Raw genomic sequence first — 53,619 nt, forward strand, 5'->3', positions numbered from 1 at the left:
TGGTGATTGAGGTTTGGGGGCGATATGGGGGCACCTTCACGATTCTGGATCCCGAATCGTCGGACCGCCGCGTTCGCGAGGATGACGGTGGAGATTAAATGGGCCTCCGTCATTCCCTGCTTCCATCACCCACAAAAAAGCCCCGCAAAAGGCGGGGCTTTTTTGCAGTCGGTCAGGCGTTAGCTGCCCTTAACTGCCTTGCCATCGACGCTGCCGTCTTTGAGCATGATTTGGTATTCCTTGCCGTCTTTCTCGACCTGATACAGGCGAACCAACAAATAATTCCAGTCTTTGGCAAACCACAGCACGGTTTTGCGGCTGCTTTGGGTCGGGTCGCGCACGCGCTCGACTTTGATGGCGTCGACGCTGCCGGCCATGGTCTCGACTTTCTCTTCGCCCAAAACGCGGAAGTCGTAGGTTTCGATTTCGCCGCCATCAACCACTTGGTAGCTCATGGTTTTTTTGCCGGCCGCGACGTCGGCTTGCAGCACCACTTGATAGGTGGATTTGTCTTGCACGCCACGGTTGAGTGGCAAGGACACCTGGTCGCCACGGTCGCTGCCGATGACTTTCTTGGCTTCCCAGTCGAAATCCAACTCAACCGATTTGCCCTTGCCCAGGCCGCTGCGTTCGTAGCGGTAGGTTTGTGGCAGGAAGGCGTTGTTGTCGATGCGGAAGGCGCTTTCTTCGGTGAGGCTGGCCACCAACATGGAGGCTTTGAAATTCAGCAACCAGCGGCCGTCTGCTTGTTTTTGCAGACTGCGCTCGGCAGTGCCGCTAACGGGAAGCTGTTTCCAGTCGGCGGTGTAGCTGGCCGAAAAGGGTTTCAGCTCCAGGGCCTGCGCCGGCAGGGTGAGCACGGCGAGGACGAACAGCAAGGCGCGACGCATAAAGTCTCCTAGGTTCGAATCAAATGGCCAGTGGCCGGTAACAACTGCTGGTGGAGCATTGCCCCCTCGCGGGTCAGTTGCAAGTCGCCGGTGGCGAACCAGCGAACCGCGAGCGGGTAAATCTGGTGTTCCTGGGCGTGCACGCGGTTGGCCAGGGTTTGCGCCGTGTCATCCGAGCGCACCGGCACAACTGCTTGTACGACCAGAGGCCCTCCGTCGAGTTCCTCCGTTACAAAGTGCACGGTGCAGCCGTGCTCGAGGTCGCCAGCATCCAGCGCACGCTGGTGGGTGTGCAGACCTTTGTAGTTGGGGAGCAGGGAAGGGTGAATGTTCAGCAAGCGCCCTTCGTAGTGCCGCACAAAGGCGCCGCTGAGGATGCGCATGAAGCCGGCCAGCAGCACGAGCTGCGGTTGGCAGCTGTCGATCAGCGCCATCAGCGCGGTGTCGAACTGTTCGCGGTCGGTAAAACTGGTGTGGTCGAGCACATGGGTGGCGATGCCGGCCGCCTTGGCCCGTTCCAGGCCATAGGCGTCGCTGCGGTTGGAGATGACGGCGCAAATCCTCGCCGGGCTGCGCGCTTGCGCGTCAGCACCGCCGTGGAGATCGTCGATCAATGCCTGCAGATTGCTGCCCGAACCGGACAGCAGAACCACCACGTTGCAGGGCGAGGCGTCTGGCATTAGTGGGCTTTCAGGTTGTTCAGCACAACGCGCTCGGCATCCGCTGCGCCGGCATTGATCTGGCCGATCACCCAAGGCTGCTCGCCGCTGGCACGCAGGTTGGTCAGAGCCGCTTCCACGTGTTCCTGAGCCACGCAGATGACCATGCCCACGCCGCAGTTCAGCACGCGGTGCATTTCGGTTTCGTTGACGTTGCCTTGCTGCTGCAGCCAGTCGAACACGGCCGGGCGTTTCCAGCTGGCCACATCGACCACGGCTTGAGCGCCGTCTGGCAGTACGCGCGGAATGTTGTCCAGCAGGCCGCCACCGGTGATGTGCGCCATGGCTTTTACCGCACCGGTGTCTTTGATCAGCTTGAGCAGCGGTTTGACGTAGATGCGCGTCGGTGCCATCAGCAGTTCAGTCAGGGCTTTGCCTTCGAGCTGAATGGTTTCGATGTCGGCACCCGACACTTCGATGATCTTGCGAATCAGCGAGTAGCCGTTGGAATGCGGGCCGGACGAGGGCAGGGCGATCAGGGCGTCGCCGGTTTGCACCTTGGAGCCGTCGATGATTTCAGACTTTTCCACCACGCCAACGCAGAAACCGGCCAGGTCGTAATCTTCACCTTCGTACATGCCAGGCATTTCGGCAGTTTCGCCGCCGACCAGCGAGCAACCGGCCAGTTCGCAACCGGCGCCAATGCCGGTGACAACAGTGGCCGCTACGTCGACGTTGAGCTTGCCGGTGGCGTAGTAATCGAGGAAGAACAGCGGCTCGGCGCCGCACACCACCAGATCGTTGACGCACATGGCGACCAGGTCCTGGCCGATGCTGTCGTGTTTGTTCAGGTTCAACGCCAGGCGCAGCTTGGTGCCCACGCCGTCGGTGCCGCTAACCAGTACAGGCTGTTTGTAGCCAGCCGGGATCTCGCAGAGGGCGCCGAAGCCACCCAGGCCGCCCATCACTTCCGGACGCGCCGTGCGCTTGGCCACGCTTTTGATGCGCTCGACCAGGGCTTCACCTGCATCGATATCGACGCCGGCGTCCTTGTAGCTAATGGAGGGTTGCTTGCTCATAGATCCAGGCCTTTAGAAAGGGATGTTCGGGGAGCGACCGAGACAGGCGTAGGCACTAGGCCAGCGCGCAGAAGAGGCACGGTCTGCGAAGGCGCGCGATTTTATCAGGCTTGCCCGTAGGCGGCCATCCGCGCAGCCGGATGGCCGGAAAATTAATAAAGTTGCCCCGGCCTGCCCTATAAACGAAAGCGGTCGACCGACAGCGACAACTGGCCGGCCAAGCCCGAGAGCTCGTCCGTGGTGTCAGCGGTTTTGCCAATCACCGTGCTGTTGCTGACCGACATGCTGGCGATGGTTTCCACCTGATGGGCAATTTCGTTGCTGGCCAGGCTTTGTTCGCTGATGGTGCGGCTGATGTCGTTGACCAGTTGCGTGGTGCTCAACGTGGCGGCCAGGATTTCGCGAATCGCCCGTTCCACGTCGGCGGTCACGGCCATGCCTTTATCCACCTGGGCAACGCCGGCTTCCATGCTGTTGGCGGCCTCGCGGGTGCTGGTTTGAATGCGCTGCACCATGGCGGCGATTTCCTGCGTCGAGGCGCTGGTGCGGCCCGCCAGGCTGCGCACTTCGTCGGCCACCACGGCGAAACCACGGCCCTGTTCGCCGGCCCGCGCCGCTTCAATGGCGGCGTTAAGGGCGAGCAGGTTGGTTTGGTCGGCGATGCCCTTGATCACCTGGATGATGCTGAAAATCTGCTCGGACTCTTGGTCCAGCGTGCGAATAACCTGGGCCGATTGCTGCACCGAGCGGGCAATGCCGTCCATGTCTTGCACCACTTGATGAATCACTTTGCCGCCGTCGTTCGCCAGGCGCTCGGCCTGGTTGGCCATGTCCAGCGCCTGACCGGCATGGCGGGTAATTTCCTCGATGCTGGCGGTCATTTCGCTGGCAGCGGCGGCCATAGTGTTGGACGCCTCGCTTTGTTGCGTGCTGCTGTTGGCGACTTGGTGGCAGCCGGCGCTGAGTTGCTGGGTGAGGCTGTTGACGTTGTTGGCATTGCTGCGCACCACGCCGATCATGTCGCGCAGGTCGCGTTGCATGGTGGCCAGGCTGCGGATTAGCGCGCTGGCTTCGTCCTGGGTAGCCGGCTCTTCGATGCGCCGGCTGAGGTCGCCCTGGGCGATGCTGGTGGCAATTTCACTGGCAGCGAGCAGCGGTCGCATAATGCCGCGAATGATCCATGCGCCTTGCAATACCAACAGCACCAAGCTCGCTATCAACACGATGGTCAGCGTGAGGTTGGCAGTGCTGATGGCGCTTTCGGTGTCTTTTGCGGTTTGCTCGGTGTTGCTTTCGATCAGCTCGCTGAGGGCGGCCATTTCGCCTTCCAACTTGCTGAACGCCGCGTTGAACGTGGGCAACTGCCCTTGTGCCGCGTCGGGGTTGGTGAGCGCCTGGGCGACGATGGCTTCGGCGGCAGCGATGTAGGAATCAAGGCTGGGTTTGACCGTGTTCAGTCCAGCCTTGATTGCCTCGTTCACCGGCAATTTCAGGTTGTCGGCCAGCACCTCGCGAAAATGCCCGGCGTGTTCTTCCAGGCTGCTGCGCGCTTCGGCAGCGGTGGTGGGGCTTTTGCCCAGCCCCACCAACATGGCTGCCAACACATCGGCGCGCAGGGCGTCGTGCATCATGTCCGCTTCCATATGGTTGCGCAGGGCATTGAGGCTGATCTGATTGGCTCGTACGGCATCGGCCACGTGGTAGTTACCCACGAAGCCAACCAGGCTGAGAATCAGCGCAGCCAGCAGGCCGGTACCCGTTAATAGCAGCAAACGCAATTTTATCGACACCGCAAGTACCCCTTCCTTTGTTGGCCAAACGGCGCCCGAGCTGCTCGCCTAGTGTGCTTATGTGCTGCGTATCGGCCGGCCGCTGCGCTTGTTGAGCGGGGCGTTTGATTAGCTAGTTAAGCCGCAAATGTCAGGGCGTGCCGGTTGTGCGGGTTATATGCGCTCGACAGCCCCCAAGTCGCCTGTTTAAGGTAGGGCTCTTTGCATTAAGGTAAGGCGCGTTTTCGCAGCGCCGCACCGCCGTCATGCGACTGGCCACTAGCGCTGGCGCCCCTTTCCGAGCCGAGAGCCCATCATGCGTTTGTCCGCCTCACTGTTCAGCCCGTTACTCGCCCTGAGCTTGTCGTTGTGCAGCCTCGCGTCCCACGCAGCGAGCGTTGAAGACCTCTATCAAGTGCGCCAACCGGTGACCAGCCAGCAACCGCAAGAACGCGCCGCCGCCCTCAGCAGTGCCCTCGATACGCTGGTGCTGCGCCTGACCGGCGACAACAAAGCCCTAACCAATCCGGCCATTGCCGAACTGCGCAAAGACCCGCAGCAACTGGTGAGCCAATACGCTTACGAGAACGGTCCGCCTGAAGTGCTGGTGGTCGACTTCGACGCCATCAGCACCGACCGCAGCCTGCGTCAGGCCGGTATTCCACTGTGGAGCGCGAACCGCCCTGCGGTGTTGGCCTGGTGGCTGAACACCACGGCCGAAGGCGCCAGCCTGGTTGGCGACAGTCAACCGGCAGCCGCTGCGCTGCAACGCGCTGCGCAAAACCGAGGCTTGCCGCTGCGTTTGCCGATTGCCGACCTCAACGAGCAACTGGCCGGCACCGCTGAAAACCTGGCGGCGACCAATGCCGATGCGCTGAAAGAACCGTCTGCCCGGTATGGCGCCGACGCCTTGTTAGCCGTCACCGCTCAGGAAGATGCTGGCAAATGGCAGGCGCAATGGCGGTTGTGGTTGGGCGAGAGCCGCGAGCAGGGCAAAGCCGAAGGTGCCGACGCCGATGCGCTGGCCGACGCGGTAATGCTCGCCGTTAGCCAACGGCTGGCCACCCATTTCGTGGCGGCGCAAGGCGCTGCGCAAGCGTTGACTCTGGATATCCAGGGCGCCGACCTGAACCGCTACGCCGAACTGCAACGCCTGCTGGAACCGTTCGATGCCCGCCTGCAAAGCGCCGTGGGTGATCGCCTGACCTATCAAGTAAAAGCCAGCCCCGAACAACTGCGTGCGCAGCTGGCCTTGGCTCGCCTGCGCGAGCTGCCGCCAGAACCGGTTGCCGCTGCGCCGGTAGACGCCAGCACCGCGCCAGCTGGCCAAGCACCGGTTCCAGCGCCAGTGGCGCCTGCACCGGCAACCAACGTGCTGCATTACGGCTGGTGAATTCTTCTCCCCTGAGGTTGTTGAGCATGACTGACTCACGTCATTGGCTATGGATTGCCGCGCTGCTTGTGCTCGGTGTTTTGCTGTATGCCATCCACCCGATTCTCTCGCCGTTTCTGATCGGCATTTTGCTGGCGTACATGGGCGACCCGCTGGCCGACCGGCTGGAACGCTGGAAACTGTCGCGCACCTGGGCGGTGATCGTGGTGTTCAGCGTGTTTACCCTGATTCTGGTGATCGCCCTGCTGGTGCTGGTGCCCATGCTCGGCAGGCAATTGGTTCGCTTGTACGAGCTGGCGCCACAGATGATCGACTGGGCCCAGCACAGCGCCTTGCCGTGGGTGCAAGCAAAGCTGGGGCTGGCCGATGGCTTCTGGAAGTTCGATCAGGTTAAAACGGCCGTTACCGAGCACTTGGGCAAAACCACCGACATCGTTGGCGCCGTGCTGGCTTCGGCCACCGCCTCGAGCCTGGCCTTGCTCGGCTGGCTGGGCAACGTGGTGCTGATTCCGGTGGTGAGTTTTTATCTGCTGCGCGACTGGGACGTGATGGTCGCCAAACTGCGCGGCCTGCTCCCTCGCAGCCGCGAAGGCTTCATCGTGCAATTGATGGGCGAATGCCACGAAGTGCTTGGCGCGTTTCTACGGGGGCAACTGCTGGTCATGCTCGGCCTCGGCGTGATTTACGCCAGTGGCCTGATGCTGGTCGGGCTGGAGCTGGGCTTGCTGATCGGCGTAATTGCCGGGCTCGCCAGCATCGTGCCGTATATGGGCTTCGTTATTGGTTTCGGTGCGGCCATTACGGCTGGCTTGTTCCAGTTTGGCCCGGAGTTCTACCCACTGCTCGGCATCGCCGCAGTCTTCACCGTGGGCCAACTGCTGGAAGGCATGCTGCTTACGCCGTTGCTGGTCGGCGACCGCATTGGCTTGCACCCGGTGGCGGTGATTTTCGCCATTCTCGCCGGTGGCCAGCTATTCGGCTTCACCGGCATTCTGCTGGCGCTGCCGGTGGCGGCGGTGATCATGGTGTTACTGCGCCATGTCCACGACTTCTATAAACAGTCGGATATGTATGACGACGGGCAGCCAGTGGAAGCGGTTGAAGTTGTCGAGGGAGTGCCCGCACAGCCCGATTAGCTGTTCTTCACTGTTCAGCTAAAAACACAGGTGGTTGGGTTCGCAAAGGACCCACCACCTGTTTGTGTTTCAGGGTTTAGTGTTTTGCGCTGCATGATGGTCGCGAACCGCGGCCCTACTGACCGCTCGGCCCACGCCTTGGGACAAGACATACCCGCCTATTCCACCCAGCAAGGTGCCTAAGGTGTTTTCGGTCAGCAGCTTCGACATGCCGAGCACGCAGATCACGATCAATATCACCATCACGGTGGCGAATTGAATGACCTGGCCCGAGGCAATCAGCTCCACTTGTATTTCTGACGGGAATATCCGCACCGCCAGAAACATCAAAATGCCAAAGGCGCAGAACACGCCGATGATAAAACCTAGCTGATCGGCAACTTTGGTTGCAGGTGCGCTTTGTTCTTCAATTGATTTGAGCAACTGATCTCGATATTTCCCCCAGACCTCGCTCAACGCTTTCGCCCTCGGGATGCGTTCATTGATTGCCGAAATTTCTTGCGCCAGCTTCCTGCTGGCAATGTCTATCGTCGACTTGAGCTGAGTGCTAATGCCGCGAAAGCTCTCCTCATCGCCATACATTTGGCAGATGACGTCTGGGCTCAAGCTCAGAAAATGCACGACGTCGTCTATGGTTGTGGCCTCGCTTTCGGTGAGCGACTGGTCTTCTTGCGGCGCCGAAAAAATGTCAAAGCTGATGGTGTTGTCGAACTGCAACAGTTGACGTCGGATGGTCAGAACGTTTTCGGCAATATCGGTGCGGCGACACTCTTTGATAAGAGGCGGAAGTTTATTCATTGAAGTCGTGGTTTTGTCTCTGATCATCTCGACCGAGATTTTCTGCAATGCGCTCAACTCGTTAGGAAGTTCTGAGTACCGCTCTGCTGTTTCCCGCGCTTCGGTGAGGGCCTCCTGATTCAGCACTGGGCTTCTGGACGGCGTCAGCTTTTGCACGCGATCAACTTCGTTTCTGGTGGATTGGTCAGATGCCAATATGTCTGAATCGATAATCCCGAAGGGGTATTTTGCCGATGCGGCGTTGGCCGTTGAGATGCCGAAAACAATAAGTGCTGACAGTAGCGGGAAGAGAATTTTGCTGGCGTTGTTGTTCAGGGTTTTCATGTGCTGAGTCTGATGTGTGAAGGGGGGTGGGGGAGGCGCGGCCAGTCCTGAACGCTGTTGGCCGACTGATGGCTCCATTGATGAGGTGTAACAGGCTGGCAATCGTAACCATGGCTCGGTCGGTACACGAGCCGGCGTGGATACAGTGCGGCTATGGGATGGGATTTATCGATAGGACAGCGTTGGCGACATACTTCGGCTGTTCTGGCGGCCGTCCTTCGGGTAGGCGGCGGTCATACCGTCCTGTTGGTCTAGCGCAAGCGAGACGCCGCGCGGCTTGCGCCCATAGCGCCAACGTGAACCGGCCCCGTGGGTTCTGTCTCCACCCCGTTGGTTGCTGATGCTCGGGCTCAAACGGTTCAGACGCATCTACCGCAGCCCGCGGAAGAATGCCTACGCAGGTTTGCACCGGTTCACGTGTGCCTGGCAGATTTGCATTGCAACAAGCCGTGCGCCGCTGATGTCGGTTTTCAAGGAATGGCGGCGATGCTCCCCGGTGCGTATTGCCGTGAGCCCCGTCTACGCGTTTGCCATCAATGACTTAGCGCCAAGAAGCCGATAAACTTCGCCTCCTTTGTCGCGCGCCTTCCTGGCGCCGCCCGGAACCGCCCGATCTCCGCATGAAACCGATACAGCTGCCCCTTGGCGTGCGCTTGCGCGACGACGCCACCTTCGCGAATTACTACCCCGGCGCCAATGCCGCAGCGCTTGGCTATGTGGAGCGTTTGTGCGAGGCCGACGCGGGCTGGACGGAAAGCCTGATGTACCTCTGGGGCAGCGATGGCGTGGGCCGAACTCACCTGTTGCAAGCGGCGTGTTTGCGTTTCGAGCAGCGCGGCGAGTCGGCGGTGTATTTACCGTTGGCGGACGTGGTGCAGCTGGGTCCGGAGCTGCTGGATAACCTGGAGCAGTGCGAGCTGGTTTGCCTGGACGATCTGGATGCCATCGCTGGCAATGCCGTATGGGAAGAGGCGCTGTTCCACCTGTTCAATCGGCTGCGTGACAGCGGTCGGCGGCTATTGCTTGCGGCGGGAGCGGCGCCTCGCGAGTTGCTGGTGCAGTTGCCGGACCTCAAGTCGCGTCTGACGCTGGCGCTGGTATTCCAACTGCAAACCCTGTCGGACGAAGACAAACTGCGCGCCCTGCAATTGCGCGCCTCGCGCCGAGGCTTGCACCTGACCGACGAAGTCGGGCGCTTTATCCTCACCCGCGGTACGCGCAGCATGAGCGCGCTGTTTGAGTTGCTGGAGCAACTGGACCAGGCCTCGTTGCAGGCGCAGCGCAAGCTGACGATTCCTTTTTTGAAAGAGACGTTGGGCTGGTAACAGCAAGGTCGGCTGGATTTTCCGTTGTCTTCGCGAAGGTGGCGTCCGGACTGTTTCGTTGGGCGCGAACTCGACGTTTCCAGGAATCGCGGCATTCCGATTAGCCGCGATGCTTTTAGATCACTCGCCCGCCAACTTCCGGTCATGCTGAAAACGCCAGCGCGTGTACAGCAACGCACTGGTAAACAGCGCCAGGCTCAACAGCGCTTCACTCCACCCCAACCAGCTGCGGTGCGGGTCGAACGCGGCGAGCACGCCTTTGATGAAGTACAGGTTAACAACAAAACAGGTCCAGGCATGGGCACGCGCGTTGCCCATCAGCAGGCCGGGGGCGAGCAGGGCCAGCGGGCCGAGCTCGATGCACAGAATCACCCAGGTGCGGGCGCCATGCAGGTCGGCATAAACCAGATTCCACGTCAGCAGCAGCGCCGCCAGGGCGAAGAAGCTGATGAGCGTGAGCACGCGGCTGACTTTCAAACGCGGCGCCAGCCAGGAGAGCTCAGGCAATGGCTTCGGGGTTTTAGCCACGGGTGTTCTCCAACGGCGCGCGCAGGCGCAGGGCGGTTTCGGCCAGGCGCTTGCCCAGGGCTCGGCACAAGCTGATTTCGTGTTCGTCGAGCGGGCGTTTGCCGTCTTGTCCTGCGTGATGGCTGGCGCCATACGGCGTGCCGCCGCCCCGGGTTTCTAACAACGCGCCTTCGCTGTAAGGCAGCCCGGCGACGAGCATGCCGTGGTGCAGCAGCGGCAACATCATCGACAGCAAGGTGCTTTCCTGGCCGCCATGCAGGCTGGCGGTGGAGGTAAATACGCCGGCGGGTTTGCCCACCAGTTCGCCGGTCAGCCACAGACTGCTGGTGCCATCCAGAAAGTATTTCAGCGGTGCGGCCATATTGCCGAAGCGGGTCGGGCTGCCAAGGATCAAACCGGCGCAGTTCTTCAAGTCATCCAGCGTGGCGTACAACGCGCCCTCGGCCGGAATGCTCGGCGCCACAGCTTCGCATTCGGTGGAGATGGCCGGCACGGTGCGCAGGCGGGCATCGATGCCGGCCAGTTCCACGCCACGGGCGATCTGCTTTGCCATTTCAAGGGTCGCGCCGTTACGGCTGTAATACAGAACCAGAATGTACGGTTGGCTCATGGCAGCAGCTCCAGAATGCGCTCGGGTGGACGGCCGATGACGGCCTTGTTGCCCGCGACGAGAATCGGTCGCTCGATCAGTTTCGGGTGCGCGGCCATGGCGGCGATAAGTTGCGCATCGCTCAGGCTGGCGTCGGCGAGATTGAGGGTTTTGAATTCGTCCTCACCGGTGCGCAGCAGCTCGCGGGCAGAGAGCTGCAATTTGCTCAACAGGGCGGTGAGATCGGCCTCGCTTGGCGGCGTTTCGAGGTAGCGCACCACGGTCGGTTGCAGGCCACGGCCTTCAAGAAGTTCCAGCGCGCCGCGAGATTTGCTGCAGCGCGGGTTGTGATAAAGCGTCAGGTCGGTCATGTGCGTATCGCATCTTGCCTAGGGTGGCGGCTATTCTACCCGCGTCGGCAGCCAGGCCTGAATACGGCGTTGCGCGCACGGGGCGATTTACTACTGAACAAGGGAAAGGGCATGCGCCAAGGTTTCGATGATTTTGTGGAATTCTGGCGATTTCTCCTGCATCGCTTTCTGGCCGATCACGGCCCCAACAGTGCGGCAGCTCTGACCTACACCACGCTGTTCGCCGTGGTGCCGATGATGACCGTGACCTTCGCCATGCTCTCGGCAGTGCCGGCCTTTTCCGGCGTCGGCGAGCAGATTCAGCATTTTATCTTCCATAATTTTCTGCCCGCCTCTGGCGAAATGGTGCAGGAGTACCTGAACAACTTCACCACCCAGGCGCGGCAGCTGACGTGGATCGGTGTGGTGTTTCTTGCGGTCACGGCGTTCGCGATGTTGGTCACGGTGGAAAAGGCGCTGAACAATATCTGGCGCGTGCGTCAGCCACGTCGGGGCATTTCCAGCTTTCTGCTGTATTGGGCGATTCTCAGCCTCGGCCCGCTGCTGCTCGGCGTGGGATTTGTGGTGAGCACCTACATCACCTCGCTGTCGCTGATTTCCGGGCCGGACGCGGTTATCGGTGCGCAGGCTTTGCTGCGTCTTACCCCGCTGATGTCGAGCATGGCGGCCTTCACGCTGATTTACGCCTCGGTTCCCAACACCCGTGTGCCGTTGAAAAACGCCTTGCTCGGTGGCGTGTTTGCGGCGGTGTTGTTTGAAGTGGCCAAGGCCCTGTTCGGGTTGTACGTGCGACTGTTCCCCGGTTTCCAACTGATTTATGGCGCCTTCGCCACGGTGCCGCTGTTTCTGCTGTGGCTGTACCTGTCGTGGTTGATCGTGCTGTTTGGTGCCGAGCTGGCGTGCAACCTCGGTTCGTCCCGGCACTGGCGCCGTCGCGCCTTGCCGCGCTTGTTGGTGACGCTGGGGCTGCTGCGCATGTTCCACGATGCCCAGGTGCGCGGCGAAGTGCTGCGCCTTAACGATGTTCACGGTCAGGGTTGGCGGCTGCCTGAGGATGAGTGGGACGAGATCGTCGAATTTCTTGAGGGTGAGTTGCTGATCTGTCGCGCCAGTGGTGGCGGCTGGGTGCTGTGCCGCGACCTCGGCCAGTACACGTTGCATCAGCTGTTGCTGCATTGCCCCTGGCCGCTGCCGCGCTTGGACCAACTGCCGGCGCAGATGGACGAAGCGTGGTATCCCGGCCTGCGCGCCGGATTGAAGGCGCTGCATGAAGAGCAGGCCGAATTGTTCGGCGCCAGCTTGCTGCAATGGCTGCAAGCAGCGGACGAGCAAGAGGGCGGGGCGGACTGACAAAAAATGTCAGTTTGCGCGTAGCCCCGCGCTGCGCGCTACGCTTCAGGCGGTTGGGACGCTGCGAAATGGTAGAGATTGCAGTTGGCACGCTTTTGGCTCTCTCACCTGCAGATAGCTATCAAACTGCCAGCCTGGCACGGACTAGCCAAGGAATCGGGTGCTATGAGTAAGCCCACCAGCCACACCGCTAAAAAGCACGGCACCGTGATTGCCCTGCACCACAGCCATCCCGAGCACGCGCTGGAAGGGCTTAATCGTATTACTGGCCTCAACTTCGCCCGCTGGCCCGAGTCGCTGGCAGTGCGCGCGCCGGTTGAGCAAGACGCTGACGTCGATTACTTGCCCGAGCGCGCGACTGGCAACTGTACGCCTCGTTAATCAGGTCATGTGCATCGCGGCTAAAGCCGCTCCTACAGAGGGTGGATGCTGTTGGAGCCAGTCGGGCCTGAAACGCTTCCCTCGCTCATATAAAAAAACCCGCAGCCACGGCGCGGGTTTTTTGTTTTCCGGGGAACGGTTCGCTCAGTTCAAGCCAGCGCTTGTTGGCTCTGGGCGACGGCGGCTTCCACGGCTTGAACGAACAATTCCTCGACCACCAGGCTGGTAGGCGCAATGGCCGAACGCAAGCACACCTGCATGTCTTCAATCTTCTGCTTCACCGGCACGCGGCCGATGCCGGACAGCAAAATTTTGCCCTGACCGTTCACCTTGCCGTGGTCCACCAGCACTTCGCGGCGGGCACCGGCGTCGCGGTAGCTGATGACCAGCGACACCGGCAAATTCGCCAGGCCGGGCAGTTGCAGCCAGGCGGCGACGTTGAAGTCAGCTACGCGACCGTCGTATTCGGTCACGAGCAGGCGGGCGGCGTCGGTGATGCGCGACGGCACGGGGCCGATCAGCTTGTCGTGGGCTTGAGACATGGAGGCTTCCGGGCTGATTTTAGAATGGGGTGTAAGGACAGACGGCCGAAATTATAGGCACGGCGGTACAAGCAAACTGTGCGCTTGGCCGCCGGTCGGCGTGATCGGTCTCGCAGTTTTGACTATTAGGCCAGCTTCAATGGGTGACGGCTGACCGAGGCGGTTTCCAGGTTGGCCGGCGGCAAGGGCAGGGCGGCCTGGTTGTGCACGCTGACCAATTGCAGCCAAAGGTTTTCGCCGGCGCTGAACTGCCCGTTCGGCAGCCACAGGCCATGGTTCCAGCCGCCACCCACTACCGGCGTGCTCTGCAATACGCCAGGGTGGGTCTGCGTGCTAGGGCTGCGCCGCAGCCATACCGGGCGCGGTAGGCCCTTCAGGTAACGCAGGCCCAAGTACAGGCCGTCGGCGTTCTGGTGTCGCCAGCGCAATAAGGCAAGGGTGGGCGTGCCGCTGTTGGTCAGCAGCAGGACCAACTGGCCGACGGGCAGCAAGCGGCCTTGGTCGGCGTGGCACAACAGGCGCGCGCCGCCGGAGCTGGTGTCGAGCATTTGCGCGGCGCAATGGCCCGGTCGGTGCTCAAGCAGTTGCGCATGAATGGCCGGCAAGCCGACTACCAAGCTGCAATCCCCGACTTGATCGGAGCGCTCATGGCGACGCGGTTGGCGACCCAGCCAGTGGTGTCGCACCCGCTGCAGCAGTTCGCCTTCCACCTTGGTTTGCAGCGGCGCCGGTTCGTGCAGCGCCACCAGCAAAGCGCCTAATTCGAAGCGGCGCAAATATGCCGGATCGCTGTCGGCGTGTTGCTCAAAGGGCAGGCTGGGTTGCGATTCGGTGAGGTCAACAATGGGCCCTTCGGTGTCGTCTTCGTCATCCCACGGCAACAGCCGCGCGAGACTCGCCAGGGGCGCCAGTGCGCTGAACAATTGCGGGCTTTCGCCTTCGGCCAAATGGAACGGGTTGCTCAAGGAAAGCAGCAGCATTTGCTGGTACAGGCCACGCAAGGTGTTGGCGGGCAATGGATGGAATGCCGCGGCGACCGGCTCGTCGAGGCACTCCTGGTGCTCGCCAATCCAATACAGCAAATGGCTGTCGCGCCACAGGCTGGCCGGTGGCTCTTGGTACAGCTGGTAATGGCGCAACAGGTTCTGCGCCAGGAAGTGCTGGGCCATATACAGGCACCAGGCCAAGTGCGGGCGCGAAGGTTGCCGGCCCTGCAGAATCTGCAGCAGCAGGCGCTTGAAGCCGATGGCCATTTCCCCACAGAAGCGCACAAACAACATCGGCGGCGTATTGCCCTGACGGTAATGCTCGGCGTAGTGGCGATACTCATCGCTCAGACTTTGCAGCGCGCGTTGCCTTTCGAGTAAGGTCATGGCGCTGCGATTGAGGCGAAACAGCAAACCCAGCACCAGGTGCAGCGCGCCTTCATGGGATTGCAGACGGGCTTCGGCCAAACGCTCATTGAGATCGGCCAGCGGCGCGGCCGTTTCGTCGAGGATGTCCGGCACCTCTAGGCGTAGGGCGTCCAGTGTCATACCACCCCTGCAGATACGAGGATCGAATGCATGGTTGCGCTTGCGCGTAGGGTCATTAAAAAAGTGCTCATGGGGCAGATTGCGTTAGGTCTCTGCGCGGGGCTGTTGCTGGCTGGCTGCGCTGATGACTATGGCGTCGATCAGCATGGACGAAAGGTAACGGCTGAGCAGTTGGATGGCCAGTGGTTAGTGATTAATTACTGGGCTGAGTGGTGCGGACCCTGCCGCACGGAGATTCCAGAGCTTAATAGCCTGTCCGAGCAACTCAAAGGTCAGCACGCACAAGTGGTCGGTGTGAACTTCGATGCCCTGCAAAGCGCGGCGCTGAGCAAGGCCACCGAAACCATGGGCATCCGTTTTACCGTACTGGCGAGCGATCCCGGCGAGCGCTTCAAACTGCCGCGCAGCGAGGCGTTGCCGGTCACGTATCTGGTCGACCCGAAGGGCCAGGTGCGCGAACGCCTGATGGGCGAACAAACCGCAGCGGGCCTGAGCAAGCGCCTCGCTGAACTGCAAGCGAAGGAGTAGCGCAATGGCTCGAATCTGTTTGCATGGCTATGTCAGTGGCAAGGTGCAGGGCGTTTTCTTTCGTCAAAGCACCGAGACTGAAGCCACTCGATTAGACCTTGATGGTTGGGTACGCAATTTGGCCGATGGCCGGGTTGAAGTATTGGTAGAAGGCGAGGAAGAGGCGGTGCGGGAATTGGCTACTTGGCTTGAAACCGGGCCGAAAAAGGCCAAGGTGACAGCGGTGGAGTTGCAGGAACATCCGCTGCAGGGGATTGCGGGGTTTGTGGTTCGTGGGTGAAATCGACGGGATCGAATCTGTGTAGGAGCCAGCTTGCTGGCGAACCCTGGAAACACCGGTCCCGACATTCATTTGCACGCTTCGCCAGCAAGCTGGCTCCTACAGTGAACGCATGACCTACGGTTTCACATACCAATAATCCTGCCAATAACCGACCACCTTTCCTGAATACGTGGTTTTGCCGAGGCTGCCGTTGTAGCGGGCGAGGGCGCGGTTCAGGTCGCCTTTTTCTTTCTTCAGGTAGTAGCTGAGGATGGTGCAGCCGTAGCGCAAGTTGGTGGCGTTGTCGGTGAGGTTGTCTTGCTCGCGGCCCAGTTCGGCCTTCCAGAAGGTCATCACCTGCATCATGCCCTGGGCGCCGACTGAAGAAATGGCGAAGCGATTGAAGCGGCTCTCGGCGTGAATCAGCGCCATGACCAACTCCGGTTTCAGCCCGGCTTTGCTGGCTTCGTGGTGCACCTGTTTGAGCAGCGTCAGGCGCTCTTCAGCGTCGGGCATGTAGCGGCTTAGCCGTGTAGACATGTCGAGCAGCCAGACTTCGGCGTCGTAGCGATCAACAAAGCTGTCCGCCTCGGACACCGTGCGTTGCAGCAAGTCGCGCAACTCCGGTTCCGGTGCCTGGCGCACATTTGCGCTCAGGGGCAGGGTGAGTAGTAACAGGCAGCACAGCGCCAGGCGCAAGCACGCGGTCATGCCAGGCTCAGTTGTTGGCGCCGGGATCGGCCACGAGGCGGCCGGCATCCTTGCGCAGCGAGGTGAGAAATTCCTGCTGCAACTCGGGGTCGTTGCGGGTCAGTTCAATCAGGCTTTGTTCCAACTCGTTGGCTTCTTCTTCCAAGCCCAGGTCAGACAGGCGCTTGACCCGGTGAACCCACTGCGCCACTTCGTCGTCTTCCAGATCGTCGTAAATCAGCGCGTGCGCTTCCAGCAACTTGCCGCGCAGTGTGCGGCTGACTTGCAGAGTGGCGTCGGCGCGGGTGTGGTCTTGATCGTCTTCCACGCTCAGCACGATTTTGCCGACGCGGCTGACATCCTGTTCGGCAAACGGCCCGTCGAGCAGGTTAAGGCGCAGCACGCCGTTGCGGTCGGTGCTCAATTCGTGGGTTTGCGGGCCTGCTTTGATCATCACCGGACGTTCAGCCCAGGGCAGGCTGGAATACTCGGTAAGTTTGTCTTTCTGCAGTTCGTTGATGCGCGCCAGGTTTTGCTCGGAGCGTCCGTTGGACTGCACGTTCATAAACGGATTGAGACCCGCAAAGCCGTAGTCGATCCAGCCTTTGGTCGCTGTTTCCGGGACGTTGCCGAGCAACACCACATTCACCACGTTGGCGCCCACGCCGGCCACCACCGCCACTACGCCCAGCGGCACTTCGTACAGCTCGCGCCATGCCTGGTAAGGGGTGTAGCGGTCGTAGATGCGGGTGACTTCGAATTTAGTGACCTCGAAGGTTTTCTGGTCCTGAATGCGCACGCGCCGTTGCGGCAGTTCGAGCACGTCAGGTTGCCCGACGTCGATCTGCAGGCTGTGGTTGAGCAATTTGCGCTCAGCGCGGTCCTCGCGCTCAGCCCGCTGCGACATGTGATTGGCGCAGCCGCTGAGCAGCAAGGCGCCGCACAACGCGGCGCCGATGAGGCTAATGGAACGTGGCTTGAACATGGGAGCTCTGGTTAACACTCAACGACCGGTACGGGCCTGGATAAAGGACAACACCTCAGCAACCGGAATGGCTTGCGCCTCGGTTTCCCGACGGTTTTTGTATTCCAGATTGCCTTCGGCCAGACCACGGTCGCTGACCACGATGCGGTGCGGGATGCCGATCAATTCCATGTCGGCAAACTTGATGCCGGGGCTGGTTTTCTTGTCACGGTCATCCAACAGCACTTCGAAGCCGGCAGCGGTGAGCTCGGCGTACAGCTTGTCGGTGGCGGCGCGCACGTCTTCGTTTTCGTAGCGCAGCGGTACCAGCGCGATCTGGAAGGGCGCCAGGGCGTCGCTCCACAGAATGCCGCGCTCGTCGTTGTTCTGCTCGATGGCAGCCGCCACCACGCGCGACACACCGATGCCGTAGCAACCCATGGTCAGAATGGCGGGTTTGCCGTTCTCACCCATCACGGTGCAGTTCATGGCTTCGCTGTATTTGCTGCCGAGCTGGAAGATGTGCCCGACTTCGATGCCGCGTTTGATTTCCAGCGTGCCTTGGCCGTCTGGGCTTGGGTCACCGGCAACGACGTTGCGCAGGTCAGCGATTTCCGGCAGCGGCAAGTCGCGCTCCCAGTTCACGCCGAAGTAGTGCTTGTCATCAATGTTGGCGCCGATGGCGAAGTCGCTCATCAGGGCAACCGAACGGTCGATCACGCAACGCAGCGGCAAGTTCAGCGGGCCGAGGGAACCGGCGCCAGCGCCGATGGCGTTGCGCAATTCTGCTTCGGTGGCGAATTCCAGCGGGCTGGCAACCTGCTCAAGATTGGCGGCCTTGATTTCGTTCAACTCGTGGTCGCCACGAACGATCAGCGCCACCAACTTGCCTTCTTCGGCACCATGCACGACCAAGGTCTTGATGGTTTTTTCGATGGGCAGGTTGAAGCCTTCTACCAGCTCGGCAATGGTCTTTGCGTTTGGCGTGTCGACCAGACGCATTTCCTCGGTCGCGGCGCCGCGAGAAGTTTCACGCGGGATGGCTTCGGCTTTCTCGATATTGGCGGCGTAGTCGGACACGTTGCTGAAGGCGATATCGTCTTCACCCGATTCAGCCAGCACATGGAATTCGTGCGAGCCGGTGCCGCCAATGGAGCCGGTGTCGGCTTGCACAGGGCGGAAGTTCAGGCCCAGGCGGCTGAACACATTGCAGTACGCCTGGTGCATGCGGTCGTAGGTTTGTTGCAGGGAGGCCTGGTCGATATGGAACGAGTAGGCGTCTTTCATGGTGAATTCGCGGCCGCGCATCAAACCGAAGCGTGGGCGGATTTCATCGCGGAATTTGGTTTGGATCTGGTACAGGTTGATAGGCAACTGTTTATAGCTGCTCAGCTCGTTGCGCATCAGATCGGTGATGACTTCTTCATGCGTCGGACCCACGCAGAAATCACGCGCGTGGCGGTCTTTCAAACGCAGCAGTTCAGGGCCGTATTGTTCCCAACGCCCGGATTCTTGCCACAACTCGGCAGGTTGAATGGCGGGCATCAACACTTCGAGCGCACCGGCCGCGTTCATTTCTTCACGAACGACAGTTTCAACTTTGCGCAAAACACGCAGGCCCATCGGCAGCCAGGTGTACAGGCCAGAGGCCAGTTTGCGGATCATGCCGGCACGCAGCATAAGCTGGTGGCTGACCACGACGGCGTCGGTTGGGTTTTCTTTGAGGGTCGAGAGCAAATACTGACTGGTACGCATGTTTGGCCGTTATATCAGTTGCGAAGGCAAGGAAGTGCTCGGCATTGTACGGGGCCTGTACTGCCGCGTACAGGATTCAGGCCATCGCAATGTAAGGGGTTTCCAGTGTCCGCTTTGACTGCTGAACAAGTACAAGCCTTGATCCGTTTTGGCGTGCCGATGGCCGAGGATATTGCCCTGTGCATCGACCAACTGGACGCCAATAATGCCTACGCCCGCGTGCCGTTCCAGGCCAAATTGGTGCGCCCGGGCGGCACCATTTCTGGGCCGACGATCATGGCGCTTGCCGACGCCGCGATGTACGCCGTGGTGCTAGGGCGCCTCGGCAAGGTCGAGATGGCGGTGACCGCGAACTTGAACATCAACTTTCTGGCGAAACCAAAGCCGGTCGACTTAATCGCCCATGCGCAAATACTTAAACTAAGTCGTCGTCAAGCCGTGTGTGAAGTGTCTTTATATTCGGCGGGAGATGATGACAATCTAGTGGCTCATGTAACGGGAACCTATGCACTTCCGTTGTAAGTTAGTTAAACCGTACCAACTTACAGACGAAAAAAAGCCCGGCTAATGCCGGGCTTTTTTTATATCGAATTACCTGCTGAGTTCTGGATTACAGAATGCTCAGTGGGTATTCGACGATCAGGCGCAGTTCGTCGATCGAAGGCGAAGAACGCAGGTACACGGCGTCGCTCGAACGGTAGGTAGCTTGACGAATACGCAGGCTCAGATCTTTAGCTGGACCGTCTTGCAGGACGTATTTAGCTTCGATATCGCGTTCCCACTCTTTCCCGTTGTCGGTCGACTCAACGTTCGCGCCTTTACCGGTTACGTAGCGAGTCATGAACGACAGGCCAGGAACGCCGAGGGTGGCGAAGTCCAGGTCATAACGAACGCCGTACGATTTTTCGTCTTCAGTGTTGAAGTCGGAACGAGCGATCGAGTTGTTCAGGTAAACGGTACCGCCGCCGTCGATGCCGTACGCATAATCGCCGTCACCAGTCACGTCCTGGAAGCTAACGGTGAACTTGTGAGCGTCGATGCTGTAGGAGGCTGCGAAGCTGTAAGTCAGGTTGTCGATGTCGCCGCTGCCGTTGGTGTTGTCAGCGTCGGCCAGACCCTTGCCGGTGCTGTCGACCTTGTAGGCGTTGACGTCGAGACCGAATGCCTGGCCTTCAGTAATAGGCAGGGTCCAGTTGACGTTGGCATAGATCTTCTTGAAATAGTCTTCAACTTTCGAGTAGTACAAGGTAGTCGAAAGCGTATCGGAGAAGGTGTAAGTACCGCCGATCACGTTTGCTTCGGTCAGGCCGCCGATGCTGTCATGGCCAGTTTGCGATTGAGCGTTGATAGCGGTGAAGTGACCCGCGTTCAGGGCGAGACCTTCGATTTCGTTGCTAGTTACCAAGAAGCCTACGGCGGTTTCTGGCAGCAGACGGCTATCGTCAGTTGCGAAAACCGGCATGGTGGTGAACTGGCCGCCGTATTTCAGGGTGGTGTTAGAGATGCGCATTTTGACTGCGCCGGTCGATTCGCCATAGCTGTCTTCCGAACGACCGTCGGAGTCTTCAGGGAACAGACCAGTGCCTGCACGGCCGCGGCCGCTGTCCAGTTTGATGCCGGCCAGGCCGATTGCATCAACGCCGAAGCCTACAGTGCCTTGGGTGAAACCGGACTCGAAAGTACCGATGAAGCCTTGGCCCCATTCTTCAACACGGCTTTGCGAAGTGTTAGGTACGTTACGGAAGTCACGGGAGAAGTAGAGGTTGCGAGCCAGAACATCCAGGCTGCTGTCTTCTACGAAGCCCTTCGAATCGGACTGTTCGCTGGCTACTGCCAGTTGGGTGCTGCCCGCTACTGCGAGGGCGATTAAGCTCCACTTCATCACTTGCATCGTGATTGCTCCTTTGGTTTAGAAGTTGCGCTGCCCATCTTATTTGTTGTATGGGCTAGCTCTTTCTTTTTGTGTCGGCGCTAAGTTATAGCACGGCGACATTGTTGGCGACAGATAGTGCAGAGACCCTACAAATTCTTTACGACAATGTCGCAAAAGCTTATGTGGCATGTCGCAAATTCGTAGTTTTACGCTTGCATCCTAGCGATTACTTTTTCCGTGACTTCTGATGATTAACGAGTCGATAAAAACCACTCTCATTAATCCCTTTTAAAGACCAACGGTTAATTCCTGTCCGTAGGGTTAACTGTTGTTCCAAGCAAGGTACACAAACGCTGTTGGGCGTATGTGCTCATTGATCTTGGTTTGGGATAAAGCAATTAGCGTGCACAAACGCCGAAACGGTCGTGAAAATTTCGTAATGTGTGATTTTCTGAGCGTTGCGTTGAGCAAAGCACAACAGAAGCGGGGTTTGCCGCTGCGCTTGGGTGGCGCGGCGGGCTGCGGCCAACCGTTACTGGCGGTGGCAGTAACGCTGAAAAAGTGGGGCTTGCGGCGCTTGGGTAACAAAGTGTGCACAGCGGCGGTGCATGGTCGAGCGGCTCGCGCTCGGAGCTGGCGCCGTTTTGGTGCGGCTCATACTGGCGGGCGATAGACGCGTCGCAGGGTCGTTCGCCGTTGTGAACTTGCCCCGGGGTAGTGGGGCGAATGATCAGCTAAGCAGGTATCCTTGCGTATCGCGCGGTCGGCTTGGTCGCAGCGCTTGGCATCGTTGTACCTATATATAAGTAGGAGTCTGTGTATGTTCGCCCTGGATTCACGTTTGCAGAACGACACCCTGCTGATCGGCGACTTTCCGTTGTGCCGTTTATTGTTAATGAATGACGTCCATTACCCGTGGTTCATCCTGGTTCCGCGTCGCGATGAAGTGAGCGAGTTGTTCCAACTCAGTGGTGACGAACAGCAGCAGCTGTGGCACGAAACGGTCACGCTGACGGAGCTTTTGAAGGACACCTTCGCCGCCGACAAAATGAACGTCGCCACGCTCGGCAACGTTGTCAGTCAGTTGCACATGCACGTGATCGTCCGTCGGCGCAGCGATGCCGCGTGGCCGGCGCCGGTGTGGGGCAAGTTTCCAGCGCAAGCCTACGGCGCCGAACAGGTTGCCGCGATCCGGGCAAAACTGCGCTTGGTATTGGGCGGTGGTTTCGTGTTTGCCGAGGAGTAGGGCGATGAGCTTGGAAACCCGTTTGATGGAACTGGAAACCCGGTTGGCCTTTCAGGACGACACGATTCAGACGCTGAACGACGAGCTGGTAAGTCAGCAGCGAATCATTGAGCGCCTTAGCCTGCAGATCGCCGCGCTGGCCAAGCGCCAGGAAGATATGCAGAGCGGCTTTGGCATGAGCGAACACGAAGCACCGCCGCCGCACTATTAATAGAAGGCTTTTCGACAGGTATAAAAAAACCCGCCAGCGGCGGGTTTTTTTGTGAGTGTAGCCAGCGCTTAGCGACGTAGCGGAAGGGCTGCGATCACGTCTTCTGCTTGCAGGCCTTTGTCGCGCTGCATGACCGAGAACTCAACGCGTTGTCCTTCGACCAGCACGCGGTGGCCTTCGCCACGAATGGCGCGGAAGTGCACGAAGATATCGTCGCCGCTGTCGCGGGAGATAAAGCCGAAGCCTTTCGAGGTGTTGAACCACTTCACGGTGCCGGTTTCGCGGTCACCCAGGTCTTGCGCAACTGCTTTACTGCGACCTTTCATTCGCAGGTTTGCGCACAAGTGCAAGACCACAGCGAGCAGCACGGTGAGCAGGCTCAGCAATACGGCTGGTTGGCCGCCGATGACCGGAAGCGGGGCCAGCAAAATCAGCACTTGCAGCACAACGGCCAGCACCAACAATGCGCTGACCAGGCCTTGAACTTGTTGGCGTGCGCCCATGTGCCAGATTGGGAAAAGAGGGGCCAGCAACAGGTTGATCAAACCAAACAGAGCGAGGTAAATGGCATCGGGCTGTTGCAGGTAAGGAAGGCTGTCGGCATGGAGACTAGGAGCAAAAGACAGGAGTAGTGCGGCAACTCCTACAAGCAGGTGGACGATTTTCAGCATGTGCAATGAGCTCACTTATAAGGATATTCAGCAGAAGAGCGGGGTGGAGCACGGGTTGCCGTAACTGAAAATCGGCTCTCGACACGCGTTCCATCCGCCTATGCGCCGCGCCAAGCGGCAACACGGGGGGTATTTAACAGCAAAGCGGAGGGCTACTCAAATCAAGCGCTTAGCGCTGGCTCGGGCAGGTGGGGGTGAACTTGATTGCGGCCGCTGCGTTTCGCTTGATACAGGGCGTCATCGGCTCGGGTGAGCAAACTTTCGAGGTTGTCGCCGGCCTCCGCCAGAGCGAAACCGAACGAGGCGGTGATGGTGTCGAGGATCTCGTCAGTGCGGCGGACTTTCACTCGCAGCGCCTGAATTTTCACGCGTAATTGTTCCGAAAACGCGTGGGCAGTTTCCAGGTCCGGGCATTCGCGCATGATCACGCAGAACTCTTCACCGCCATACCGCGCCGCCATTGCCCGCGGCGGCAACAGCTCACGTAGCAGTTGGCCGACGTGCTGAAGCACGCGGTCGCCGAGTGGATGGCCGTACTGGTCGTTGAAGTGTTTGAAATGATCGATGTCCAGCATGACCAGCGCGACGCCTTGATGGCCGTTGCTCAGTGTCTGCTCGAGCAAGCGGGTAAAAGCGTGGCGGTTGAAAACGTTGGTCAGGCTGTCGAGCGTCGCGGCCATATGGGCACGTTCGAGCTGGCCGCGCAGGTGCGAAATTTCTTCTTGGGCGCTGCGCAGGCGGTAGAGGAATTTTTCTTGCTGGTCCTGCATAAGCTGGGTGCTTTGTTGCAGGTCGTTGAGCACGCTGGGCAGGTCGTCGATCAGCGGTTCCTGCAAGGCGCTTAGGCCGTGGTTGAGGCTGTCTTGATAGGCTTTGCTGGTGCTGACGCTTTGCGAGACGCCGCCTTCGATGTCATCGACCAACTCGATAACTTGCTGCTGGCCGGCACGCGCCTCTTCTAACTCGCCACGAATAATAAAGTCGCGAAACAGCTTCGCCGCGGTTTCTGGCGGGAAGCTATCGAAATCTTTGACGGCTTTGTCGAGGCGACGATTGAGCTCTGGTTCCTTGCCTTTGCTGTACGTGTACCAAAGCGCGTAATGCATCGGGTTGGGCGGAATATCGTGGCGCACCATGAGAGGGACGGCTTGCTTTAACAGGTCCGCTGCCTCGCGGGTCTCCTCTGGGTAGAGACTGAGAATGCTGGGCGATTTCGGCGGCTGGCTCATGCGTCGTACAAGTTCAAACTATTGATTGCCAGAGCATAGAGCAGCCACACAGCTTGCGCCTAGCAAAAGGCCCGGTTTTGCGCCGGGCCTTTGCTGTTTTTTGCGGGATTGGATCACGCTGCCAGGAGGCTGCGAAGCATCCATGCGGTTTTTTCGTGGATCTGCATGCGCTGGGTCAGAAGGTCGGCGGTAGGCTCGTCGCTGACTTTGTCCAATAGCGGGAAAATGCCACGCGAGGTGCGCACGACCGCTTCCTGGCCCTGAATCAGTTGCTTGATCATGTCTTCGGCGCTCGGTACGCCTTCCTCTTCTTTAATAGAGGAAAGGCGAGCGTAAGCGGCGTAGGTGCCTGGCGCGTTGAAGCCAAGGGCGCGGATGCGCTCGGCGATGGAGTCAACGGCCAATGCCAGCTCGGTGTACTGGCCTTCGAACATCAAGTGCAGGGTGTTGAACATTGGACCGGTGACGTTCCAATGAAAGTTGTGGGTTTTCAGGTACAGGGTGTAGGTGTCGGCGAGCAAGCGAGACAGGCCTTCGGCAATGGCGGCGCGGTCCTGTTCGGCAATTCCGATATTGATTTCCATGGCATTTCTCCTTTTCAGGCTAATGAAGACGGGCTGACGCGATGGCGAGAGCCTAGCATGGGCCCTAGGGGGGATGTCGCGGTGCGAGAGTCAATAAATGCTATTGGGCAAATGCATTGCACGCTTGGACGCCTGCGCTGTTAATCGCGTTCAGTTCGCGCACGACTTTCCGCTTAATTGACTGTTATTGGCTGCTGGCGTGCACGGTTTTTGGGTTTATTGCCAGGCGCGATCCGTCATATACTCCCGCACCTTGCCGCGAGCAGGCGTCCCCTGCGCAATCGCGGCGCGCCCAGGGCCAGCCCTAGGGCCGAGTTTGCAGTCACGCATGCTGAGATGAGCCAAATGCCTATTTACGATTACCAATGCGCTTCCTGTGGCCATCAGATGGAAGCCATTCAGAAATTCAGCGATTCGCCTCTGGTCGATTGCCCGACCTGCAAGGCACCCGAGTTGAAGAAGTTGCTGTCCATGCCGGGCTTTCGTTTGAAGGGCAACGGCTGGTACGAAACCGATTTCAAGACCGGCGCTAAAAAGAACCTCGCTGGCGGCGACAAAGCCGATTAAGCAGCACCCCGATTAGTCGAATTACGAGAAGCGAAACCACCATCATGATGCGCAGCCATTATTGCGGCCAATTGAACGAGAGCCTGGAAGGTCAGGAAGTCACCCTGTGCGGTTGGGTTCATCGCCGCCGAGATCACGGCGGGGTGATCTTCCTCGACATCCGCGACCGTGAAGGACTGGCCCAGGTGGTATTCGATCCGGACCGCGCAGAAACCTTCGCCAAGGCTGACCGTGTGCGCAGCGAATACGTGGTGAAAATCACCGGTAAAGTGCGCCTGCGTCCGGCCGGCGCGAACAACGCCAACATGGCCTCCGGCGCCATTGAAGTGCTGGGCTACGAGTTGGAAGTGCTCAACGAAGCGGAAACCCCGCCGTTCTCGCTCAACGAATACACCGACGTTGGCGAAGAAACCCGCCTGCGCTATCGCTTCATCGATTTGCGCCGTCCGGAAATGGCCGAGAAGCTCAAGCTGCGCTCGCGCGTGACCAGCAGCATCCGCCGCTACCTCGACGAAAACGGTTTCATTGACGTGGAAACGCCGATTCTCACCCGCGCCACGCCCGAAGGCGCCCGTGACTACCTGGTGCCTAGCCGTACCCACCCCGGTAGCTTCTTCGCATTGCCACAATCTCCGCAGCTGTTCAAACAACTGCTGATGGTTGCCGGCTTCGACCGTTACTACCAGATCGCCAAATGCTTCCGCGACGAAGACCTGCGTGCTGACCGTCAGCCGGAATTCACGCAGATCGACATCGAAACCAGCTTCCTCGACGAAGACGACATCATCGCTATCACCGAGAAGATGATTCGTCAGCTGTTCAAGGAAGTGTTGAACCTGGAGTTCGGTGAATTCCCGCACATGCCGTTCTCCGAAGCCATGAGCCGCTACGGTTCCGACAAGCCGGACCTGCGTATTCCGCTGGAACTGGTGGACGTTGCCGATCAGCTCAAAGACGTGGACTTCAAAGTGTTCAGCGGTCCGGCCAACGACCCGAAATGCCGTATCGCCGCCCTGCGTGTTCCTGGCGGTGGCGCCATGCCGCGCAAGCAGATCGACGATTACACCAAGTTCGTCGGCAATTACGGCGCCAAGGGCCTGGCCTACATCAAGGTCAACGAGCGTGCTAAGGGCGTTGAAGGCCTGCAATCGCCGATCGTGAAAAACATTCCGGAAGCCAACCTCAACGTCATTCTTGACCGCGTAGGCGCTGTGGATGGCGACATCGTGTTCTTCGGCGCCGACAAAACCAAGATCGTTTGCGATGCCCTTGGCGCGCTGCGTATCAAAGTTGGCCATGACCTCAATCTGCTGACCTGCGAATGGGCGCCGATGTGGGTGGTGGACTTCCCGATGTTCGAAGAAGCCGACGACGGCAGCCTGAACTCGCTGCACCACCCGTTCACCTCGCCCAAGTGCACTCCCGAAGAGCTGGAAGCCAACCCGGCTGCCGCTCTGTCGCGCGCTTACGACATGGTGTTGAACGGTACTGAATTGGGTGGCGGTTCGATCCGTATCCACGACAAGGCCATGCAGCAAACGGTATTCCGCGTGCTGGGCATTAGCGAAGAAGAGCAAGAAGAGAAGTTCGGCTTCCTGCTCGACGCGCTGAAATTCGGTGCACCGCCCCACGGTGGTCTGGCATTTGGTCTCGATCGCCTGGTGATGCTGATGACCGGTGCGCAGTCGATTCGTGAAGTGATCGCCTTCCCGAAAACCCAGAGTGCCGCTGATGTGATGACGCAGGCGCCGGGCGAAGTCGACGCGCGTCAGTTGCGTGACCTGCACATTCGCTTGCGCGAGCAAGTCAAAGCCGACTAAGCATTCGGTTGGGCTTTTACAGCGCCCCTCTCTCACTCGGGACAGGGGCGTTTTCAATTCAAGTGTGAGTTATTGGACAGGACGGAGCGAGTTATGGCGGGTCATTCCAAATGGGCCAACATCAAGCATCGTAAAGGGCGTCAGGACGCCAAAAAGGGCAAGATTTTCACCAAGCTGATTCGTGAGCTGACCGTGGCGGCCAGCCAGGGCGGCGGCATTCCGGCCGACAACCCGCGCTTGCGACTCGCGGTGGACAAGGCGCTGGGCGCCAACATGACCCGCGACACCATCGACCGCGCGATCGCCCGCGGCGTTGGCGCGGACGACGGCACCAAGGTTGAAGAGTTGAGCTACGAGGGCTACGCACCCAATGGTGTGGCGGTGATCGTCGAAGCCATGACCGACAACCGCAATCGCACCGCTGCGGCGGTTCGCCACGCCTTTACCAAGTGCGGCGGCAACCTCGGCACCGATGGTTCGGTGGCGTATATGTTCGACCGCAAAGGCCAGATCAGCTTCGCCCCTGGCGTGGATGAAGATGCGTTGATGGAAGCCGCACTTGAAGCGGGCGCCGACGATGTGGTCACTCATGAAGATGGCTCCATTGATGTGTTCACCAGTTTCGTCGACTTCATCTCGGTCAACGAAGCGCTGCAAAAGGCCGGCTTCAAAGGCGAGGAAGCGGAGATCAGTATGATTCCGTCCATCACCGTTGAACTGAGCGAACTGGAAACGGCGCAAAAAGTGCTCAAGCTGATCGATATGCTCGAAGACCTGGACGACGTGCAAAACGTGTATTTCAACGGCCAGATTCCAGAAGAAATCATGGAGCAGGTGGGGTAAGCGATGCTCTGTAGGAGCTAGCTTGCTAGCGAACCTGCAAACCCAGGCATTGCGCTCGGGCAACAATTTTTCGCGAGCAAGCTCGCTCCTACAGAAGCGGGGCGGGCGACTCGCCGCAACCGTCGCTATGCGCGTCCCCTGTCTGCCTTTAAGCTGACCCCCACTTAACCTCTTCGCCCAATCGCAGGTGCTATGACCCTTATTCTCGGCATTGACCCCGGTTCCCGTATCACCGGTTATGGCGTGGTGCGTGACGTCGGGCGTGGCTGTGAGTACGTAGCCTCGGGCTGCATCCGTACCGGTGCCGGCGAGCTGCATGAACGGTTGCAGATTGTGTTTCGCGGCGTGCGCGAGGTGATCGAAACCTACGGGCCGATCACCATGGGCATCGAGAAAGTGTTTATGGCCAAGAACGCCGATTCCGCACTCAAGCTCGGTCAGGCCAGGGGCGCGGCGATTGTTGCCGCCGCCGAGCATGGGCTGGAAATTGCCGAGTACACGGCGACCCAAGTGAAGCAGGCGATTGCCGGCACGGGCGGGGCGGACAAGCAGCAGGTGCAGTTGATGGTGATGCACTTACTGAAATTGACACAAAAACCGCAGATCGATGCTTCCGACGCGCTGGCAATTGCCTTGTGTCATGCCCACACTCGCTCCAGTTTGATTCCTCACGGCTTGGTCGGGGCTCGCAGTCGCGGCGGGCGTCTGCGTCTGTGAGGCTGCGCTTCTTTATTAAGGAACTGATGTTGTGATTGGACGCCTGCGCGGGACCTTGCTGGAAAAGCAGCCGCCGCACCTTATCGTCGATGTGAATGGCGTGGGGTACGAAATCGAAGTGCCGATGACCACGCTGTATCGCTTGCCGTCGCTGGGTGAGCCGGTGACGTTGCATACCCATTTGGTGGTGCGTGAAGACGCTCATTTGTTGTTCGGTTTTGCCGAGAAGCGCGAGCGCGAGCTGTTTCGTGAGCTGATCCGCCTCAACGGTGTAGGGCCAAAATTGGCGCTGGCCCTGATGTCTGGCCTGGAAGTCGATGAGCTGGTGCGCTGCGTGCAAGCGCAAGACACCTCGGCGCTCACCCGCATTCCCGGCGTCGGCAAAAAGACCGCCGAACGCTTGCTGGTGGAATTGAAAGACCGCTTCAAAGCCTGGGAAACCGTGCCGGGCATCGCCACTTTTGTCACTGAACCTCGTGCCGGTGGCACAGTCTCAAGTGCGGAGAACGATGCCGTGAGCGCCCTGATTTCCTTGGGCTTCAAGCCGCAAGAGGCCAGTCGCGCGGTATCGGCGGTGCAGGAAGAAGGCTTGAGCAGCGAAGAATTGATCCGTCGTTCATTGAAAGGAATGGTTTAAGTGATAGACGCCGATCGCCTGATCACCGCTTCTGGCCGTGACCGCGATGAACAACTGGACCGCGCCATTCGGCCGCTGCGCCTGGCCGAGTACATTGGTCAGCCGAAAGTCCGTGAGCAGATGGAGCTGTTTATTCAGGCGGCGCGCGGCCGTGCCGAATCCCTTGACCACACCTTGATCTTCGGGCCGCCCGGTCTGGGTAAAACCACACTCGCCAACATCATTGCCCAAGAAATGGGCGTGTCGATCAAGAGCACTTCAGGCCCGGTGCTGGAGCGTCCTGGTGATCTGGCCGCGATGCTGACCAACCTTGAGCCCGGCGACGTGCTGTTTATCGATGAAATCCATCGCCTGTCGCCCATCGTTGAAGAAGTGCTGTATCCGGCGATGGAAGATTTCCAACTCGACATCATGATTGGCGAAGGGCCAGCTGCCCGCTCGATCAAACTCGATTTGCCTCCTTTTACCCTGGTAGGCGCCACTACCCGCGCAGGCATGCTCACCAATCCGCTGCGTGACCGTTTCGGCATTGTTCAGCGCCTCGAGTTTTACAGCACGGCAGACCTGGCCACGATCGTTCAGCGCTCGGCCGGCATTCTTGGCCTGCCGCTGGATCCCGAGGGCGCGTTTGAAATAGCCCGTCGCGCCCGTGGCACGCCGCGTATTGCCAACCGCTTACTGCGCCGCGTGCGCGACTTCGCTGAAGTGCGCGCGAAAGGCCATATCACTCGGGCGATTGCCGATCTGGCGCTGAATTTACTGGATGTCGATGAGCATGGTTTCGATCATCAGGACCGGCGTCTGCTGCTGACCATGATCGAGAAGTTCGACGGCGGCCCGGTGGGCGTCGACAGTCTCGCGGCGGCCATCAGTGAAGAACGCCACACCATCGAAGATGTGCTCGAACCCTACCTGATTCAGCAGGGCTACATCATGCGTACACCGCGCGGTCGTGTGGTGACGCGCCATGCTTATCTGCACTTTGGCCTCAACGTGCCCAAGCGCATGGGTGATCTGCCGCAGACCGATCTGTTTGCAGTGGACGAATAAGATGAACTTGCAGATGCAAATCGATGAAAAACAGTTGGTTTGCCCAATTGGCAACCCGGGGAGTAAGCACTAGAGTATGCGCGCGCAAAATGGGCTTGAGCCGTTCACCCATCGCTGTCGGGTTTACTACGAAGACACCGATGCCGGCGGCATCGTTTACTACGTCAATTATCTGAAATTCATGGAGCGGGCCCGCACCGAGCGGCTACGTGATCTGGGCTTTTCCCAGTCACAGCTGGCGGGCGACATGTTGTTTGTCGTGCATTCCAGCGAAGCGCGTTATCACGTGCCGGCGCGGTTGGACGATGAGTTGCTGGTGAGTGCCGACGTAATCGAATTAAACCGTGCCAGCCTGCGCTTCCGTCAACAGGTGCGGCGGGCTACGGATAAAACGCTGCTCTGTGAAGGGCAGTTCCTGGTGGCCTGTGTGCGCGCCGACAGTTTGAAACCCCGGGCCATTCCCGAAGCGTTGCGTACCGCCTTTGCCGGCGTGAGTGACGCGGGTACATCTAAAGCAGGAGATTAAGCGTGGAAGCCACCGTCGTCGACCATACCTCTATGTGGAGCCTGATCAGCAACGCCAGCATCGTGGTACAGCTGGTCATGCTGATCCTCGTAGGCGCATCGGTTACCTCATGGATCATGATTTTCCAGCGCAGCACCATGATCCGTGCCGCCCGCCGTTCGCTTGAATCGTTCGAAGAGCGTTTCTGGTCGGGTATCGATCTGTCCAAGCTGTACCGCCAAGCCGGCGCCAACCCGGACCCGGATTCGGGCGTGGAGCAGATTTTCCGTGGCGGTTTCAAAGAGTTTTCGCGCTTGCGTCAGCAGCCGGGCGTTGACCCGGATGCGGTCATGGACGGCGTGAACCGTGCCATGCGCGTTGCCATCTCCCGCGAAGAAGAAAAGCTCGAGCAGAGCTTGCCGTTCCTGGCCACCGTAGGTTCCACCAGCCCGTACATCGGTCTGTTCGGCACCGTGTGGGGCATCATGAACTCCTTCCGTGGTCTGGCCTCCGCTCAACAAGCCACGCTGGCGACCGTAGCGCCGGGTATTGCCGAAGCCTTGATCGCCACGGCCATCGGCCTGTTCGCTGCGATTCCAGCGGTAATTGCCTACAACCGTTTTGCTGCTCGCGGCGAAACCCTGATCGGCCGCTACTACACCTTCGCCGATGAATTCCAAGCCATCTTGCACCGCAAAGTGCACACCAGCGACGAATAAGACGCCGGTTCTACTGAAGGCTATATGGAAAGGTTTTAACTCATGGCACGTATTCGTAAGAGACGTAAACCAGTCGCCGAAATGAACGTGGTGCCCTACATCGACGTGATGTTGGTGCTGCTGGTGATTTTCATGGTGACTGCCCCGATGCTCAACCAGGGTGTCAAGGTGGACTTGCCCAAGGTGTCGAGCGACGCTTTGCCGCAAGACAACAACACTCAGGTGCTGACCATTTCGATCAAGGCCGACAAGACCTACTACTGGAACCTGGGTAGCGAAGTGGACACCGACAAGCAGCAGGCCAAAGCCTTGACGCTGCCGGAAATGACCACTGCCGTGACTGCGATCATGAATCAGAGCCGCGCTCAGGGTAAGCAGACTCAAGTGTTTATCCGCGCCGACAAAGTGGTCGACTACGGTGCCGTGATGGCCGCCATGGGCGGGCTGCAGCAAGCGGGCGTGGGTAACGTCGGCCTGATTACCGAGGCGCCCTGATGCAGGAACGCGAGCGCTCCTCATCGGAAGGCTATTTCTGGCCAAGTATCTGGGCGGTAGGGCTGCATGTCCTGCTGTTCGGCATGCTGTTTGTCAGCTTTGCTTTTACGCCGGAGCTTCCACCGACTAAACCCATTGTTCAGGCCACACTGTACGAGCTCAAATCCAAGAGCCCGGCGACCACGCAGACCAATCAAAAAATTGCCGGCGAGGCGAAGAAAACCGCTGCCAAGCAATATGAAGTCGAGCAACTGGAAGCCAAGAAAGTTGAGCAGGAAAAGCAGGCCGTGAAGGCCGCGGAACAAAAGAAAGCGGAAGAAGCTCAAAAAGCCGAACAAGCAGAGCAGGCTGAGGCGGAAGCGGCGAAAGCGGCTGATGCGAAAAAAGCGGCTGAAGCAAAAGCGGCCGAAGAAAAGAAACTCGCCGATATTGCGAAAAAGAAAACCGAAGAAGAAAAGAAAAAAGCTGAGGAAGAGGCGAAGAAGAAAGCCGACGCCGAAGCTGCGAAGAAAAAAGCTGCAGATGATGCCAAGAAAAAGGCAGCGGATGCGAAGAAAGCAGCAGACGCTAAAAAGAAAGAAGCGGAGGCCGTGAAAAAGAAAGCAGCCGAAGCAGCCCGCAAATCCGCTGAAGATAAAAAGGCGCAGGCGCTGGCAGAACTGCTTTCGGATACAACCGAGCGTGAGGCGACCACCGCTGATGAAGTGGGCGACACGGTTTCCGGTAACTTCGACGATTTGATTCGTATGCGGGCTTCGGAAGTGTGGACTCGTCCACCAGGCGCCCGAAATGGTATGGCCGTGGTTCTGCAGATCACCATGCTGCCGGACGGCACAATTACCAGTGCAAGCATTGCCAAGTCGAGCGGTAACGCGCCGTTTGATAACTCGGCTGTAGCCGCAGTGAAAAATATTGGGCGTTTAGTAGAAATGCAGGGTCTGAGTCCTACTGACTTTAATCCGTACCGTTCATTTAAGATGACCTTCAAACCTGAGGATCTAGATTTGTGATCAACCTTCTTCGAGGAATGCTCCTGGTCCTTTGCTGCGCTGCAGGACTGGCAGTGGCAGAGGAAAAAAACATCGTGGTCGGCACCGGTTCTGACCGTGCCATCCCGATTGCCGTGGTTCCGTTTGGCTGGCAGGGCGGCAATGTGTTGCCTGAAGACATGTCCGACTTGATCGGCAAAGACCTGCGCAACTCCGGTATTTTCGAGCCGATCCCGCGTCAGAACATGATCAGCCTGCCGACTCAGGCTAGCGAAGTGATCTTCCGCGACTGGAAAGCACTCGGCGCCCAATATGTGCTGGTTGGCAACATCGTGCCTAACGGCGGCCGACTGCAAGTGCAGTTTGCCTTGTTCAACGTGGCCACCGAGCAGCAAGTATTTGCCGGTAGCGTTGGCGGTACTACCGACCAACTTCGCGATATGTCGCACTACGTTTCGGATCAGTCGTTTGAAAAACTTACAGGCATCAAGGGCGCGTTTTCTACCCAGATGCTGTATGTGACTGCCGAGCGTTTCTCCGGCACCAATACTCGTTACACCTTGCAGCGTTCCGACTATGACGGCGCTCGCGCCGTGACATTGCTGCAATCGCGCGAGCCAATTCTGTCGCCGCGTTTCGCCAGCGACGGCAAGCGCATCGCCTATGTGTCGTTTGAACAGAAGCGTCCGCGCATCTTTATTCAGCACATCGATACCGGTCGCCGTGAGCAAATCACCAACTTCGAAGGCCTGAATGGTGCGCCGTCTTTCTCGCCGGATGGCAGCAAGTTGGCGTTCGTATTGTCGCGTGATGGCAACCCGGAAATTTATGTGATGGATCTGGGTAGTCGGCAAATGACCCGCGTGACCAATCACTACGCAATTGATACCGAACCGTTCTGGGGCAAGGACGGTCAGACTATTTACTTCACTTCGGATCGCGCTGGGAAACCACAGATCTATAAGACGAATATTGGCGGCGGTGCAGTTGACCGGGTGACCTTTGTAGGTAACTACAATGCCAACCCTAAACTGTCTGCTGACGAGAAGACGTTGGTGATGATTCACCGTCAGGACGGGTTCACCAACTTCAAAGTTGCGGCGCAGGACCTTCAAACGTCCCGTTTGCGCATTCTTTCAGATACTAATCTGGATGAGTCGCCTACTGTTGCGCCCAACGGCACCATGGTAATCTACGCCACCCGCCAGCAGGGCCGTGGAGTCTTGATTCTTGCCTCCATCAATGGACGAGTAAAACTCCCGATTCCAACCGCGCAAGGCGAAATCCGAGAGCCATCCTGGTCGCCCTTCCTGAACTGACGCGGCGCTACACCTTTTACTTAACACACTGGGGTTCATTAGGAGTTTTACTATGGAAATGTTGAAATTCGGTAAGTTCGCAGCTCTGGCTCTGTCCATGGCCGTAGCAGTAGGTTGCTCCTCCAAAGGCGGCGACAACGCTGGCGAAGGCGCTGTTGATCCAAACGCTGGCTACAACGCTAACAACGGCGCTGTAGACGGTAGCCTGAGCGAAGAAGCTGCTCTGCGCGCTATCACCACCTTCTACTTCGAATACGACAGCTCGGATCTGAAGCCAGAAGCCATGCGCGCCCTTGACGTTCACGCCAAGGACCTGAAAGGCAACGGCGCTCGCGTCGTTCTGGAAGGCAACACCGACGAGCGCGGCACCCGCGAGTACAACATGGCTCTGGGCGAGCGTCGCGCCAAAGCTGTTCAGCGCTACCTCGTGCTGCAAGGTGTTTCCCCAGCTCAGCTGGAACTGGTTTCCTACGGTGAAGAGCGTCCAGTTGCTACCGGCAACGACGAGCAATCCTGGGCTCAAAACCGTCGCGTTGAACTGCGTAAGTAATTCGACATGCGAACGTGCCGTCGTGCTCTGACTATATTGACTCTCAGCCTCCCGCTTTCGGCGTGGGCTGCGGTTCCGGTGGTAGAAGACAACGCCAGTAATGGCGGTGGCAGCTATCCACCTGCAGGTTATGGCACGACCGGCGCCTATGCAGGGGGAGGGGTTACGGCCCCTGCCTCGGCACAGGGCGAGCTGTTCATGCAGCTGCAACAAATGCAAGACGAAGTCGCGCGTCTGCGCGGCATGGTCGAGGAGCAACAGAACGAAATTCAGCGCCTGAAGCAAGAAGGCCTGGAGCGTTATCAAGACCTCGACAGACGTATAGCTGGCGGCGCCACCGGTGCTCCTGCCGCTACTCCAGATTCCAGCAACGCCGGGGCTATCAATGCCGGCGGTGCACCTGTTCAGCCGGCGGCGCAACAGCCTGCGGCGAGCACAGAGCCAGGTGATCCGGCGAAGGAAAAGCTCTATTACGATGCTGCCTTCGACCTCATCAAGGCTAAAGACTTCGACAAAGCCAGTCAGGCTTTCGCCGCATTCCTTCGCAAATACCCACAGAGCCAATACGCCGGAAACGCGCAGTATTGGTTGGGCGAAGTAAACCTCACTAAAGGCGACTTGCAAGGCGCCGGTCAGGCGTTTGCCAAGGTTAGCCAGCTATATCCGACTCATAACAAGGTGCCGGATTCGTTGTACAAACTTGCCGATGTTGAGCAGCGTCTAGGCCATACCGACAAAGCCAAAGGCATCTTGCAGCAAGTCATTGCGCAATACCCCGGCAGCTCGGCCGCACAATTGGCCCAACGGGATTTGCAGCGTTTGTAAAAGCCTGACTTTCTGTTCAATAAAACCCGCGCCTGTCGCGGGTTTTTTGTTTAGAATCGCCGCCCCAATTCCCGCAACGGAGGCGGATGGCCTGTTTCGCCGTCACGCCCGTGGCTGATATGCAAAAAAACCTGCGCATTACCGAGATTTTTTACTCGTTGCAGGGTGAGACGCGCACTGCCGGTTTACCGACTGTGTTCGTTCGCCTGACTGGCTGCCCGTTACGCTGCCAATACTGCGACACCGCCTACGCGTTCAGCGGCGGCGAAATCATGTCCCTAGACGACATCGTTGAGCAGATCGCGGCGTACAAGCCGCGCTACGTCTGTGTCACCGGTGGCGAGCCGTTGGCTCAGCCCAACTGCATACCTCTGTTGGAGCGCTTGTGTGATGCCGGCTTCGAAGTGTCGCTGGAAACCAGCGGCGCACTCGATGTGTCGGCCGTCGACCCGCGTGTGAGCAAGGTGGTCGATTTGAAGACCCCAGGCTCCGCTGAGGTGGCTCGCAATCGCTACGAGAATATCGAATTCCTGACGGCAAACGATCAGGTCAAATTCGTGATTTGTTCCCGTGAAGACTACGACTGGTCCGTCTCCAAGCTCATCCAATACGGTTTGCAGAATCGTGCCGGTGAAGTGTTGTTTTCGCCCAGCCATCAACAAGTAGACGCGCGTGCGTTGGCCGACTGGATCGTTGCTGACAATTTGCCGGTGCGTTTGCAGTTGCAGCTGCACAAAATTCTTTGGAACGACCAGCCGGGGCACTGACATGACGACGAAAAAAGCGGTAATTCTGCTGTCCGGCGGCCTCGACTCCGCCACCGTTGTGGCGATGGCCAAGGCCGACGGTTACGCCTGCTACACCATGAGTTTCGACTATGGCCAGCGTCACCGTTCCGAGCTGCAAGCCGCAGAACGCGTGGCCGAGCAGCTCGGCGTCATCGAACATAAAGTGATTGGCCTGAACCTCAACGGCATGGGCGGTTCGGCGTTGACCGACAGCAGCATCGCCGTGCCCGAGTCGCCAGGCGAAGGCATTCCGGTGACCTACGTGCCGGCGCGCAACACCGTGTTCCTGTCGCTTGCGCTGGGGTGGGCTGAGGTACTGGGCGCGCGGGATATTTTTATCGGCGTTAACGCTGTGGATTATTCGGGCTATCCCGATTGCCGCCCCGAGTTCGTCGAGGCGTTCGAGCGCATGGCCAATCTGGCCACCAAGGCGGGCGTGGAAGGGCAGGGCTTTCGTATTCAGGCGCCGCTGCAATTTTTGAGCAAGGCGCAGATCGTTCAGGCAGGCATGGCGCAGGGCGTCGATTATGGGTTGACGGTCTCGTGCTATCAGGCCGACGACGACGGCCGCGCGTGCGGTAAGTGCGACAGTTGCCGTTTGCGTGCTGCCGGGTTTGCCGAGGCTGGGGTGAAAGACCCTACGCGATATTTCTAAATCTTTACCGCATGCTGTTGATTTTATGAATTAAATCAGTATTATGCACACCGCGGGTCGTTAGCTCAGTTGGTAGAGCAGTTGGCTTTTAACCAATTGGTCGTAGGTTCGAGTCCCACACGACCCACCATATTTCCTTCGCAAGAAGGACCGGAAAACCCGGAACATTCCACAGCGAATGTTCCGGGTTTTTTCGTTTCTGTCGTCCCAGTTTTATTCTTGCCGCGCGCTTGCGCTGACATTCGGGCGGGTATACTCCGCCCCACTGAAAGCATATTCAGAGCCTGATGACATGACCCAGATTTCCGAACGCCTGTTGGTTCAGGCACACCTCGATGCCAAACAACCCAAGCCGCTTTCGCCGGAAGAAGAAGCGCGCCTGCGCGCCGAAATTGCGGCCGAGCTGAAGGCGCAGGATGCGGTATTGGTCGCGCACTACTATTGCGATCCGGTGATTCAAGCGTTGGCCGAAGAAACCGGTGGGTGTGTGTCCGACTCGCTGGAAATGGCGCGCTTCGGCAACCAGCACTCGGCCAAAACCGTACTGGTGGCGGGCGTGAAGTTCATGGGTGAGACCGCGAAAATTCTCAACCCTGAAAAGCGCGTATTGATGCCAACGCTGGAGGCGACTTGTTCTCTGGACCTCGGCTGTCCAGTAGACGAATTCTCTGCATTTTGCGACCAGCATCCCGAGCGCACGGTGGTGGTGTACGCCAACACCTCGGCCGCCGTTAAGGCGCGTGCCGATTGGGTGGTGACCTCCAGTTGCGCGCTGGAAATTGTCGAGAGCCTGATGGATAACGGCGAGAAAATTATCTGGGCGCCCGACAAACACTTAGGTCGCTATATCCAGAAACAAACCGGCGCCGACATGCTGCTCTGGGACGGTGCCTGCATCGTTCACGAAGAGTTCAAGTCCAAGCAGCTCGAAGACATGAAGGCGCTGTACCCGGACGCCGCCATTCTGGTGCACCCCGAGTCGCCGGAGTCGGTGATCGACTTGGCCGACGCGGTGGGCTCGACGAGTCAGTTGATCAAGGCCGCTCAAACGTTGCCGAACTCAACCTTTATCGTCGCCACAGATCGCGGCATTTTCTACAAGATGCAGCAGCTGTGCCCCGATAAGATTTTTATCGAGGCGCCCACTGCCGGTAATGGCGCGGCCTGCCGCAGTTGCGCGCATTGTCCGTGGATGGCGATGAATACGCTGGAGCGCACGCTGCAATGTTTGCGTGAGGGCAGCAACGAAATCTTCGTTGACCCGGCGTTGATTCCGCGCGCGCTCAAGCCGCTCAAACGTATGTTGGATTTCACTCAGGCGGCGCGGTTGAAGGTGGTTGGTAACGCTTGATGGATTGGCGTTGCGGCTATCGCAGCTGAAGCCGCTCCTACAGGTTGCACAGGTTTGTAGGAGTGGCGTCGCGATGCTTTTTAGCGCATCAACTGCTTGATCATGCGCTGCTGCTCCATGATCTCTTTCTGTCTGGCGTCGATTTTCGAGGCCAGCGGGAAGTTGTTGATGGCGCGGCGTTTGGCAAAGTCCAGCTGTTCCAGCGCCTGGTCAAAGTCAGCCATCAAGGCGAAATACTCGGCACGCGCTTGATGCAGGCCGATGATGTCGCCCGCTTGGCCGCGTACTTCGGCGATTTGGTACCAAACATCCGGGTCGTTTGGCCGTGCTTTCAGCAGTTCTTCCAGCGCTTTCTGCGCCTGCGGTGCCTGGTTCTGTTTCAACAGTAAATCGATGCGGCTTTGTTGCAGCGGGTAGTCGTCTGGGAACTGGCTGAGCATTTTGTCGACGCGCTGCTTGGCATCCGGCAGGCGGTTGGCGGTGATGTCCAAGTCAACCTGCGCCAGGTTATAGGTGATGTTGCTGGGGTCTTTCTTCAGCAATATCGCCAGGCTGTCGCGGGCTTCGTTGAGCTGGCCGTTCTTCACTTGCGCCAGGGCCAGGCCGTAGCGGGCGGCGTCCATGCCAGGGTCGTCTTGCAACATGGCGCGGAAGCGCTTGCCGGCGATGCCCGGCGTTTCTTCAAAGGTGAGCTGAACCCGTGCGCGCATCAGCTGATATTGCAGGGTGTCTTCACGCCCGGTCGCGCCGAATTGTTCGGCGCGGTTGCGGGTGTCGGCGATACGCGATTCGGTCACCGGGTGAGTCAGCAAGAATTCGGGCGGACGTTTGTCGTAGCGGTATTGGCGGGCCATGCGTTCGAACATGTTCGGCATGGCGCGCGGGTCGTAACCGGCGCGCTCAAGATTGACCACGCCGACGCGGTCGGCCTCTTGTTCGTTTTGCCGCGAGAAGCGCAGCTGGTTCTGGATGGCCGCCGCCTGCGTGCCCATGATCGTTGCCATGCCGACGTCCCCGGCACCGGCTGCCGCCGCGATAATGCCGGCGAGCATCGCCGCCATCACCGGAATCTGCATTTGCTGCTGAGCCTGCAAGCCTCGGGCGTAGTGGCGCTGAATCAAGTGACCCAATTCGTGCGCCAGTACGGCGGCATATTCGGCTTCGGTCTGCGCGTACAGAAACAAACCGCCGTTTACCCCGATGACCCCGCCGGGTGCGGCGAAGGCGTTGATCTGCGGGTCTTTGATCAGGATGAACACCAAGCGATGGTCATGCAGGTCGCTGGTTTCGGCGAGCTTGTACACGCTGCTTTCCACGAACGCTTTGAGCTGCGGGTCGTTCAGCTGCGGCACCTGGCTGCGCACCACGCTGAGCCAGGCGCGGCCCAGTTGAAACTCCTGCTCCGGCGACACGATCGACGAACTTGAATCACCCAGCGAGGGCAGCTCGTCGGCGATGGCGGGGGAGGCGAGCAAGCAGGCAAGTGACAGCAGAGTGGGGCGCAGAAGATTCATGCACGGAGCTCTTGGCGGCAAAGTCGCTACTGTAGCCGCCATGGCGGTCGGCTGACCACCTCGGTATCCTGATCCACCGATTTTGGAGCCCGATTCGATGAGTGATGCTGTGAACGTGGACGCCGAACTGGACGCCAGCGGCTTGAATTGCCCGCTGCCGCTGCTCAAGGCCAAACTCGAACTCAATCGCCTGGCCAGTGGCGCGGTGTTGAAAATCACCGCCACCGATGCCGGCTCGCAGCGTGACTTCCGCGCCTTCGCCAGGCTTGCCGGTCATACGCTGCTGCATGAGGAAGTGGACGCTGGGGTATACCGCTACTGGTTGCAAAAGGCCTAGCTCAAGCCGTTAAGGAATTGTGATGTTCAACGTGTTACGCAATTGGGTGCAGCGCTATTTCTCGGACGAGGAAGCGGTGGTGCTTGCCGTGCTGCTGGTGGTCGCGTTCGCGGTCATTCTGACGTTCGGCGGCATGCTCGCGCCGGTGCTGGCGGGCTTGGTTCTGGCGTTTCTGATGCAGGGACTGGTGCGTACGTTGCAGCGTTTGCGAGTGCCGAAGGTGGCGGCGGTGTGGGTGGTGTTCGCTTGCTTCATGGGGTTGCTGGGCGTTTGCTTATTGGTGATGGTGCCTTTGCTCTGGCAGCAGGTAATCAAGCTGTTCAACGAGCTGCCGGGCATGTTGGGCAAATGGCAATCGCTTCTGCTGTTGTTGCCAGAGCGTTACCCGCAATTGGTTTCCGATGAGCAGGTGCTCCACCTTATAGAAGTGGTGCGCAATGAGATTGGCAGCTTTGGCCAGATGGCGCTGACCGTTTCGCTGTCCAGCCTGCCCTTGCTGGTCAATGCCATGATTTATCTGGTGCTGGTGCCGATTCTGGTGTTTTTCTTTTTAAAAGACGGCGGGTTGATCGCGCGTTGGATGCGCAGTTATTTGCCCCGTGAGCGCACGCTGATCACCCGAGTGGCGCGGGAAATGAACCAGCAAATCGCCAACTACATCCGCGGCAAAGTTATCGAGATTTTGATTTGTGGTGGCGCCACCTACGTGGCGTTCATTGCCTTGGGCCTGAACTACGCCGCGCTGTTGGCGCTGTTGGTCGGGCTTTCTGTTGTGGTGCCTTATGTCGGCGCCGTGGTGGTCACCGTGCCGGTCGCCCTCATTGCTTTGTTCCAGTGGGGCTGGGGCGATCAGTTCATCTACCTGATGGCGGTGTACGGGATCATCCAGGCATTGGACGGCAACGTATTGGTGCCGCTGTTGTTCGCAGAAGCGGTGAACCTGCATCCGGTGGTCATCATCTGCGCGGTACTGTTGTTCGGCGGCATGTGGGGTTTCTGGGGCATCTTCTTTGCCATTCCGTTGGCCACGCTGTGCAAGGCCTTGCTCGATGCCTGGCCTCGGCAGGAACCGGTAGTGGCGCCGCTGATGTAAGCCCATTTCGGACGCACAAAAAAGCCCGGCATTTGGCCGGGCTTTTTCGTAGGCCAACCGTGCTGCTCAGTTGCCGTTCAGCGCCTGCGCCGCAGCCAGCACGGCATCGACATGTCCAGGCACTTTCACGCCGCGCCATTCCTGACGCAATACGCCATTGGCGTCGATCAGAAACGTGCTGCGATCCACGCCCAGGTATTCCTTGCCGTACAGCTTCTTCAGCTTGATCACGTCGAACAACTGACACAGCGCTTCGTCTTTATCCGACAGCAGCTCGAAGGGGAACTCCTGTTTGCACTTGAAGTTCTCGTGCGACTTCAAGCTGTCGCGCGACACGCCGAACACTTCCGTGTTGGCCGCTTTGAAGGCTGCGTATTGATCGCGAAAGCCTTGGCTTTCGGTGGTGCAGCCCGGCGTGCTGTCTTTGGGGTAGAAATAAATTACCACCTGCTGGCCTTTGAGCGCTGAGAGGGTAATTTGCTTGCCGCTGGTTGCCGGCACGGTGAAGTCGGCCACGGCCTGGTCGAGGGAAACGCTCATGCGGGAATTCCTTATGCAGGCGTTTGTGGGCGCCAGGGTTCGATCAGGGCATCCAGGTTCAACGCGTCGGCGAAGTCGAGGAATTGGTCGCGCAGCCAGCTGATTTGCGTGCCGGCAGGCAGCGTGACGGTCAGCGTGGCGTTAAGCATGGTGCCGCCGGTTTGCGGCGCCAGGTAGGTGTCGCAGGTGAGATTTTCCAGTTCCACATTGTGGTCGAGGAAAAACTGGCACAGCTCATTAAGGATGTCGGGACGGTACGCCGAGCTGACGTACGCGACGTAAGGCAGCGCCTGAGGACGAATTTCAGCGGCTGCGCTGCGCACCACACTAGCGGTGAAGGCGTGCTTTTTCGACAGCGATGGCAGGCTGGTTTCCAGGCGGGCCAAAGCGTCCCAGCTACCCGACACCTGAACGACCAGCGCGCTGTATTCGCCATGACGACTCAACCGCGTGCTGACCACGGCGCAACGGTTCTCATGGCAAGTGCGGCAGAGAATGTTGGTCAGCTCCATCGGGTTGGTGCCAAGTGCACTGATGACAAGGAATTGTTCGCGGACGATGGGGGTGGACATGCAGCATTCCTAAAGCGATGAGCGGTCGGCAGGTTAACTGTCGATCAAAGCCGGAAGGTTAGCGAAAACTGTCGCTGAGGGGAATGCTCATAGCGCGGTACTTCGCTTGTGCAAGGCAGGTGGCGCCAGTACCATTACGGCTCTCTTTTTCCGGCAGGAGCGGTTGCATGATTGCGGGCAGTATGGTGGCACTGGTCACGCCTATGGATGCGCAGGGTCGTCTTGATTGGGACGCGCTGAGCAAGCTGGTGGACTTCCACCTGCAAGAAGGCACCAACGCCATTGTCGCGGTCGGCACCACCGGTGAGTCGGCGACCCTGGATGTCAACGAACACATCGAAGTGATCCGCCGCGTAGTCGATCAGGTCGCCGGCCGTATTCCGGTCATTGCCGGCACGGGGGCGAACTCCACGCGCGAAGCGGTCGAGCTCACCACCAACGCCAAGACCGCCGGCGCCGATGCCTGCCTGCTGGTCACCCCGTACTACAACAAGCCGACCCAGGAAGGCTTGTATCAACACTTCCGCCACATCGCTGAAGCCGTGGCCATTCCGCAGATTCTCTACAACGTTCCGGGCCGCACCGTGTGCGACATGCTGCCGGAAACCGTTGAGCGCCTGTCGAAGATCTCCAACATCGTTGGTATCAAGGAAGCCACGGGCGACCTGCAACGCGGCCAGGAAGTGCTGGACCGTGTGAGCAGTGATTTCCTCGTATATTCCGGCGATGACGCCACCGCCGTCGAACTGATGCTGATGGGCGGCAAAGGCAATATTTCCGTGACTGCCAACGTTGCCCCGCGCGCGATGAGCGAGCTGTGTGCCGCGGCGATGGCCGGCGATGCCGTGACAGCCCGGGCGATCAACGACCGCCTGATGCCGCTGCACAAAACGCTGTTCATTGAATCCAACCCGATTCCGGTGAAGTGGGCCCTGCAGGAAATGGGCTTGATGGTCGAAGGCATCCGTCTGCCGCTGACCTGGCTTAGTCCGCGTTGTCATGAACCGCTGCGTCAGGCCCTGCGCCAGTCCGGCGTATTGGTTTAATTGAAGGAAGCACTACGCATGAAGCGACTGGCCGGATTTTCTGCCCTTGCCGTGATCATTTCCAGCACCAGCGGTTGCGGGTGGCTGTGGGGTGACGATGGTTATTTCCGTGATCGTGGCAGTGATTACCTGACCCAACATCAAAGCCCGGCGATGCAAGTGCCGTCCGGCCTTGACGTCAAACCGCTCGACCCGTTGCTGCCGGTGCCGCGTAACGTGGCGGACTCCACCGTGCAGGGCGAATACGACGTTCCGCGTCCGCAACCGCTGACTGCCCAGGCCGACTCAAGCGAATTCAGCCTGCAAAAAAGCGGCGATGCCCGTTGGCTTGTAGCGCAGCGTCCGCCGGCAGAAGTCTGGCCAGTGGCTCATCAGTTCTTTGAAGACAACGGCTTTCGGATTAGCGAAGACCGTCCGCAAACAGGCGAATTCAGCACCGACTGGCAGCGTTTCGAAGAACTGTCCGCTCCGATGGCGCGTCGCCTTAGCGGCCGTGTCGCCGATGTTGATCCGAAAAGCGAAACCCGCGTTCGCGTCCGTATCGAGCCAGGCGTTCAACGCAACACCAGCGAAATTTATGTCGTAAGTGCCGCGCGTCCAGCCGACAGCACCGCCGACGTCGCCTTCCCGGACAAATCGACCAACGCCAGCCTCGACGCTGCGCTGCTCGACGAAATGCTCGCCAGCATGGCGCGTAGCGCTGAGCAGGGCGGTTCGGTTTCTTTGCTCGCCGCACGCGACTTCGACGCGCCGAGCCGCGTCAGCCTGACCGAAGACGGCAACAACAATCCGGTGCTGAACCTGGGTGCCGACTTCGACCGCGCTTGGTCCAGCGTGGGCCGTTCGTTGGAAACCGCCAACGTGCGCGTCGACGACCTCAACCGCAGCTTGGGTGTGTACTACATCAACCTGGCTGAAGGCGCAGAGAGCAAAGACAAAGAGCGCGGTTTCTTCAGCCGTCTGTGGAGCAGCGAGCCGACCAAAGAAGAGGTCGACGCCCGTGCCGAGCGTTATCAAGTGCGCCTGACCAAAGCCGCCGACAACGTGCAAGTCACCGTGGAAAAAGACCTCAATACCGTGGCACCGGCCGAAGTGGCCCGCCGCGTTCTGGCCTTGATCCAGGAAAACCTGGGCTGATGATGTTCCTGCCGTCCCAGTGGGGCGGCAGGAACTGGGCCACCAAGCCCTTGCAGCTCGCTCGATCAATAGGCGAAACCCCCGTGGTTTCGCCTGTTTCGTTTAATAAAGGCGGAAATTTTCCATGACCACTCCCTCCACCTTGAGCTTGAAGAAAATCTATTCCGGCAAGGTTCGTGATCTGTACGAAATCGACGACGCGCGCATGTTGATGGTCGCCACAGACCGTCTCTCCGCCTTCGACGTCATCCTCGCCGAGCCGATTCCGGATAAAGGCAAGATTCTCACCGCCATCTCCAACTTCTGGTTCGACAAGCTCGCCGGCATCGTGCCCAACCACTTCACTGGCGACCGCGTTGAAGACGTTGTGCCAGCGGCCGAGCTGCCGTTGGTGGAAGGGCGCGCCGTGGTGGCCAAGCGGCTTAAACCAGTCGCCGTGGAGGCGATCGTGCGTGGCTACATCGTGGGCTCCGGCTGGAAGGAATACCAAAAGAGCGGCACCGTCTGCGGCATCCAGCTGCCGGCCGGGTTGAAGGAAGCGTCAAAGCTGGCTCAGCCGATCTTCACGCCGTCGACCAAAGCGGCGGTGGGCGACCATGACGAAAATATCTCGTTTGAGCAGTGCGAGGCGGTGATCGGCAAGGAGCTGGCCGCCAAGGTTCGCGACACCGCCATCGCCCTGTACAGCGCGGCGGTGGAATACGCCGCCACGCGCGGCATCATCATCGCCGACACCAAGTTTGAATTCGGTCTTGATGAAAACGGCACGCTGACGTTGATGGATGAAGCGCTGACGCCTGACTCCAGCCGTTTCTGGCCCGTGGAAAGCTACGTGGAAGGCAAGAACCCGCCGAGCTTCGACAAGCAATTCGTGCGTGACTGGCTGGAATCCACCGGTTGGAACAAAGAGCCGCCGGCGCCGGCAGTGCCCGCTGACGTCGCGCAGAAGACCGCCGACAAATACCGCGAAGCGCTGACCAAACTCACGGCGTAACGCTCAGCTCTGCAACGCAAAAGAGAGGCTTCGGCCTCTCTTTTGCGTTTAGTCGAGGGCGTGGCAGTAATTAGCGCAACCGCCTGAAAGCAGGCGAAAAATTTCCATTTTTGGGTTTCACCAATCGCAATTGAGCTGTTATCATGCGCGCCGCTGGGGAGATGCCGGAGTGGCCGAACGGGACGGATTCGAAATCCGTTGTATCAGCGATGGTACCTAGGGTTCGAATCCCTATTTCCCCGCCATCATTTAAAACGAAAGCCCCCGAAATCTTCACGGTTTCGGGGGCTTTTGCGTTTCCGAGGTTTGGTCGTCGGCAGTGAGCGCGCCCCTGTCAAAAACTCATTCCAGAAAGCAGCGATCAAACAGGTACAGGCTGGAAGGCTTGATGTTTTCCAGCGTCGCCTGTGGTCGTCCGCCGTCGCCGTTTTTCTTGCGGCCGGTTTCGCGCAAATAGCCGGCTTCGGTCATTTTCATCAAGCGTTGTCGCATGCTGGTTTTCAGCACGGGGCGGGCCAGCACTTGGGAAAAAATCATCACCGCTTCCGGCGCGCTGAATTCATTGCCGAGGAACATCAGCGGCAGGCTGCTGTAGAGCGATTTCGACAGCAGCCGTTCGTGTGCCGCCTTCACTAGGGCGTTGTGGTCGAAAGGCAATTTGAGCGAAGCGTCCGACGCGTCAGCCAGCGGGAAAAACGCCTGGGTGCTGTTGAGCGCTACGTCTTCGTAGGCGATGGCCAGATAGAAGGTTGAAGACGACCAGCACCGTGGATCGCGAAACGCATCGCCGACGGTGCCCACTTGCTCAATGTAGGCTAGCGCCATGCCCACCTTGTTGGAGGCGCGCAGGCGGTCTACGGCATCGTCCAGGGTCAGGTCGGCTGTCGCGCCATTGACCACGATGCCCGGCAACGCCCAATGCCCGGAAAACGGTTCGGCTTCGCGCTTGTTGAGCAGAATCTGCAGCGCCTGGCTGTCGCGGCAATAGCGCACGACGCAGAGGTCGACGGTGTGGAGGTAGGCGCTTCGTTCTTCTCGATGGTTTGGCATTTCAGTTACCGCAGGGCAGGGTGGTGGCGCATCGCTTTGGTGCGTTGAAAGGTATATGTCATGTACTTTCTTTTCAAGCTTGTTGAGGGGATTGCACTTTTATAAGAAATAAATACGACTCGGGTGTTGAACTGTAAGTACATGACGTGTACTTTGTGAGTCGTGTACAGGAGAGATGCCATGAACAGTGCCGTGACGAACACCGCTTCCTTCGATGTTGATGCGCAGAAAAGCTTCACCCCGCTGTGCCCTGATGAATTGCCCGTCGCCGGCGGAGACTTGATTGGCGCCGAGCTGAATGTGATGGCGAGCCTTGCCCGCGTTCGTGTCGGCAGCAAAGATGCCCACACGCCGATGGCGCCCTGGGTGGTGGCACAGCCTTCCGAAATGTTGCAGGCGACCGGCCTTGAGCACGCTGATCTGACATGGGTGAGCCACTGCGTACCGGGCACCGAAGGGTTCACGCTGCTTGATGAGCTGCCGACTCCCTACGAGTACGACTATTTCGTGTGGAAGGGCGTGGAGCCGGACCTTCACCCATACGGCGCCTGCTACCACGATTTGCACAACAAACTGTCCACGGGGGTTATCGAATACCTGCGCGGTCAGGACATTTCACGGGTCATCGTGGGTGGTCTGGCATTGGATTTCTGCGTGAAGACCACTGCGTTGCAGTTGGCATCCGCAGGGTTTGAAGTGATTGTCCATCTTCCCGCCTGCCGCGCGATTAGCGAAGATGGCGCCCAACAAGCGGTCGCCGACATGCAGGCGCAGGGCATACGCCTTAGCAACAGCCGCGAACAGTTAGCCTTGCTGCAAGGCCAATAAGGACATCACCATGGAAAGTGCTTACGGCCGCGAAGGCGGGGTGATTCAGAGTCTTCTGGATACCGACTACTACACCTTCACCATGATGCAGGCGGTGCTGCACCAGCACCCGAACGTCGATGTGGAATACCAGTTCATCGTGCGCTCCAAGGAAAACCTGGGGCACCTGATTCCGGAAATCCGCGAAGAACTGGAGAAGCTCTCTGAACTGCGTATGCGCGACGACGAGCTGCGGTTCCTGTTCAACCGACGCTTTCGCGAATACCTGACGCCTGACTTCGAGCAGTTTTTAGGATTGTTCCGCTTCAACCTGCGCTACATCCTGGTCAACGAAGTGGATGGGCAACTGAATATTCGCGTCCGTGGCCCGATGCTGCACTGCATCATGTTTGAGCAGCCGGTGTTGGCCTTGGTCAGCGAGCTGCGTAACCGCGAGAAATACGCCGATATCGAGTTGGAAGATGTCACGCGTCGGCTGTATCAGAAGTTCGAATGGCTGGAAAAAAACGTCAGTAAAGAAGAACTCGCCGACTTTCGTGTGTCTGACTTTTCAACACGCCGGCGTTTGTCGTTCAAAGCCCAGCGTGAAGTGGTCGACATCATGCGCCGCGATTTCCCCGGCGTGTTTGTCGGCACCAGCAATGGGCACTTGGCCTATGAGTTCGATCTGCCGCTGATTGGCACCATGGCGCACCAGTGGCTGATGGTTCACCAGCAACTGAGCCGCTTGCGTGAAAGCCAGAACGTGGCATTGGAAAACTGGGTGCATGAATACCGCGGGCGCTTGGGCATTGCCCTAACCGACTGCATCAGCACCGATTTTTTCCTCAAAGATTTCGATCTGTATTTCGCCAAGCTGTACGACGGGCTGCGCCAGGACTCGGGCAACCCAATCGTTTGGGCCGACAAAGTGCTGGCCCGCTATGGTCAGCTGGGCATCGACCCGATGACCAAAGAGCTGATGTTTTCCGATGGGCTGAATTTTGAGAAGTGCTTGCCCATCCTGCGTCACGTTCGCGGCAGGGCGAAATTCGGCTTTGGCATGGGCACGAGCTTGGCCTGTGACGTAGACGGTGTAGAGCCGTTGAGTATTGTGATGAAACTGGTGCGGGTGCACGGCGAACCGGTGGTGAAGTTCTCCGACGACCCGGTGAAAAATGTCTGCGAAGACGCCTCGTTCCTGCAATACGCCTCGAACGTATTCGGCGTACGCGACACCAAACAGCAACTGGTAGGAGTGTGAAATGGGCACGGCAAAACAAGATGCGATTGCGCGCGAGCTGGGGGTAAACCGCCAGTTGGCCAAAGGTGGCGAGCAAGCGGAAATTGCTCGTCGTGTCGACTTTATCAAAGGCGTGGTGCGCAATTCGGGTTGCAAGTCGCTGGTGCTGGGCATCAGTGGTGGCGTCGATTCGCTGACCGCCGGGCGCCTGTGTCAGCTGGCCGCCGAACAACTGCGCGACGAAGGTTATGACGCTCAGTTCATTGCCGTGCGCCTGCCCTATAAAACCCAGGCTGACGAGCATCATGCCCAGGCCTCGCTGGACTTTATCAAGCCGGACAAAATCACCACCGTTAACATCGCCGACAGTGTCGAAGGCCTGATGTCCAACATCGCCATCGAAGGGTTGCAGCCGAGCGAGGGGCTCATTGACTTCACCAAGGGCAACGTCAAAGCGCGCACGCGGATGGTGGCTCAGTACGCGATCGCCAACTTCACCAACGGTTTGGTGGTTGGCACCGATCACGCGGCCGAGGCGTTGATGGGCTTCTTCACCAAGTTCGGTGACGGTGCGTGCGACTTGGCGCCGTTGAGTGGGTTGTGCAAAAGCCAGGTGCGAATGGTGAGCGCTGCGTTAGGCGCGCCCCATGAGCTGGTGTTCAAGGCACCCACCGCAGACCTGGAAGAGCTGGTGCCGGGCAAGTTGGACGAAGATTCTTACGGCTGCACCTACGAAGATATCGACAACTATCTGTTGGGCAATGACGTACCTGCTGCGGCAGTTGAAATCATCGAGCGCGCATTCGCCAAAACCGCGCACAAGCGCGCGTTGCCCCTCGCGCCGTAACACGGTTTTTTGCCGCGGTGTCATATTGAGCGCGCTAGTACAGCGCGCTCGGTATCGTTTTTTATCCCTGCGTTTTCCGTTGCGCCGCATCGCGATAGGCGAGGTATTTGCGCTGCGTGGCGATATGGTCGGCGATAATTTTCGCATCGTGCCAAACCCCCCAGATAAACGTCGAGCCCCGGCGTAGCAGCCAGGGCAAGCCGAGGAAATAAACCCCAGGCTCGCTCGAGACGCCACGTTGATGTTGCGGTTTGCCGTTGGCGTCGAAGGCATTCACTTGCAGCCAGCTGTAATCCACCGCATAGCCGGTCGCCCAGATAATCGAAGTGACACCGGCCTCGGCTAAGTCCAACTGCAGGAGCGGGTTTTTTACGCACTCTGGTTCCGGCAAGAAGAACCGGGCTTCCGGTTCTTCGGGAAGATCGAGCCCGTTGCGAGCGATATAGGCGTCGGCCGCGTCCAGCAGCGACAGGTAGTTCTGATCCCCATTGGCCAGGTTCTGGGCGAGATCGGCTTTGAACTTCACCACGCCGTTCTCGAACGAGTCGGTCAGCCCCACCAGCGTGATGCCCAGTTTCGCCAGGGCACGAAAGTCCACGGTATGACCACCGCGAGCGCCACTGACGGCAATGGTCACATGCTCTTTGCCGGGCTTGCTGGCGGGCGCATCCCATTCGCCCAACACCCCGAGCCACCAACAGAAATCACGGTTGCGGTACGCGCGCGGCGGGCGATCGTGGGCGCCTACCGACAAGTACACCTGCTTGCCCGCACGCTGCAGTTCATCGGCAATTTGTACGCCGGAAGAGCCAGCGCCTACGACCAGCACTGCGCCGTCGGGCAACTGCGCCGGGTTGCGGTAGTCAGCCGAGTGAATCTGGTGGATATCGGTGGTGGTGGGCGCAATCGGTGGAATCACTGGGCGCTGAAACGGACCGGTTGCCGCCACGATTCGGTTGGCTTCGTAGGTGCCTTCAGAGGTCTCGATGGTGAATCCTGCGCGTGCCGCGTTGCGGGTGACTTTTTTCACCTCGACGCCGGTGCGGATCGGCGCGTTGAATTTTTCCGCATAGGTCACGAAATAGTCGGCGACGCGCTCTTTTGAAGCGAACGCCTCGGGCTCCAGGTCGTCGAATTCCAGGCCGGGAAAACGGTCGTGCCACACCGGACCGTTGGCCACCAAAGAATCCCAGCGCCCCGACCGCCACGCTTCAGCAATACGGCTTCGCTCTAGGACCAGATGCGGTACGCCGAGGTTGTTCAGGTGTTCGCTCATGGCGATCCCGGCTTGGCCTGCGCCAATTACCAGTGTGTCGATGGAGATTTTTTCGGCTGTCACATCGCAGTCCTTCTGAATGGCGTTTGGCCTTTTCCGGCGGTGGCGAGCGAAACGGTCGCCGCCGCCACTACCGAGGAGATAGGGCGCATTCTGTTCAGAGGAAGGAAATAGCGAAAATATGATTTATGTAGTCGCTAGCTAGGAAAAAGATGCCTCTGCGAAGGCCGCGCGGCGCGCCCTGCAAGCGGGGCTACGTGAAACGACGTTCACGCTGAGGCGCAGCGTACGGAGTCGCTTTAAAGCGCTGCGCAATGCGTTGTGCCGGGCTGGGGCTTTAGCAGATACTGCGCGTGGATTTTGTCTCTCAATCCTCGCAAGAAAGGCTCAGCAATGGGCGTTTTGAGGAGTGAGCGCGGTGCTAGGGATGGCAATTAACAGGTTATGGCATGCACCCACAGAGGTGCAGCCACGAGCAGAACCGTACTTGCATCCAGAAACTGAAACAGGCGCCGCACAAGGACACTGAATGAAGCGTCTTTTAATACTGCTAACCGTACTGGCGATCGCCGGCTGTTCGTCGAGCCCTACGGTGCACAAGAAGTACGGCAAAAAAGCGGGACTGCACATCAGTTGTTCCGGGCTGACGTCCTCTTGGGAAAACTGTCTGGCTGAGGCCGCGAAAAGTTGCGGCATTGCCGGGTACAAGGTGCTGGCGAAGTCGGGAGTGGGGGAAGGGGACTACGATGAAAATTATCCGTTTGGCCTGAACCCGGACGGCTTCTCCAGCCGAAACATGATCGTTCTCTGCCGTTAGCGGTCAATTGAAAGGCTACGGTTTTGCAAAAGCTCACCGAGCGCTCACATGGGAAGCACTATGGCTAAGTTGGGCTGGGGATTACTGGGTGGCGCTGCGTTATTGCTGGCGCTCAATGGCTGCGCAACGGTCAACCCAACGATTACCAAGGATGGCGATCAGGCGCTGAGCATCGACTGTTCGGGGCAGGCGCTCAAATGGCAACACTGCTACGAGAAAGCTACGCAGAGCTGCCCGAGCGGCTATGACGTTGTCGGCAAAAAGGGGCGTGCCGATGCAGCCCCGGATGACCGCGTGCTGGGCATGGAGCCAGGCGACTATGCGTACCGCAGCTTGGTGGTTACCTGTCACTGACGCGTATCACGCGCGCATAAAAAAACCGGAATCTGTGAAAACAGGCTCCGGTTTTTTTATGGCGCTGCGGGCAATCAGGCCGGTATGTAACTCATGACCCCGGCGTTATCCACCAGCTGCTTGCGCATCTCTGACGAAAGTGAGCCGGCACGCACGCAGAGCTCGCGGCGTACACCTTCAACCACCTGGCCGAACACCTCGGCGCTGACCACTTCATCCGAACTGATAACGCGGCTATAGGCCATTTCATCGTTGCTGTCGGCGAGGGTCAACACCACGCTGCCATCGGGGCGGAGCTGGCCGAGTGAAGGGCGCAGCGGGTGGAAGGCTTTCTCGAGCAGGTCGAAATTAACATGACGCATATAAGCGCTCCGTCGCGGGTGAGTTAGCTCAGACCGTCCCGCTCTGCGGAGGTTCAGGCCGCCAGGCCTTTGGTTGCCAGCGACTGACGGGTGCGGTCGATCACGTGCTGCAACGAGCCGTTTTCGTACTGCTCGGGGTACAGGCGTTCGCAGTGACGGGCCACGCCGCGTTCGTTGACGATGGTGAAGCTGAAGCAGCCATTGCGCACGGCCTGGATATGGCAGGCCAGAGGGGCGAAGGCGTTACGAAGGGTGCTGATTGCATCCTGAACTTGGGGTTGGGTATTCATCATTATTAGATGTTCCTACACGTGCGGCGTCTTGCCGCTAATAAAATAACTCCGATATTGGCCGCCAAATGGGCGAGCTCAAATGACTCTGATCGGAGCAGGACCGCACGCTAAAAGTTCCGCCAATATGCGGTGCTCATCGTGCAGGTAGGTACTTCGGAGGGCAGGTGCCACGGAACGCTTTCAGTGCGTTTCCAGTGGTGGACCTGATCAATCGACAGATTGGCGTTGCAGAGTTGGAGGCAGCACGGCGATCCTTGGAGAGGGCGGTGAAGCTTTATCTGGAGGCCAGCCAGGTGTGCCGAAAAAGCGGTCACTTGGCATCAGGCACTTCGCATCAGCTGGGCTCGGTTGAGCGAGGAAGCTGGAGAGGAGGGCGTAAATTGACTTTCAAACGTGGTACTAACCGGCCGACACCCTACGGTAAAAACTGAGGCGTGACCAATCAGTCTGACCAGCGGTTGCGTTATCGGCGTATGCGGTCGCGGGTCGCGCACAAACGATGGCCCATAAAAAAGCCCCACCGGAGTGGGGCTTTTTACATTCAGCGCTGGGCTGAATTAGGCAACCTGAACTTCTTCAGCTTGCATGCCTTTCTGGCCTTTAGCAGCTACGAAAGTAACCGACTGGCCTTCTTTCAGGCTTTTGAAGCCATCGCTTTGGATAGCTTTGAAGTGTACGAAAAGATCGTCGCCGCCCGATTGTGGAGTGATGAAGCCGTAGCCTTTTTCATCGTTGAACCACTTAACGGTACCAGCTTGGCGATTGGACATGGTGTAGCTCCTTGAACAAAGTTAACTGAGGTCAAAAGACCAGGTTCGGACTGAG

General features: G+C 58.9%; 61 protein-coding genes, 2 tRNA genes and 1 pseudogene. 38 read left to right on the forward strand and 26 right to left on the reverse strand.

The window, feature by feature from the left end:
* Positions 1-179 precede the first annotated feature (179 nt).
* The 4 genes from AC0IW7_RS16875 to AC0IW7_RS16890 all read right to left on the reverse strand — a co-directional run bounded on the left by AC0IW7_RS16875 (position 180) and on the right by AC0IW7_RS16890 (position 4,418).
* Positions 180-890: a DUF3108 domain-containing protein gene (locus AC0IW7_RS16875; RefSeq protein WP_122493948.1), complete on the reverse strand. Its 711-nt coding sequence runs from the start codon at positions 888-890 to the stop codon at positions 180-182.
* An 8-nt stretch (positions 891-898) separates the two neighbouring features.
* Positions 899-1,570 carry a phosphoribosylglycinamide formyltransferase gene (purN, locus tag AC0IW7_RS16880; protein WP_122493947.1) on the reverse strand — a complete coding sequence of 224 codons (672 nt, stop codon included), beginning with the start codon at positions 1,568-1,570 and terminating at the stop codon, positions 899-901.
* Positions 1,570-2,628 carry a phosphoribosylformylglycinamidine cyclo-ligase gene (purM, locus tag AC0IW7_RS16885; protein WP_471819549.1) on the reverse strand — a complete coding sequence of 353 codons (1,059 nt, stop codon included), beginning with the start codon at positions 2,626-2,628 and terminating at the stop codon, positions 1,570-1,572. The genes purN and purM overlap by 1 nt, the downstream gene beginning before the upstream one ends.
* Before the next feature lie 176 nt (positions 2,629-2,804).
* Entirely contained in the window at positions 2,805-4,418 is a 1,614-nt protein-coding gene (locus AC0IW7_RS16890) for a methyl-accepting chemotaxis protein (RefSeq protein WP_471819551.1), read from the reverse strand.
* 295 nt (positions 4,419-4,713) lie between these two features.
* Between AC0IW7_RS16890 and AC0IW7_RS16895 the strand changes: the two genes are divergently transcribed.
* Both AC0IW7_RS16895 and AC0IW7_RS16900 read left to right on the forward strand, forming a co-directional pair.
* Entirely contained in the window at positions 4,714-5,790 is a 1,077-nt protein-coding gene (locus AC0IW7_RS16895) for a DUF2066 domain-containing protein (protein ID WP_471819553.1), read from the forward strand.
* Between the two features lie 26 nt (positions 5,791-5,816).
* The gene (locus AC0IW7_RS16900) at positions 5,817-6,926 is read left to right on the forward strand and encodes an AI-2E family transporter (protein ID WP_471819554.1); all 1,110 of its coding nucleotides are present in this window, start codon (positions 5,817-5,819) and stop codon (positions 6,924-6,926) included.
* 69 nt (positions 6,927-6,995) lie between these two features.
* Here the strand turns inward: AC0IW7_RS16900 and AC0IW7_RS16905 are convergent, their stop codons facing one another.
* Positions 6,996-8,048, reverse strand: a complete 1,053-nt coding sequence (locus AC0IW7_RS16905; protein WP_471819555.1) for a hypothetical protein — start codon at positions 8,046-8,048, stop codon at positions 6,996-6,998.
* A gap of 620 nt (positions 8,049-8,668) precedes the next feature.
* Between AC0IW7_RS16905 and hda the strand changes: the two genes are divergently transcribed.
* Entirely contained in the window at positions 8,669-9,373 is a 705-nt protein-coding gene (gene hda / locus AC0IW7_RS16910) for a DnaA regulatory inactivator Hda (RefSeq protein WP_122493941.1), read from the forward strand.
* A 120-nt stretch (positions 9,374-9,493) separates the two neighbouring features.
* On the opposite strand, the gene AC0IW7_RS16915 is transcribed toward hda, so the two are convergent.
* From AC0IW7_RS16915 to arsC, 3 genes are read right to left on the reverse strand one after another with little or no spacing between them, the layout of a single operon-like run.
* Entirely contained in the window at positions 9,494-9,901 is a 408-nt protein-coding gene (locus AC0IW7_RS16915; RefSeq protein ID WP_122493940.1) for a DUF2069 domain-containing protein, read from the reverse strand.
* On the reverse strand, positions 9,894-10,511 hold the full coding sequence (gene wrbA / locus AC0IW7_RS16920; protein ID WP_463383521.1) for an NAD(P)H:quinone oxidoreductase: 618 nt from the start codon (positions 10,509-10,511) through the stop codon (positions 9,894-9,896). Before wrbA ends, AC0IW7_RS16915 begins: the two co-directional genes overlap by 8 nt.
* A complete protein-coding gene (gene arsC, locus AC0IW7_RS16925; protein ID WP_471819557.1) occupies positions 10,508-10,861 on the reverse strand; it encodes an arsenate reductase (glutaredoxin) in 354 nt (117 codons plus the stop codon). Before arsC ends, wrbA begins: the two co-directional genes overlap by 4 nt.
* A 111-nt stretch (positions 10,862-10,972) precedes the next feature.
* On the opposite strand from arsC, the gene AC0IW7_RS16930 reads away from it, so the two are divergent.
* Positions 10,973-12,211, forward strand: a complete 1,239-nt coding sequence (locus tag AC0IW7_RS16930; protein WP_471819558.1) for a virulence factor BrkB family protein — start codon at positions 10,973-10,975, stop codon at positions 12,209-12,211.
* A gap of 165 nt (positions 12,212-12,376) precedes the next feature.
* A complete protein-coding gene (locus AC0IW7_RS16935) occupies positions 12,377-12,592 on the forward strand; it encodes a hypothetical protein (RefSeq protein WP_471819560.1) in 216 nt (71 codons plus the stop codon).
* Between the two features lie 149 nt (positions 12,593-12,741).
* Here AC0IW7_RS16935 and AC0IW7_RS16940 read toward each other — a convergent pair whose 3' ends face one another.
* Positions 12,742-13,134 (reverse strand): hypothetical protein, encoded by a 393-nt coding sequence (locus tag AC0IW7_RS16940; RefSeq protein WP_471819562.1) that lies wholly within the window; start codon positions 13,132-13,134, stop codon positions 12,742-12,744.
* Positions 13,135-13,259: 125 nt separating this feature from the next.
* Positions 13,260-14,669, reverse strand: a complete 1,410-nt coding sequence (locus AC0IW7_RS16945; RefSeq protein WP_471819563.1) for a PilZ domain-containing protein — start codon at positions 14,667-14,669, stop codon at positions 13,260-13,262.
* A gap of 30 nt (positions 14,670-14,699) precedes the next feature.
* On the opposite strand from AC0IW7_RS16945, the gene AC0IW7_RS16950 reads away from it, so the two are divergent.
* Positions 14,700-15,197: a TlpA disulfide reductase family protein gene (locus tag AC0IW7_RS16950; protein ID WP_471819565.1), complete on the forward strand. Its 498-nt coding sequence runs from the start codon at positions 14,700-14,702 to the stop codon at positions 15,195-15,197.
* A 4-nt stretch (positions 15,198-15,201) separates the two neighbouring features.
* Positions 15,202-15,477, forward strand: a complete 276-nt coding sequence (locus AC0IW7_RS16955) for an acylphosphatase (protein ID WP_471819567.1) — start codon at positions 15,202-15,204, stop codon at positions 15,475-15,477.
* A 117-nt stretch (positions 15,478-15,594) separates the two neighbouring features.
* Here AC0IW7_RS16955 and AC0IW7_RS16960 read toward each other — a convergent pair whose 3' ends face one another.
* The 3 genes from AC0IW7_RS16960 to AC0IW7_RS16970 are packed head-to-tail and all read right to left on the reverse strand — an operon-like array spanning position 15,595 to position 18,868.
* Entirely contained in the window at positions 15,595-16,170 is a 576-nt protein-coding gene (locus AC0IW7_RS16960; protein ID WP_471819569.1) for a lytic transglycosylase domain-containing protein, read from the reverse strand.
* A gap of 7 nt (positions 16,171-16,177) precedes the next feature.
* On the reverse strand, positions 16,178-17,134 hold the full coding sequence (locus AC0IW7_RS16965; protein WP_471819571.1) for a hypothetical protein: 957 nt from the start codon (positions 17,132-17,134) through the stop codon (positions 16,178-16,180).
* An 18-nt stretch (positions 17,135-17,152) separates the two neighbouring features.
* Positions 17,153-18,868, reverse strand: coding sequence for a proline--tRNA ligase (locus AC0IW7_RS16970; RefSeq protein WP_471819573.1), 1,716 nt, complete (start codon positions 18,866-18,868; stop codon positions 17,153-17,155).
* Between the two features lie 114 nt (positions 18,869-18,982).
* Between AC0IW7_RS16970 and AC0IW7_RS16975 the strand changes: the two genes are divergently transcribed.
* Complete coding sequence (locus AC0IW7_RS16975) at positions 18,983-19,390, forward strand: PaaI family thioesterase (RefSeq protein WP_471819807.1); 408 nt, start codon at positions 18,983-18,985, stop codon at positions 19,388-19,390.
* Between the two features lie 88 nt (positions 19,391-19,478).
* Here AC0IW7_RS16975 and AC0IW7_RS16980 read toward each other — a convergent pair whose 3' ends face one another.
* A complete protein-coding gene (locus AC0IW7_RS16980) occupies positions 19,479-20,759 on the reverse strand; it encodes an OprD family porin (protein WP_463550290.1) in 1,281 nt (426 codons plus the stop codon).
* Positions 20,760-21,561: 802 nt separating this feature from the next.
* On the opposite strand from AC0IW7_RS16980, the gene AC0IW7_RS16985 reads away from it, so the two are divergent.
* Together AC0IW7_RS16985 and AC0IW7_RS16990 are read left to right on the forward strand one after the other, a co-directional pair.
* Positions 21,562-21,987 (forward strand): HIT domain-containing protein, encoded by a 426-nt coding sequence (locus AC0IW7_RS16985; protein ID WP_471819575.1) that lies wholly within the window; start codon positions 21,562-21,564, stop codon positions 21,985-21,987.
* 4 nt (positions 21,988-21,991) lie between these two features.
* Complete coding sequence (locus AC0IW7_RS16990) at positions 21,992-22,198, forward strand: SlyX family protein (RefSeq protein WP_471819577.1); 207 nt, start codon at positions 21,992-21,994, stop codon at positions 22,196-22,198.
* Positions 22,199-22,266: 68 nt separating this feature from the next.
* On the opposite strand, the gene AC0IW7_RS16995 is transcribed toward AC0IW7_RS16990, so the two are convergent.
* The 4 genes and pseudogenes from AC0IW7_RS16995 to AC0IW7_RS17010 form a co-directional block, all read right to left on the reverse strand.
* Complete coding sequence (locus tag AC0IW7_RS16995; protein WP_163016622.1) at positions 22,267-22,491, reverse strand: cold-shock protein; 225 nt, start codon at positions 22,489-22,491, stop codon at positions 22,267-22,269.
* A gap of 105 nt (positions 22,492-22,596) precedes the next feature.
* Positions 22,597-22,869, reverse strand: a pseudogene (locus AC0IW7_RS17000) (cold shock domain-containing protein membrane protein); the annotation flags it as partial.
* Positions 22,870-23,030: 161 nt separating this feature from the next.
* The gene (locus AC0IW7_RS17005) at positions 23,031-24,098 is read right to left on the reverse strand and encodes a GGDEF domain-containing protein (RefSeq protein ID WP_471819578.1); all 1,068 of its coding nucleotides are present in this window, start codon (positions 24,096-24,098) and stop codon (positions 23,031-23,033) included.
* 113 nt (positions 24,099-24,211) lie between these two features.
* A complete protein-coding gene (locus AC0IW7_RS17010) occupies positions 24,212-24,682 on the reverse strand; it encodes a Dps family protein (protein WP_122493924.1) in 471 nt (156 codons plus the stop codon).
* A gap of 345 nt (positions 24,683-25,027) precedes the next feature.
* On the opposite strand from AC0IW7_RS17010, the gene AC0IW7_RS17015 reads away from it, so the two are divergent.
* The 17 genes from AC0IW7_RS17015 to nadA all read left to right on the forward strand — a co-directional run bounded on the left by AC0IW7_RS17015 (position 25,028) and on the right by nadA (position 38,512).
* Positions 25,028-25,249: an FmdB family zinc ribbon protein gene (locus AC0IW7_RS17015; protein ID WP_110616213.1), complete on the forward strand. Its 222-nt coding sequence runs from the start codon at positions 25,028-25,030 to the stop codon at positions 25,247-25,249.
* 44 nt (positions 25,250-25,293) lie between these two features.
* The gene (gene aspS / locus AC0IW7_RS17020) at positions 25,294-27,069 is read left to right on the forward strand and encodes an aspartate--tRNA ligase (RefSeq protein WP_471819580.1); all 1,776 of its coding nucleotides are present in this window, start codon (positions 25,294-25,296) and stop codon (positions 27,067-27,069) included.
* A 93-nt stretch (positions 27,070-27,162) separates the two neighbouring features.
* Complete coding sequence (locus AC0IW7_RS17025; protein ID WP_471819581.1) at positions 27,163-27,912, forward strand: YebC/PmpR family DNA-binding transcriptional regulator; 750 nt, start codon at positions 27,163-27,165, stop codon at positions 27,910-27,912.
* A gap of 192 nt (positions 27,913-28,104) precedes the next feature.
* The gene (ruvC, locus tag AC0IW7_RS17030) at positions 28,105-28,629 is read left to right on the forward strand and encodes a crossover junction endodeoxyribonuclease RuvC (protein ID WP_471819582.1); all 525 of its coding nucleotides are present in this window, start codon (positions 28,105-28,107) and stop codon (positions 28,627-28,629) included.
* A gap of 31 nt (positions 28,630-28,660) precedes the next feature.
* On the forward strand, positions 28,661-29,266 hold the full coding sequence (gene ruvA / locus AC0IW7_RS17035) for a Holliday junction branch migration protein RuvA (protein ID WP_122493920.1): 606 nt from the start codon (positions 28,661-28,663) through the stop codon (positions 29,264-29,266).
* Positions 29,267-30,316, forward strand: a complete 1,050-nt coding sequence (gene ruvB / locus AC0IW7_RS17040; RefSeq protein WP_471819584.1) for a Holliday junction branch migration DNA helicase RuvB — start codon at positions 29,267-29,269, stop codon at positions 30,314-30,316. It begins immediately after the preceding gene.
* 76 nt (positions 30,317-30,392) lie between these two features.
* Positions 30,393-30,842 carry a tol-pal system-associated acyl-CoA thioesterase gene (ybgC, locus tag AC0IW7_RS17045; protein WP_463383510.1) on the forward strand — a complete coding sequence of 150 codons (450 nt, stop codon included), beginning with the start codon at positions 30,393-30,395 and terminating at the stop codon, positions 30,840-30,842.
* A 2-nt stretch (positions 30,843-30,844) separates the two neighbouring features.
* Positions 30,845-31,540, forward strand: coding sequence for a protein TolQ (gene tolQ, locus AC0IW7_RS17050; protein ID WP_122493917.1), 696 nt, complete (start codon positions 30,845-30,847; stop codon positions 31,538-31,540).
* 42 nt (positions 31,541-31,582) lie between these two features.
* Complete coding sequence (gene tolR, locus AC0IW7_RS17055) at positions 31,583-32,035, forward strand: protein TolR (RefSeq protein WP_122493916.1); 453 nt, start codon at positions 31,583-31,585, stop codon at positions 32,033-32,035.
* Positions 32,035-33,045, forward strand: a complete 1,011-nt coding sequence (gene tolA / locus AC0IW7_RS17060; RefSeq protein WP_463383509.1) for a cell envelope integrity protein TolA — start codon at positions 32,035-32,037, stop codon at positions 33,043-33,045. The genes tolR and tolA overlap by 1 nt, the downstream gene beginning before the upstream one ends.
* A 17-nt stretch (positions 33,046-33,062) precedes the next feature.
* Entirely contained in the window at positions 33,063-34,343 is a 1,281-nt protein-coding gene (gene tolB / locus AC0IW7_RS17065) for a Tol-Pal system beta propeller repeat protein TolB (RefSeq protein WP_471819809.1), read from the forward strand.
* 52 nt (positions 34,344-34,395) lie between these two features.
* Complete coding sequence (pal, locus tag AC0IW7_RS17070; protein ID WP_463539735.1) at positions 34,396-34,893, forward strand: peptidoglycan-associated lipoprotein Pal; 498 nt, start codon at positions 34,396-34,398, stop codon at positions 34,891-34,893.
* A gap of 6 nt (positions 34,894-34,899) precedes the next feature.
* Positions 34,900-35,718 (forward strand): tol-pal system protein YbgF, encoded by an 819-nt coding sequence (gene ybgF, locus AC0IW7_RS17075; RefSeq protein ID WP_122493914.1) that lies wholly within the window; start codon positions 34,900-34,902, stop codon positions 35,716-35,718.
* Between the two features lie 119 nt (positions 35,719-35,837).
* Complete coding sequence (queE, locus tag AC0IW7_RS17080) at positions 35,838-36,485, forward strand: 7-carboxy-7-deazaguanine synthase QueE (RefSeq protein WP_463384736.1); 648 nt, start codon at positions 35,838-35,840, stop codon at positions 36,483-36,485.
* 1 nt (position 36,486) lies between these two features.
* On the forward strand, positions 36,487-37,161 hold the full coding sequence (gene queC, locus AC0IW7_RS17085) for a 7-cyano-7-deazaguanine synthase QueC (protein WP_471819587.1): 675 nt from the start codon (positions 36,487-36,489) through the stop codon (positions 37,159-37,161).
* 54 nt (positions 37,162-37,215) lie between these two features.
* Positions 37,216-37,291: transfer RNA gene (locus AC0IW7_RS17090), tRNA-Lys, on the forward strand.
* Between the two features lie 162 nt (positions 37,292-37,453).
* On the forward strand, positions 37,454-38,512 hold the full coding sequence (gene nadA / locus AC0IW7_RS17095; protein ID WP_471819588.1) for a quinolinate synthase NadA: 1,059 nt from the start codon (positions 37,454-37,456) through the stop codon (positions 38,510-38,512).
* An 80-nt stretch (positions 38,513-38,592) separates the two neighbouring features.
* On the opposite strand, the gene AC0IW7_RS17100 is transcribed toward nadA, so the two are convergent.
* A complete protein-coding gene (locus AC0IW7_RS17100) occupies positions 38,593-40,026 on the reverse strand; it encodes a M48 family metalloprotease (RefSeq protein ID WP_471819590.1) in 1,434 nt (477 codons plus the stop codon).
* Between the two features lie 97 nt (positions 40,027-40,123).
* Between AC0IW7_RS17100 and AC0IW7_RS17105 the strand changes: the two genes are divergently transcribed.
* Positions 40,124-40,363: a sulfurtransferase TusA family protein gene (locus AC0IW7_RS17105; RefSeq protein ID WP_471819592.1), complete on the forward strand. Its 240-nt coding sequence runs from the start codon at positions 40,124-40,126 to the stop codon at positions 40,361-40,363.
* Between the two features lie 22 nt (positions 40,364-40,385).
* The gene (locus AC0IW7_RS17110) at positions 40,386-41,456 is read left to right on the forward strand and encodes an AI-2E family transporter (protein WP_471819594.1); all 1,071 of its coding nucleotides are present in this window, start codon (positions 40,386-40,388) and stop codon (positions 41,454-41,456) included.
* A gap of 66 nt (positions 41,457-41,522) precedes the next feature.
* On the opposite strand, the gene AC0IW7_RS17115 is transcribed toward AC0IW7_RS17110, so the two are convergent.
* Positions 41,523-41,996, reverse strand: coding sequence for a peroxiredoxin (locus AC0IW7_RS17115; RefSeq protein WP_471819595.1), 474 nt, complete (start codon positions 41,994-41,996; stop codon positions 41,523-41,525).
* Positions 41,997-42,007: 11 nt separating this feature from the next.
* The gene (locus tag AC0IW7_RS17120) at positions 42,008-42,568 is read right to left on the reverse strand and encodes a glycine cleavage system transcriptional repressor (protein ID WP_471819597.1); all 561 of its coding nucleotides are present in this window, start codon (positions 42,566-42,568) and stop codon (positions 42,008-42,010) included.
* Between the two features lie 167 nt (positions 42,569-42,735).
* Between AC0IW7_RS17120 and dapA the strand changes: the two genes are divergently transcribed.
* From dapA to AC0IW7_RS17140, 4 genes are all read left to right on the forward strand, one after another.
* Entirely contained in the window at positions 42,736-43,614 is an 879-nt protein-coding gene (gene dapA, locus AC0IW7_RS17125) for a 4-hydroxy-tetrahydrodipicolinate synthase (protein ID WP_122452790.1), read from the forward strand.
* A gap of 18 nt (positions 43,615-43,632) precedes the next feature.
* Positions 43,633-44,751: an outer membrane protein assembly factor BamC gene (gene bamC / locus AC0IW7_RS17130; protein WP_471819598.1), complete on the forward strand. Its 1,119-nt coding sequence runs from the start codon at positions 43,633-43,635 to the stop codon at positions 44,749-44,751.
* Between the two features lie 124 nt (positions 44,752-44,875).
* Entirely contained in the window at positions 44,876-45,745 is an 870-nt protein-coding gene (locus tag AC0IW7_RS17135) for a phosphoribosylaminoimidazolesuccinocarboxamide synthase (RefSeq protein WP_463383503.1), read from the forward strand.
* Between the two features lie 155 nt (positions 45,746-45,900).
* Positions 45,901-45,990 (forward strand) — tRNA-Ser (locus tag AC0IW7_RS17140).
* A gap of 97 nt (positions 45,991-46,087) precedes the next feature.
* Here the strand turns inward: AC0IW7_RS17140 and AC0IW7_RS17145 are convergent.
* The gene (locus AC0IW7_RS17145; protein ID WP_471819599.1) at positions 46,088-46,795 is read right to left on the reverse strand and encodes an NUDIX hydrolase; all 708 of its coding nucleotides are present in this window, start codon (positions 46,793-46,795) and stop codon (positions 46,088-46,090) included.
* A gap of 180 nt (positions 46,796-46,975) precedes the next feature.
* Between AC0IW7_RS17145 and AC0IW7_RS17150 the strand changes: the two genes are divergently transcribed.
* The 3 genes from AC0IW7_RS17150 to nadE are packed head-to-tail and all read left to right on the forward strand — an operon-like array spanning position 46,976 to position 49,692.
* Positions 46,976-47,623, forward strand: coding sequence for a nicotinamidase (locus AC0IW7_RS17150; protein ID WP_471819601.1), 648 nt, complete (start codon positions 46,976-46,978; stop codon positions 47,621-47,623).
* A 10-nt stretch (positions 47,624-47,633) separates the two neighbouring features.
* Positions 47,634-48,866 (forward strand): nicotinate phosphoribosyltransferase, encoded by a 1,233-nt coding sequence (gene pncB / locus AC0IW7_RS17155; RefSeq protein ID WP_471819603.1) that lies wholly within the window; start codon positions 47,634-47,636, stop codon positions 48,864-48,866.
* Position 48,867: 1 nt separating this feature from the next.
* Positions 48,868-49,692, forward strand: coding sequence for an ammonia-dependent NAD(+) synthetase (nadE, locus tag AC0IW7_RS17160; RefSeq protein WP_471819604.1), 825 nt, complete (start codon positions 48,868-48,870; stop codon positions 49,690-49,692).
* A gap of 61 nt (positions 49,693-49,753) precedes the next feature.
* On the opposite strand, the gene AC0IW7_RS17165 is transcribed toward nadE, so the two are convergent.
* Complete coding sequence (locus AC0IW7_RS17165) at positions 49,754-51,049, reverse strand: flavin-containing monooxygenase (RefSeq protein WP_471819811.1); 1,296 nt, start codon at positions 51,047-51,049, stop codon at positions 49,754-49,756.
* A gap of 448 nt (positions 51,050-51,497) precedes the next feature.
* Between AC0IW7_RS17165 and AC0IW7_RS17170 the strand changes: the two genes are divergently transcribed.
* Both AC0IW7_RS17170 and AC0IW7_RS17175 read left to right on the forward strand, forming a co-directional pair.
* Complete coding sequence (locus AC0IW7_RS17170; RefSeq protein ID WP_471819606.1) at positions 51,498-51,785, forward strand: hypothetical protein; 288 nt, start codon at positions 51,498-51,500, stop codon at positions 51,783-51,785.
* 60 nt (positions 51,786-51,845) lie between these two features.
* On the forward strand, positions 51,846-52,139 hold the full coding sequence (locus AC0IW7_RS17175) for a hypothetical protein (protein ID WP_463536716.1): 294 nt from the start codon (positions 51,846-51,848) through the stop codon (positions 52,137-52,139).
* A gap of 74 nt (positions 52,140-52,213) precedes the next feature.
* Here the strand turns inward: AC0IW7_RS17175 and AC0IW7_RS17180 are convergent, their stop codons facing one another.
* From AC0IW7_RS17180 to AC0IW7_RS17190, 3 genes are all read right to left on the reverse strand, one after another.
* Complete coding sequence (locus AC0IW7_RS17180) at positions 52,214-52,501, reverse strand: DUF3509 domain-containing protein (RefSeq protein ID WP_122493896.1); 288 nt, start codon at positions 52,499-52,501, stop codon at positions 52,214-52,216.
* A gap of 53 nt (positions 52,502-52,554) precedes the next feature.
* On the reverse strand, positions 52,555-52,791 hold the full coding sequence (locus AC0IW7_RS17185) for a hypothetical protein (RefSeq protein ID WP_122452914.1): 237 nt from the start codon (positions 52,789-52,791) through the stop codon (positions 52,555-52,557).
* Between the two features lie 560 nt (positions 52,792-53,351).
* Complete coding sequence (locus AC0IW7_RS17190) at positions 53,352-53,564, reverse strand: cold-shock protein (RefSeq protein WP_108095560.1); 213 nt, start codon at positions 53,562-53,564, stop codon at positions 53,352-53,354.
* Positions 53,565-53,619: the final 55 nt, after the last annotated feature.

It is taken from the genome of Pseudomonas sp. AC229 (assembly GCF_979254655.1).

Coding starts and splice junctions, on each gene's coding strand:
- AC0IW7_RS17010 (WP_122493924.1), bottom strand. CDS start 24,682: ATGGAAATCAATATCGGAATTGCCGAACAGGACCGCGCCGCCATTGCC.
- AC0IW7_RS17185 (WP_122452914.1), bottom strand. CDS start 52,791: ATGAATACCCAACCCCAAGTTCAGGATGCAATCAGCACCCTTCGTAAC.
- aspS (WP_471819580.1), top strand. CDS start 25,294: ATGATGCGCAGCCATTATTGCGGCCAATTGAACGAGAGCCTGGAAGGT.
- AC0IW7_RS17005 (WP_471819578.1), bottom strand. CDS start 24,098: ATGAGCCAGCCGCCGAAATCGCCCAGCATTCTCAGTCTCTACCCAGAG.
- ybgC (WP_463383510.1), top strand. CDS start 30,393: ATGCGCGCGCAAAATGGGCTTGAGCCGTTCACCCATCGCTGTCGGGTT.
- AC0IW7_RS16970 (WP_471819573.1), bottom strand. CDS start 18,868: ATGCGTACCAGTCAGTATTTGCTCTCGACCCTCAAAGAAAACCCAACC.
- ruvC (WP_471819582.1), top strand. CDS start 28,105: ATGACCCTTATTCTCGGCATTGACCCCGGTTCCCGTATCACCGGTTAT.
- nadE (WP_471819604.1), top strand. CDS start 48,868: ATGGGCACGGCAAAACAAGATGCGATTGCGCGCGAGCTGGGGGTAAAC.
- dapA (WP_122452790.1), top strand. CDS start 42,736: ATGATTGCGGGCAGTATGGTGGCACTGGTCACGCCTATGGATGCGCAG.
- AC0IW7_RS16980 (WP_463550290.1), bottom strand. CDS start 20,759: ATGCAAGTGATGAAGTGGAGCTTAATCGCCCTCGCAGTAGCGGGCAGC.
- AC0IW7_RS17105 (WP_471819592.1), top strand. CDS start 40,124: ATGAGTGATGCTGTGAACGTGGACGCCGAACTGGACGCCAGCGGCTTG.
- purM (WP_471819549.1), bottom strand. CDS start 2,628: ATGAGCAAGCAACCCTCCATTAGCTACAAGGACGCCGGCGTCGATATC.
- AC0IW7_RS17110 (WP_471819594.1), top strand. CDS start 40,386: ATGTTCAACGTGTTACGCAATTGGGTGCAGCGCTATTTCTCGGACGAG.
- hda (WP_122493941.1), top strand. CDS start 8,669: ATGAAACCGATACAGCTGCCCCTTGGCGTGCGCTTGCGCGACGACGCC.
- AC0IW7_RS16945 (WP_471819563.1), bottom strand. CDS start 14,669: ATGACACTGGACGCCCTACGCCTAGAGGTGCCGGACATCCTCGACGAA.
- AC0IW7_RS17015 (WP_110616213.1), top strand. CDS start 25,028: ATGCCTATTTACGATTACCAATGCGCTTCCTGTGGCCATCAGATGGAA.
- AC0IW7_RS17025 (WP_471819581.1), top strand. CDS start 27,163: ATGGCGGGTCATTCCAAATGGGCCAACATCAAGCATCGTAAAGGGCGT.
- AC0IW7_RS16965 (WP_471819571.1), bottom strand. CDS start 17,134: ATGTTCAAGCCACGTTCCATTAGCCTCATCGGCGCCGCGTTGTGCGGC.
- queC (WP_471819587.1), top strand. CDS start 36,487: ATGACGACGAAAAAAGCGGTAATTCTGCTGTCCGGCGGCCTCGACTCC.
- AC0IW7_RS16900 (WP_471819554.1), top strand. CDS start 5,817: ATGACTGACTCACGTCATTGGCTATGGATTGCCGCGCTGCTTGTGCTC.
- AC0IW7_RS17135 (WP_463383503.1), top strand. CDS start 44,876: ATGACCACTCCCTCCACCTTGAGCTTGAAGAAAATCTATTCCGGCAAG.
- AC0IW7_RS16990 (WP_471819577.1), top strand. CDS start 21,992: ATGAGCTTGGAAACCCGTTTGATGGAACTGGAAACCCGGTTGGCCTTT.
- AC0IW7_RS17115 (WP_471819595.1), bottom strand. CDS start 41,996: ATGAGCGTTTCCCTCGACCAGGCCGTGGCCGACTTCACCGTGCCGGCA.
- AC0IW7_RS17100 (WP_471819590.1), bottom strand. CDS start 40,026: ATGAATCTTCTGCGCCCCACTCTGCTGTCACTTGCCTGCTTGCTCGCC.
- nadA (WP_471819588.1), top strand. CDS start 37,454: ATGACCCAGATTTCCGAACGCCTGTTGGTTCAGGCACACCTCGATGCC.
- queE (WP_463384736.1), top strand. CDS start 35,838: ATGCAAAAAAACCTGCGCATTACCGAGATTTTTTACTCGTTGCAGGGT.
- AC0IW7_RS16985 (WP_471819575.1), top strand. CDS start 21,562: ATGTTCGCCCTGGATTCACGTTTGCAGAACGACACCCTGCTGATCGGC.
- AC0IW7_RS17180 (WP_122493896.1), bottom strand. CDS start 52,501: ATGCGTCATGTTAATTTCGACCTGCTCGAGAAAGCCTTCCACCCGCTG.
- AC0IW7_RS17175 (WP_463536716.1), top strand. CDS start 51,846: ATGGCTAAGTTGGGCTGGGGATTACTGGGTGGCGCTGCGTTATTGCTG.
- AC0IW7_RS17190 (WP_108095560.1), bottom strand. CDS start 53,564: ATGTCCAATCGCCAAGCTGGTACCGTTAAGTGGTTCAACGATGAAAAA.
- wrbA (WP_463383521.1), bottom strand. CDS start 10,511: ATGAGCCAACCGTACATTCTGGTTCTGTATTACAGCCGTAACGGCGCG.
- tolB (WP_471819809.1), top strand. CDS start 33,063: ATGCTCCTGGTCCTTTGCTGCGCTGCAGGACTGGCAGTGGCAGAGGAA.
- tolR (WP_122493916.1), top strand. CDS start 31,583: ATGGCACGTATTCGTAAGAGACGTAAACCAGTCGCCGAAATGAACGTG.
- AC0IW7_RS16905 (WP_471819555.1), bottom strand. CDS start 8,048: ATGAAAACCCTGAACAACAACGCCAGCAAAATTCTCTTCCCGCTACTG.
- bamC (WP_471819598.1), top strand. CDS start 43,633: ATGAAGCGACTGGCCGGATTTTCTGCCCTTGCCGTGATCATTTCCAGC.
- AC0IW7_RS16875 (WP_122493948.1), bottom strand. CDS start 890: ATGCGTCGCGCCTTGCTGTTCGTCCTCGCCGTGCTCACCCTGCCGGCG.
- AC0IW7_RS17170 (WP_471819606.1), top strand. CDS start 51,498: ATGAAGCGTCTTTTAATACTGCTAACCGTACTGGCGATCGCCGGCTGT.
- pal (WP_463539735.1), top strand. CDS start 34,396: ATGGAAATGTTGAAATTCGGTAAGTTCGCAGCTCTGGCTCTGTCCATG.
- AC0IW7_RS17145 (WP_471819599.1), bottom strand. CDS start 46,795: ATGCCAAACCATCGAGAAGAACGAAGCGCCTACCTCCACACCGTCGAC.
- AC0IW7_RS16940 (WP_471819562.1), bottom strand. CDS start 13,134: ATGTCTCAAGCCCACGACAAGCTGATCGGCCCCGTGCCGTCGCGCATC.
- pncB (WP_471819603.1), top strand. CDS start 47,634: ATGGAAAGTGCTTACGGCCGCGAAGGCGGGGTGATTCAGAGTCTTCTG.
- purN (WP_122493947.1), bottom strand. CDS start 1,570: ATGCCAGACGCCTCGCCCTGCAACGTGGTGGTTCTGCTGTCCGGTTCG.
- tolA (WP_463383509.1), top strand. CDS start 32,035: ATGCAGGAACGCGAGCGCTCCTCATCGGAAGGCTATTTCTGGCCAAGT.
- AC0IW7_RS16950 (WP_471819565.1), top strand. CDS start 14,700: ATGGTTGCGCTTGCGCGTAGGGTCATTAAAAAAGTGCTCATGGGGCAG.
- AC0IW7_RS16895 (WP_471819553.1), top strand. CDS start 4,714: ATGCGTTTGTCCGCCTCACTGTTCAGCCCGTTACTCGCCCTGAGCTTG.
- AC0IW7_RS16955 (WP_471819567.1), top strand. CDS start 15,202: ATGGCTCGAATCTGTTTGCATGGCTATGTCAGTGGCAAGGTGCAGGGC.
- AC0IW7_RS16960 (WP_471819569.1), bottom strand. CDS start 16,170: ATGACCGCGTGCTTGCGCCTGGCGCTGTGCTGCCTGTTACTACTCACC.
- AC0IW7_RS17150 (WP_471819601.1), top strand. CDS start 46,976: ATGAACAGTGCCGTGACGAACACCGCTTCCTTCGATGTTGATGCGCAG.
- arsC (WP_471819557.1), bottom strand. CDS start 10,861: ATGACCGACCTGACGCTTTATCACAACCCGCGCTGCAGCAAATCTCGC.
- AC0IW7_RS16935 (WP_471819560.1), top strand. CDS start 12,377: ATGAGTAAGCCCACCAGCCACACCGCTAAAAAGCACGGCACCGTGATT.
- AC0IW7_RS16930 (WP_471819558.1), top strand. CDS start 10,973: ATGCGCCAAGGTTTCGATGATTTTGTGGAATTCTGGCGATTTCTCCTG.
- AC0IW7_RS17120 (WP_471819597.1), bottom strand. CDS start 42,568: ATGTCCACCCCCATCGTCCGCGAACAATTCCTTGTCATCAGTGCACTT.
- ybgF (WP_122493914.1), top strand. CDS start 34,900: ATGCGAACGTGCCGTCGTGCTCTGACTATATTGACTCTCAGCCTCCCG.